The organism is Thalassospira profundimaris (assembly GCF_003326755.1).
GTDB classification, from domain to species: domain Bacteria; phylum Pseudomonadota; class Alphaproteobacteria; order Rhodospirillales; family Thalassospiraceae; genus Thalassospira; species Thalassospira profundimaris_B.
Window position 1 is genome coordinate 228670 of record NZ_JPWH01000001.1, and the last position, 57671, is coordinate 286340.

At 54.2% G+C, this 57671-nt stretch carries 56 protein-coding genes and 2 tRNA genes (1 of these 58 running past the window's edge); 32 read left to right on the forward strand and 26 right to left on the reverse strand.

The window, feature by feature from the left end:
- Both TH25_RS01040 and TH25_RS01045 read right to left on the reverse strand, forming a co-directional pair.
- A protein-coding gene (locus TH25_RS01040; RefSeq protein ID WP_114086566.1) for an NIPSNAP family protein crosses the window boundary here: on the reverse strand, positions 1 to 128 show its beginning. It extends 202 nt beyond the left edge of the window; the window shows 128 of its 330 coding nt (coding positions 1-128); its start codon is at positions 126 to 128; its stop codon lies off the left edge, out of view.
- A gap of 63 nt (positions 129 to 191) precedes the next feature.
- Positions 192 to 1148, reverse strand: a complete 957-nt coding sequence (locus TH25_RS01045) for a DMT family transporter (protein ID WP_114086567.1) — start codon at positions 1146 to 1148, stop codon at positions 192 to 194.
- An 82-nt stretch (positions 1149 to 1230) separates the two neighbouring features.
- Between TH25_RS01045 and TH25_RS01050 the strand changes: the two genes are divergently transcribed.
- Entirely contained in the window at positions 1231 to 1926 is a 696-nt protein-coding gene (locus TH25_RS01050; RefSeq protein ID WP_114086568.1) for an ArsR/SmtB family transcription factor, read from the forward strand.
- Here the strand turns inward: TH25_RS01050 and cobB are convergent.
- The 3 genes from cobB to hrcA form a co-directional block, all read right to left on the reverse strand.
- On the reverse strand, positions 1893 to 2654 hold the full coding sequence (gene cobB, locus TH25_RS01055; protein WP_114086569.1) for a Sir2 family NAD+-dependent deacetylase: 762 nt from the start codon (positions 2652 to 2654) through the stop codon (positions 1893 to 1895). The genes TH25_RS01050 and cobB overlap by 34 nt on opposite strands.
- 144 nt (positions 2655 to 2798) lie before the next feature.
- A complete protein-coding gene (grpE, locus tag TH25_RS01060) occupies positions 2799 to 3449 on the reverse strand; it encodes a nucleotide exchange factor GrpE (protein WP_114086570.1) in 651 nt (216 codons plus the stop codon).
- A 52-nt stretch (positions 3450 to 3501) separates the two neighbouring features.
- The gene (hrcA, locus tag TH25_RS01065) at positions 3502 to 4560 is read right to left on the reverse strand and encodes a heat-inducible transcriptional repressor HrcA (protein ID WP_114086571.1); all 1059 of its coding nucleotides are present in this window, start codon (positions 4558 to 4560) and stop codon (positions 3502 to 3504) included.
- Positions 4561 to 4829: 269 nt separating this feature from the next.
- Here hrcA and rph point away from each other — a divergent pair, with 269 nt between their 5' ends.
- The 9 genes from rph (at position 4830) to TH25_RS01110 (ending at position 11125) form a co-directional block, all read left to right on the forward strand.
- Positions 4830 to 5546 carry a ribonuclease PH gene (gene rph / locus TH25_RS01070; RefSeq protein ID WP_114086572.1) on the forward strand — a complete coding sequence of 239 codons (717 nt, stop codon included), beginning with the start codon at positions 4830 to 4832 and terminating at the stop codon, positions 5544 to 5546.
- Between the two features lie 72 nt (positions 5547 to 5618).
- On the forward strand, positions 5619 to 6215 hold the full coding sequence (rdgB, locus tag TH25_RS01075) for an RdgB/HAM1 family non-canonical purine NTP pyrophosphatase (protein ID WP_114086573.1): 597 nt from the start codon (positions 5619 to 5621) through the stop codon (positions 6213 to 6215).
- A 131-nt stretch (positions 6216 to 6346) separates the two neighbouring features.
- Positions 6347 to 7531, forward strand: coding sequence for a radical SAM family heme chaperone HemW (gene hemW, locus TH25_RS01080; protein WP_114086574.1), 1185 nt, complete (start codon positions 6347 to 6349; stop codon positions 7529 to 7531).
- 167 nt (positions 7532 to 7698) lie between these two features.
- Positions 7699 to 7785, forward strand: a tRNA-Leu gene (locus TH25_RS01085).
- 315 nt (positions 7786 to 8100) lie between these two features.
- Positions 8101 to 8430 carry a hypothetical protein gene (locus TH25_RS01090; protein WP_114086575.1) on the forward strand — a complete coding sequence of 110 codons (330 nt, stop codon included), beginning with the start codon at positions 8101 to 8103 and terminating at the stop codon, positions 8428 to 8430.
- A 281-nt stretch (positions 8431 to 8711) separates the two neighbouring features.
- A complete protein-coding gene (gene rnhA, locus TH25_RS01095) occupies positions 8712 to 9170 on the forward strand; it encodes a ribonuclease HI (RefSeq protein ID WP_114086576.1) in 459 nt (152 codons plus the stop codon).
- Positions 9171 to 9190: 20 nt separating this feature from the next.
- Positions 9191 to 9508: a Rha family transcriptional regulator gene (locus TH25_RS01100; protein ID WP_114086577.1), complete on the forward strand. Its 318-nt coding sequence runs from the start codon at positions 9191 to 9193 to the stop codon at positions 9506 to 9508.
- Between the two features lie 197 nt (positions 9509 to 9705).
- Entirely contained in the window at positions 9706 to 9900 is a 195-nt protein-coding gene (locus tag TH25_RS01105; RefSeq protein ID WP_258549008.1) for a Rha family transcriptional regulator, read from the forward strand.
- Positions 9901 to 10561: 661 nt separating this feature from the next.
- Entirely contained in the window at positions 10562 to 11125 is a 564-nt protein-coding gene (locus TH25_RS01110; RefSeq protein WP_114086579.1) for a recombinase family protein, read from the forward strand.
- A gap of 208 nt (positions 11126 to 11333) precedes the next feature.
- Here TH25_RS01110 and TH25_RS01115 read toward each other — a convergent pair whose 3' ends face one another.
- The 7 genes from TH25_RS01115 to TH25_RS01145 form a co-directional block, all read right to left on the reverse strand.
- Positions 11334 to 12293, reverse strand: coding sequence for a hypothetical protein (locus TH25_RS01115; protein ID WP_147252962.1), 960 nt, complete (start codon positions 12291 to 12293; stop codon positions 11334 to 11336).
- A 107-nt stretch (positions 12294 to 12400) separates the two neighbouring features.
- Positions 12401 to 12631: a hypothetical protein gene (locus TH25_RS01120; protein ID WP_114086581.1), complete on the reverse strand. Its 231-nt coding sequence runs from the start codon at positions 12629 to 12631 to the stop codon at positions 12401 to 12403.
- A gap of 63 nt (positions 12632 to 12694) precedes the next feature.
- On the reverse strand, positions 12695 to 15865 hold the full coding sequence (locus tag TH25_RS01125; RefSeq protein WP_114086582.1) for a type I restriction endonuclease subunit R: 3171 nt from the start codon (positions 15863 to 15865) through the stop codon (positions 12695 to 12697).
- A gap of 1 nt (position 15866) precedes the next feature.
- Positions 15867 to 16235: a hypothetical protein gene (locus TH25_RS01130; protein WP_114086583.1), complete on the reverse strand. Its 369-nt coding sequence runs from the start codon at positions 16233 to 16235 to the stop codon at positions 15867 to 15869.
- Positions 16232 to 17503: a restriction endonuclease subunit S gene (locus tag TH25_RS01135; protein WP_114086584.1), complete on the reverse strand. Its 1272-nt coding sequence runs from the start codon at positions 17501 to 17503 to the stop codon at positions 16232 to 16234. Before TH25_RS01135 ends, TH25_RS01130 begins: the two co-directional genes overlap by 4 nt.
- Entirely contained in the window at positions 17500 to 19056 is a 1557-nt protein-coding gene (locus TH25_RS01140) for a type I restriction-modification system subunit M (protein WP_114086585.1), read from the reverse strand. Before TH25_RS01140 ends, TH25_RS01135 begins: the two co-directional genes overlap by 4 nt.
- Positions 19057 to 19130: 74 nt before the next feature.
- On the reverse strand, positions 19131 to 19814 hold the full coding sequence (locus TH25_RS01145; RefSeq protein WP_114086586.1) for a recombinase family protein: 684 nt from the start codon (positions 19812 to 19814) through the stop codon (positions 19131 to 19133).
- A 118-nt stretch (positions 19815 to 19932) separates the two neighbouring features.
- On the opposite strand from TH25_RS01145, the gene TH25_RS01150 reads away from it, so the two are divergent.
- The gene (locus TH25_RS01150; protein WP_114086587.1) at positions 19933 to 20334 is read left to right on the forward strand and encodes a hypothetical protein; all 402 of its coding nucleotides are present in this window, start codon (positions 19933 to 19935) and stop codon (positions 20332 to 20334) included.
- An 87-nt stretch (positions 20335 to 20421) separates the two neighbouring features.
- Here TH25_RS01150 and TH25_RS01155 read toward each other — a convergent pair whose 3' ends face one another.
- A complete protein-coding gene (locus TH25_RS01155) occupies positions 20422 to 21657 on the reverse strand; it encodes a tyrosine-type recombinase/integrase (RefSeq protein ID WP_114086588.1) in 1236 nt (411 codons plus the stop codon).
- Between the two features lie 125 nt (positions 21658 to 21782).
- Between TH25_RS01155 and TH25_RS01160 the strand changes: the two genes are divergently transcribed.
- From TH25_RS01160 to ptsN, 12 genes are all read left to right on the forward strand, one after another.
- Positions 21783 to 21869, forward strand: a tRNA-Leu gene (locus TH25_RS01160).
- A gap of 197 nt (positions 21870 to 22066) precedes the next feature.
- Positions 22067 to 22774 carry a hypothetical protein gene (locus TH25_RS01165; RefSeq protein WP_147252963.1) on the forward strand — a complete coding sequence of 236 codons (708 nt, stop codon included), beginning with the start codon at positions 22067 to 22069 and terminating at the stop codon, positions 22772 to 22774.
- A 198-nt stretch (positions 22775 to 22972) separates the two neighbouring features.
- Entirely contained in the window at positions 22973 to 23896 is a 924-nt protein-coding gene (locus tag TH25_RS01170; RefSeq protein ID WP_114086931.1) for a glycosyltransferase family 2 protein, read from the forward strand.
- On the forward strand, positions 23893 to 25176 hold the full coding sequence (locus TH25_RS01175; protein WP_258548977.1) for an O-antigen ligase family protein: 1284 nt from the start codon (positions 23893 to 23895) through the stop codon (positions 25174 to 25176). Before TH25_RS01170 ends, TH25_RS01175 begins: the two co-directional genes overlap by 4 nt.
- A gap of 136 nt (positions 25177 to 25312) precedes the next feature.
- Positions 25313 to 25924 (forward strand): ribonuclease D, encoded by a 612-nt coding sequence (locus TH25_RS01180; protein ID WP_114086590.1) that lies wholly within the window; start codon positions 25313 to 25315, stop codon positions 25922 to 25924.
- Positions 25925 to 26045: 121 nt separating this feature from the next.
- Complete coding sequence (locus tag TH25_RS01185; protein ID WP_114086933.1) at positions 26046 to 27020, forward strand: KpsF/GutQ family sugar-phosphate isomerase; 975 nt, start codon at positions 26046 to 26048, stop codon at positions 27018 to 27020.
- A 2-nt stretch (positions 27021 to 27022) separates the two neighbouring features.
- On the forward strand, positions 27023 to 27742 hold the full coding sequence (gene lptC, locus TH25_RS01190; protein WP_114086591.1) for an LPS export ABC transporter periplasmic protein LptC: 720 nt from the start codon (positions 27023 to 27025) through the stop codon (positions 27740 to 27742).
- Entirely contained in the window at positions 27739 to 28608 is an 870-nt protein-coding gene (locus TH25_RS01195) for an LptA/OstA family protein (RefSeq protein ID WP_114086592.1), read from the forward strand. The genes lptC and TH25_RS01195 overlap by 4 nt, the downstream gene beginning before the upstream one ends.
- 68 nt (positions 28609 to 28676) lie before the next feature.
- Positions 28677 to 29444 carry an LPS export ABC transporter ATP-binding protein gene (gene lptB, locus TH25_RS01200; RefSeq protein WP_181847307.1) on the forward strand — a complete coding sequence of 256 codons (768 nt, stop codon included), beginning with the start codon at positions 28677 to 28679 and terminating at the stop codon, positions 29442 to 29444.
- Positions 29445 to 29666: 222 nt separating this feature from the next.
- Entirely contained in the window at positions 29667 to 31235 is a 1569-nt protein-coding gene (rpoN, locus tag TH25_RS01205) for an RNA polymerase factor sigma-54 (protein WP_114086594.1), read from the forward strand.
- A 160-nt stretch (positions 31236 to 31395) separates the two neighbouring features.
- Complete coding sequence (hpf, locus tag TH25_RS01210; protein WP_073955144.1) at positions 31396 to 31992, forward strand: ribosome hibernation-promoting factor, HPF/YfiA family; 597 nt, start codon at positions 31396 to 31398, stop codon at positions 31990 to 31992.
- Between the two features lie 38 nt (positions 31993 to 32030).
- A complete protein-coding gene (gene ptsN, locus TH25_RS01215) occupies positions 32031 to 32495 on the forward strand; it encodes a PTS IIA-like nitrogen regulatory protein PtsN (RefSeq protein ID WP_114086595.1) in 465 nt (154 codons plus the stop codon).
- A 113-nt stretch (positions 32496 to 32608) separates the two neighbouring features.
- Here the strand turns inward: ptsN and TH25_RS01220 are convergent, their stop codons facing one another.
- The 5 genes from TH25_RS01220 to TH25_RS01240 form a co-directional block, all read right to left on the reverse strand.
- A complete protein-coding gene (locus TH25_RS01220; protein ID WP_114086596.1) occupies positions 32609 to 34180 on the reverse strand; it encodes an AmpG family muropeptide MFS transporter in 1572 nt (523 codons plus the stop codon).
- A 172-nt stretch (positions 34181 to 34352) separates the two neighbouring features.
- Positions 34353 to 36173: a translational GTPase TypA gene (gene typA / locus TH25_RS01225; RefSeq protein ID WP_114086597.1), complete on the reverse strand. Its 1821-nt coding sequence runs from the start codon at positions 36171 to 36173 to the stop codon at positions 34353 to 34355.
- A gap of 309 nt (positions 36174 to 36482) precedes the next feature.
- Positions 36483 to 37478: an adenosine kinase gene (locus TH25_RS01230; protein ID WP_114086598.1), complete on the reverse strand. Its 996-nt coding sequence runs from the start codon at positions 37476 to 37478 to the stop codon at positions 36483 to 36485.
- A 1015-nt stretch (positions 37479 to 38493) separates the two neighbouring features.
- Positions 38494 to 39513, reverse strand: a complete 1020-nt coding sequence (locus TH25_RS01235) for a SirB1 family protein (RefSeq protein WP_114086599.1) — start codon at positions 39511 to 39513, stop codon at positions 38494 to 38496.
- Between the two features lie 14 nt (positions 39514 to 39527).
- Positions 39528 to 40190, reverse strand: a complete 663-nt coding sequence (locus TH25_RS01240; RefSeq protein WP_114086600.1) for a BON domain-containing protein — start codon at positions 40188 to 40190, stop codon at positions 39528 to 39530.
- 337 nt (positions 40191 to 40527) lie between these two features.
- Between TH25_RS01240 and TH25_RS01245 the strand changes: the two genes are divergently transcribed.
- A complete protein-coding gene (locus TH25_RS01245; RefSeq protein WP_114086601.1) occupies positions 40528 to 41550 on the forward strand; it encodes an aldo/keto reductase in 1023 nt (340 codons plus the stop codon).
- Between the two features lie 84 nt (positions 41551 to 41634).
- Here the strand turns inward: TH25_RS01245 and TH25_RS01250 are convergent, their stop codons facing one another.
- A complete protein-coding gene (locus TH25_RS01250) occupies positions 41635 to 42522 on the reverse strand; it encodes an AraC family transcriptional regulator (protein ID WP_114086602.1) in 888 nt (295 codons plus the stop codon).
- A gap of 39 nt (positions 42523 to 42561) precedes the next feature.
- Between TH25_RS01250 and TH25_RS01255 the strand changes: the two genes are divergently transcribed.
- The gene (locus TH25_RS01255; protein WP_114086603.1) at positions 42562 to 42969 is read left to right on the forward strand and encodes a DUF2000 family protein; all 408 of its coding nucleotides are present in this window, start codon (positions 42562 to 42564) and stop codon (positions 42967 to 42969) included.
- Between the two features lie 111 nt (positions 42970 to 43080).
- Here TH25_RS01255 and TH25_RS01260 read toward each other — a convergent pair whose 3' ends face one another.
- Both TH25_RS01260 and rsmI read right to left on the reverse strand, forming a co-directional pair.
- Entirely contained in the window at positions 43081 to 43473 is a 393-nt protein-coding gene (locus tag TH25_RS01260; protein WP_258548978.1) for a YraN family protein, read from the reverse strand.
- A gap of 5 nt (positions 43474 to 43478) precedes the next feature.
- Positions 43479 to 44492, reverse strand: a complete 1014-nt coding sequence (gene rsmI / locus TH25_RS01265) for a 16S rRNA (cytidine(1402)-2'-O)-methyltransferase (RefSeq protein ID WP_114086935.1) — start codon at positions 44490 to 44492, stop codon at positions 43479 to 43481.
- Positions 44493 to 44494: 2 nt separating this feature from the next.
- On the opposite strand from rsmI, the gene TH25_RS01270 reads away from it, so the two are divergent.
- Entirely contained in the window at positions 44495 to 45835 is a 1341-nt protein-coding gene (locus TH25_RS01270) for a penicillin-binding protein activator (RefSeq protein WP_258548979.1), read from the forward strand.
- A gap of 46 nt (positions 45836 to 45881) precedes the next feature.
- Here the strand turns inward: TH25_RS01270 and nth are convergent, their stop codons facing one another.
- Positions 45882 to 46523: an endonuclease III gene (gene nth, locus TH25_RS01275; RefSeq protein WP_114086936.1), complete on the reverse strand. Its 642-nt coding sequence runs from the start codon at positions 46521 to 46523 to the stop codon at positions 45882 to 45884.
- A gap of 304 nt (positions 46524 to 46827) precedes the next feature.
- Here nth and TH25_RS01280 point away from each other — a divergent pair, with 304 nt between their 5' ends.
- The 3 genes from TH25_RS01280 (at position 46828) to dnaJ (ending at position 50836) form a co-directional block, all read left to right on the forward strand.
- Positions 46828 to 47322 carry a DUF2244 domain-containing protein gene (locus TH25_RS01280; protein WP_114086605.1) on the forward strand — a complete coding sequence of 165 codons (495 nt, stop codon included), beginning with the start codon at positions 46828 to 46830 and terminating at the stop codon, positions 47320 to 47322.
- Between the two features lie 324 nt (positions 47323 to 47646).
- Complete coding sequence (gene dnaK, locus TH25_RS01290; protein WP_114086607.1) at positions 47647 to 49566, forward strand: molecular chaperone DnaK; 1920 nt, start codon at positions 47647 to 47649, stop codon at positions 49564 to 49566.
- 115 nt (positions 49567 to 49681) lie between these two features.
- A complete protein-coding gene (gene dnaJ / locus TH25_RS01295; protein ID WP_114086608.1) occupies positions 49682 to 50836 on the forward strand; it encodes a molecular chaperone DnaJ in 1155 nt (384 codons plus the stop codon).
- Between the two features lie 115 nt (positions 50837 to 50951).
- Here dnaJ and TH25_RS01300 read toward each other — a convergent pair whose 3' ends face one another.
- Positions 50952 to 51854 carry an NAD(P)/FAD-dependent oxidoreductase gene (locus TH25_RS01300; RefSeq protein ID WP_114086609.1) on the reverse strand — a complete coding sequence of 301 codons (903 nt, stop codon included), beginning with the start codon at positions 51852 to 51854 and terminating at the stop codon, positions 50952 to 50954.
- A gap of 166 nt (positions 51855 to 52020) precedes the next feature.
- Here TH25_RS01300 and TH25_RS01305 point away from each other — a divergent pair, with 166 nt between their 5' ends.
- On the forward strand, positions 52021 to 52530 hold the full coding sequence (locus TH25_RS01305; protein WP_114086610.1) for an Rrf2 family transcriptional regulator: 510 nt from the start codon (positions 52021 to 52023) through the stop codon (positions 52528 to 52530).
- 35 nt (positions 52531 to 52565) lie between these two features.
- Here the strand turns inward: TH25_RS01305 and TH25_RS01310 are convergent, their stop codons facing one another.
- A complete protein-coding gene (locus TH25_RS01310) occupies positions 52566 to 53474 on the reverse strand; it encodes a LysR family transcriptional regulator (protein ID WP_114086611.1) in 909 nt (302 codons plus the stop codon).
- 94 nt (positions 53475 to 53568) lie between these two features.
- On the opposite strand from TH25_RS01310, the gene TH25_RS01315 reads away from it, so the two are divergent.
- Complete coding sequence (locus tag TH25_RS01315; RefSeq protein WP_114086612.1) at positions 53569 to 54468, forward strand: aldo/keto reductase family oxidoreductase; 900 nt, start codon at positions 53569 to 53571, stop codon at positions 54466 to 54468.
- A 199-nt stretch (positions 54469 to 54667) separates the two neighbouring features.
- Positions 54668 to 55468: a 4-hydroxy-tetrahydrodipicolinate reductase gene (gene dapB, locus TH25_RS01320; protein WP_114086613.1), complete on the forward strand. Its 801-nt coding sequence runs from the start codon at positions 54668 to 54670 to the stop codon at positions 55466 to 55468.
- A gap of 33 nt (positions 55469 to 55501) precedes the next feature.
- On the opposite strand, the gene TH25_RS01325 is transcribed toward dapB, so the two are convergent.
- Both TH25_RS01325 and TH25_RS01330 read right to left on the reverse strand, forming a co-directional pair.
- Positions 55502 to 56314, reverse strand: a complete 813-nt coding sequence (locus TH25_RS01325) for a substrate-binding periplasmic protein (protein ID WP_114086614.1) — start codon at positions 56312 to 56314, stop codon at positions 55502 to 55504.
- Positions 56315 to 56549: 235 nt separating this feature from the next.
- Entirely contained in the window at positions 56550 to 57389 is an 840-nt protein-coding gene (locus tag TH25_RS01330; protein ID WP_181847308.1) for a substrate-binding periplasmic protein, read from the reverse strand.
- Positions 57390 to 57671 lie beyond the last annotated feature (282 nt).

The window sequence follows — 57671 nt, forward strand, 5'->3', positions numbered from 1 at the left end:
TGCGGGGCGAAATAACCGATTAAATCGGCCCCGCACCGCGGAATCGCCTGGCCCCAGTTGCGGGCATATTCGGCGAAGGCATCTTTTTTATAGGGATCGATTTCATAACGGATAAAACAGGTCAGCATTTTCGGGTTCCTTTTTGATTTTACGCATAAGACAAATTTGGGTGAGGGGTGGTCGTTGCGGCATCAATCCTGTTTTTGTGTCGGGGCAGCAGGTTTGGATGTGATTTCAGAAGGTCTGATTGCGGGTATTCCGGTGGTTTTGGGCCAATTCAGAATGATTACACCGGTCAGTGCGATTGCGATGCCAAGAAGGGTGCGAGGGCCGGGATCTTCGTGCAGAAGAAAAATGCCAAGGAAAACGCCAATACCGGCACGCAGATAGCTTTGGCTGGCAACCCCCATCGGCCCCAGTGTTTTCACCAGCCGGAAATAGAGCAGCAGCGCCACACCGGTACAAAAAACCGAGAGGATGACGATAGCGCCAATGGCAGAGAAGGAAGGTCGTAACGCCCAGGGGTGATCGTTGATCAGGCACAGCGGGATCAGCCAGATCGTTGCCCAGATCATGGTGCCCGCAGCCGTGACGGAAGGGGCAAGAGCGGCAAATTTTTTGCCATAAAGGGCACCGCAGGCATAAAGAAAAGCGCCGGTCAAAACCGCCAACTGCCCCATAAGGTGCTGCCCCAAACCATTCAGGGCGGCAGGGCCGACAATAAGAATGACCCCAGCCAGCCCCGTTAAGGCACCTACAAGTTTTAACCCGTTTACCTGATTGTGGCGGACCAGCAGCAGCGAGATGAAAAACAGAAAAACCGGCGATGTGGAATTCAGTACGCTGGCAAGGCCGCTATCAACATATTGCTGCCCCCAGGCCAGGATCGTCCAGGCACCGATCGAATTGAAAAAGGCCTGTAACAGGAATTGTGCCCAGATTTTCGCATCACGGGGAAAATGCTGTTTTTGCATGTAAACAATGACGGTCAAAAAGACCGCGGCGATGCTGACGCGCAAGGCAATCAGTGTTAGCGGTGGAATTTCCCCCACGGCAATTTTGATAAAAATATAGGACGACCCCCACAACAGGGCCAAGATTCCCAATAACAGAAGTTCGCCCATAAAGGCGGTACGCGACAGGATCATTGTTTTCTCCCTGGATGAAAACGTGACGTGCTCGCCCATTATCGCGATTGTTTTGCACGAATGTTTCGATTAAGATCGAATTATGAAAGAAGGACCGGATATTGCCCGTGTGGCCGCTTTGATTGGGGATCCGGCGCGGGCCAACATGTTGACCGCGCTGATGTCTGGCCGTGCCTTAACCGCAACCGAATTGGCCCTGGAGGCCGGTGTGACCGCGCAGACGGCCAGTTCGCATTTGGCAAAACTGCATGAAGGCGGGATTGTTGCCGCCCGCAAGCAGGGGCGACATCGTTATTTCACCCTTGATAATCCCGATATTGTCGAACTTCTGGAAAATCTGATGGGGATTGCCCAGCGCACCGGGCATAACCGGGTGCGGACGGGACCAAAGGACCCGGCCCTGCGCAAGGCCCGTATTTGTTATGACCATCTTGCCGGCGAAATGGGCGTTGCCCTGTTCGAGAATTTGCAACAGCGGCAGTTTATCGTTTTTGACGATAGCGGCGAGATGCGCATCAGCAAACAGGGCGCGGCCTTTGTGCAGGATTTTGGCCTGGATTTGGTGCAGATGCGGCAAATGCGCCGTCCCCTGTGCCGGGAATGCCTGGACTGGAGCATGCGGCGGTCGCATTTGGCAGGAGCCTTGGGCGCCGGGTTGTTACAACGCATGTTTGAGCTCGGCTGGGCCAGAAAATCAAACGAATCGCGCGTGATTGATTTTACCCCGACCGGGGAAAAGGCGTTTTACGACCTGTTTGCCGCGCTTCCCAATAACTGATCAACAAAAGCGGGCACGGTTTGGGTGGCCGGACCATAGATCGCATGGTCAAACAGGCTGGCCCCGTCGCTGGGTTCCAGATTGATCTCGATGGTTTCGGCCTGGGCATGGTGATGGGCAATTTCCACAAACCCTGCCGCCGGATACACATTGCCCGATGTGCCGATGGAGATAAACAGCCCGCAATTTTCCAGGGCCTGATAAATCCGTTCCATCTCCAGCGGCATTTCGCCAAACCACACCACATGGGGCCGCAGCCCGCCGGTTTTGTCACAGGACGGGCAGGTATCGGTTGCGCCCAAATCATTTTGCCACGGCGAAATGGCTTCGCAATGATGACAGCGTATTTTCAGCAATTCGCCGTGCATGTGGATCAGGTTTTTGCTGCCTGCGCGACTATGCAGGTCATCAATATTTTGCGTTACCAGCAACACATCCCCGGGCCATTCCCGTTCCAGCCGGGCCAGAGCGAGATGGGCGGCATTGGGAATGACCGCTGTATCATGCAAAATTTTGCGCCGGTCATTGTAAAATGACTGCACCAGATCGGGGTTGGCGATGAAGGCTTCGGGGGTGGCAACTTCGGAAATATCGTATTTGGCCCAAATGCCATCCGGGTCGCGAAAGGTGTGTAACCCGCTTTCACGCGAAATGCCTGCTCCGGTTAAAATAACAATGGGTGCGGCTTCATCGCGCAATATATCCGTCAACGTCCTGGAAATTGTCATCTTTGCCCCGAGAAAACATCTGGTCTGGTTGGTTTTGGCGTAGTTTACAGGATCGAACCGGTCTCGGAAACATTGCGAATCGGCATAAAAATGGCCCCGGGCAGGGTGCGCGCGGGGCCATTCTGGTCCGTTCTGTATCGGCGATCAGGCCGACGTATCGACATTGCTGCCCGGTTCGTCATTGGCATCCGGGGTTGCGTTGCCCCCCTTGGCAACACCGACCATTGCCGGGCGCAACAGGCGCCCCTTAAGCACGTAACCGGCCTGCATCACCTGGGCGACATGGCCGTCGGGATGCTCCGTGCTGGGCATTTCAAACACCGCCTGGTGTTTGTTGGGGTCCAGTTTTTCGCCCAGCGGCTCAAGCTTTTCGATGCCGTTCTGCTCGAACGATTTCAAAAGCGTGCGTTCGGTCATTTCAACGCCTTCGATCAGCGTTTTCATCGCTTCATTCTGCTGTGCACCATCGCCGACAGCCTCAAGGGCGCGGCGCAGATTGTCGCTGACATCCAAAAGGTCGCGGGCGAATTTGGTAATGGCGTAATTGGCCGAATCCTCGACATCCTTTTTGGCCCGGCGACGGATATTTTCCGCTTCGGCGGCGGTACGCAGCAGGCGGTCTTTCAGTTCGGCATTTTCGGCCTGCAGGGCGGCAATCACATCATCTGGCGTTTTTGCAGCTTCAGCCTGGTCCTGTGCCACATCTTCCTGTGCGGCTTCCTCGGCGGCAACCTGTTCGGCCGGGGAGGCATCGTGCATTTCTTCTTCGGTGGTGTTTTTTGCGGTTTCCGTCATTGTTGGACTACCTTCATTTGTTGTGTGGCCTGACACGCAGCGCCACCTAAAATTAACCAATCAGTCGCCCGACCAGCTTGGCGGTATAGTCGACCAGCGGAATGATGCGGGCATAATTGATCCGCGTTGGTCCGACAACCCCGATTGCGCCGACAATGCTTCCTTCGGCGTTCTGATAGGGCGATATCACCATCGACAACCCCGATCCACCAAACAGCTTGTTTTCGGTGCCGATAAAAATCTGAACGCCCTCCGCTTCCGATGTCACATCCAGAAGCTCGATCATCTGATCGCGTGCTTCCAGAACGTTAAACAGCCGCCGAACGGTTTCAAGCTGCTCGATCGTGGCAATATTCTCCAGTAGCTGTGACTGACCCTTGATGATCAGTGACGAATCCTTCACCCCACCTGCCCAGGTTGCAATACCCGCATCAATCAGGCTGGCCGACAGAACGTCAAGCTCGCTCTGGATGCGTTCGCGTTCGCGTGCGACCAGAAGGCGTGCATCATCAAGAGTCTTTCCAGCTAGCTGCGTATTTAGATAATTCGCCGCCTCTGTCAATGCCGAGGTCGGCATATTGGTGGGCACATCAACGATGCGGTTTTCCACACTGCCATTTTGCGCCACCAGCACCGCCAGCACCTTGCCCGGCGAAAGGGGTACGAATTCGATCTGTTTCAGGCGCAGCCCGTCGGTTTTGGGGGCAACCACCAGCCCGGCACAGCGCGACAGGCCAGAAAGCATGCTGGTGGCCTCGCCCAGCATTTCATCAAGTGAATATCCAGCGCGTTCGCAGTTTTTTGTCAACTGGTCGCGTTCGGCATTGGGCAGGTCGCCCACTTCCATCAGCGCGTTGACAAATAACCGCAATCCCTTTTCGCTGGGCAGGCGACCAGCCGAAATATGCGGGGCGACCAAAAGCCCCTGTTCCTCCAGATCGGCCATGACATTGCGCACGGTTGCCGCCGAAAGTTTTTCCGACAAACGCCGGGCAATGGTCCGCGATCCGATGGGTTCACCGGTTTCGACATAGGCATCAACGATCTGACGGAACACCTCGCGGGATCGTTCATTCAGATCGCCCAGCATTGTGTTGTCCAAAAGTGTCATCTTAGATCTAAAACCTTGTCATATACGGTTTTGTGCGATCATGAGAATTTAGACACCCCCCGGCGCGGCGTCAATTGCAGGCTGAAACGAGGCGGGTGACAACAATTTGTCCCCTTGGGACGGACGGGGTGTTTCAGTGCGATCAAACCGGCAAGAAACCGGGGAAAAGGCTGGACCTTTGCCGGGCGGAGCATTAGCTTGAGGCCATTCTCGATCTGGCGGGGCCCTGATGCCAGCCGGTTTATTCATTTTCTTACGAGGTTTCCTTTATGCGTCCTTCCGGTCGTTCCCTTGATCAGCTTCGCGATGTCACCATTGAAACCGGTGTCAGCAAATATGCCGAAGGCTCCTGCCTGATTAAATTTGGCGATACCCATGTTTTGTGTACCGCCACGGTCGAAGACAAGGTGCCGGGCTGGATGCGCAATTCGGGCAAGGGCTGGATCACGGCGGAATATGGCATGCTGCCGCGTGCGACCGATTCGCGCATGCAGCGTGAAGCCACCCGTGGTGGCCAGTCCGGTCGCACCCAGGAAATCCAGCGCCTGATTGGCCGTTCCATTCGTGCCGTGACCGACCTTAAGGCCATGGGCGAAATGCAGATGCGCCTGGATTGTGACGTTATCCAGGCCGATGGCGGCACGCGCACGGCCTCGATCACCGGGGCCTATGTTGCGGCCCATCTGGCCTTTCAGGGCGTGCGTCGCCTGGGCCTGATCAAGGAAATTCCGTTAACCCAGGCGGTGGCGGCCATTTCGTGTGGTATTTATAACGATACCCCGGTTCTTGACCTTGATTACGCCGAAGATAGCAATGCCGGGGCCGACGCCAACTTTGTGCTGGCCGGCAATGGCGGCCTTGTTGAAATTCAGGCCACTGCCGAAGATGTACCGTTTGAGCGCGCAGCGTTTGATCAGATGCTGGAACTGGCGCGTAAGGGCTGTGACGAACTGTTTGTCAAGCAGCGTCAGGCTCTTGGCTTGTAAGCCGGTTCTTCTGATTGCGTATTGGTCCTGATTGTTACTGACAAAGTCACAGGCGAGAAAATAGGCGAGAAAATGGTACGTCGCTTTACCGAAAAGAAACTGGTGATTGCCAGTCACAACAAAGGCAAGATCGTTGAAATTGCCGAGCTTCTGGCGCCCTTCGGGATCGAGGTTGTCTCGGCCGGGGATCTGGGTTTGCCGGAACCCGAAGAAACCGAAAATTCCTTTATCGGCAATGCGCAGTTAAAGGCACTGGCGGCAGCACGGGCGGCAAATCTGCCTGCGTTGGCCGATGATTCGGGCATGGCGGTTTCAGCACTCGATGGGGCACCGGGCATTTATTCCGCCCGCTGGGCCGGGCCGGACCGCGATTTTGATATGGCAATGGAAAAGGTTAACAAGGCGGTGGGCAACCATCCGGACCGGCGGGCAGAGTTTGTCTGTGCCCTGTCACTGGCCTGGCCCGATGACCATGTTGAAAATTTTGAAGGCCGGATCGAAGGTGATCTGGTCTGGCCCAAACGGGGTAAAAACGGGTTTGGTTACGACCCGATGTTTCAGCCGCGTGGTTATGATGAAACCTTTGGTGAAATGAGCCCGGCCAAAAAACATGACATCAGCCACCGTGCCCGTGCCTTTGACCAATTGGTAAAGGCTTGCTTCGCATAGGGATTTTTGGGGCTATCCCCGTGAAATTTCCGGTTTTGGGCACCGTCGGTTAACATCGTCGGTGCCTGAACTTTTTCAACCCGGAGCGAAAGACCGGGTTTTTGTGCAAATTTGAAAGAACATTCCCGTAAATGACGCCTGAAACCGTTCCCTTTGGCATTTATATTCACTGGCCGTTTTGCCTGTCAAAATGCCCCTATTGCGATTTCAACAGCCATATTGCCAGCCATGTGGATCATCACCGCTGGCGTGCGGCCCTGCGGGCGGAACTGGCTGCCGGGGCGGCACGGCACCCCGACCGGGTGGTGGGGTCAGTGTTTTTTGGCGGTGGAACACCGTCCCTGATGGACCCGGAAACGGCGGGGGCGCTGATTGCCGATATTCGCAGCCATTGGCGCATGGCCGATGATGTTGAAATCACGCTGGAGGCCAATCCCGGCACGGTCGAGATTGACCGGTTTTCCGCCTTTGCCGCCAATGGCATCAATCGGGTATCGCTGGGGATTCAGGCGCTCAATGATCGCGATCTGGAATTTTTGGGCCGTGTTCATAACGCGACGGAGGCGCGGCGCGCCCTTGATGTTGCCACCAGCGTGTTTGACCGCTTTTCCTTTGACCTGATTTATGCCCGCCCGGACCATGACCCGCAGGCCTGGCGACGCGAATTGCGCGAGGGGCTGGAGATCGCTCGCGGGCATATCTCGCTTTATCAGTTGACCATTGAACCGGGTACACGGTTTTACACCCTGCATCAGCGTGGTGAATTGAAGGTACCGGGCGAGGATCTGGCAGCCGAGCTTTATGACATCACCCAGGAAGAAACCGAACGGGCCGGTTATCGCTGTTACGAGGTGTCCAACCATGCCCGACCGGGGCAGGAAAGCCGCCATAACCTGGTTTACTGGCGTTATGGCGATTATCTGGGTATTGGCCCCGGCGCACATGGCCGTGAAGCCGTGGTGGGCGAGGATGGCCGCATAACGCCAACGGCAGTGCGCCGTCACCGCGCGCCCGATATCTGGCTGGACCGGGTGGAAAAGCTGGGCCACGGCACACAGGAAGAAGTCGTTCTTGATAATGACGAACGCCTGATTGAAATGGTGATGATGGGCCTGCGTCTGAATGAACCGATTCCCCTGGCCCGGTTTGAACGCATTGGCGGGGCGGGGCCGCGTGATTTGCTTGATTCAGAGCGGCTTGAAACCCTGATGGCTTCGGGCGATTTGACGTGTGATGAACGCGGATTGCAGGCCACCCAACAGGGACGCAATCGTCTGAATGCTGTTCTGGGCTATCTTTTTGAGCCAGCGGTTTAACAGGGGCAGGGAGCGAAATGGCGGATTTGCGTCATTTTTGCAGGCCCGTCAAAAAACTGCAAAAAGAAGCGCAAAAACTTTGAAAAAGTTTGTTGACACTTGTTTGTCAGCGCGTATATTCCGCCCCGTTCCGGACGACAAATCCGGAGCATCCAACAAGCCCCTAAGCCCAGGTGGCGGAATTGGTAGACGCGCTGGCTTCAGGTGCCAGTGGCCGCAAGGTCGTGGAAGTTCGAGTCTTCTCCTGGGCACCATACCCCAAAAACTTAATGTTTTCAAAGGCTTCCGAGCCTGGGGTTTGCTTTTTGTACTACACAAAAGTACTACCGATTTCCCTTCCCTGCTGTTTCAATAATTTAGCCAAAAAAGCTGCTTGAGTTGAGAGAGAATGTCAACCGAGCAACTGCATTTACGTTGATCGATTCACGACTGCTCAGGTCCAGTTATCGCTTTCGGCTATTAATATTAGATTTATATAATAATCATTTGTTTTCAATGTCTTGTGATTAGGTGGCACTAATTGATGGACCACCAGTTGTCCGATTGTCACAACAGATAAGGAAAACACAATGAATAACCTTCAGGCACAGTACGAAAACATCCGCCGCCAGCTTGGTTTGGCCTATCACCTCGGTTTGAGCACACTTCTGGAAATTATGCATGATGGAGAGCCAGACTTAATGGGTGTTGACGAATTGCGTGATGCTCTAGCCGGTTCGGCAGACGAACGCCTTGACAACGTTCTTGAGCAGTCAAAGCATCTTATTTGCGCCGCTGTTCGCGAAGTTTCCGTTTGTGGAAAGGTCAGCCCATCACGAGCAGCAAGTCGGCTTCTTGAGATGGCTCATGATGCAGGATTTTGGGAGCTGGCGTTGATGTATCAGCCGAAGTTCCGCTGATGTGTCGGTGTCACCTCTGGCTACGGCAGATTTAGATGATTTCTGAGATAGCCTGCATCAGCTTTACACACCAGCAGGCTAACTTAATCAGCTTCAAAGCCGTATCTACCCAATGATTTCGTTCAAGCATTGTGGAGACCATTAAAGGCGTGCCGGGATGAGCCCGGCGCTCCACCATGTGAACTTCACATAGTGCCAGTTGTTGGCCGACTTGGAAGTCTGGGTAGCAGAGGTGACACCGCTTTCATAACCTAGCGCGTTGAAAATTCAAGAGTGCGGTCATGGGGAATAAAAACCATAGCTCAATTGAGATTTTTACAGACGGTGCTTGCATCGGTAATCCCGGTCCAGGCGGCTGGGCAGCCCTAATCCGCCAAGGGAAACGTATGAAGACGTTTAGTGGAGGTGAGGCGTCAACTACCAACAACCGTATGGAATTGATCGCAGCAATCAGGGCGTTAGAAGCTTTGAGACGTCCTCTTGCAGTGACTGTATTTACTGACAGCGAATACGTTCAGAAGGGCATTAGTGAGTGGATTGGGAATTGGAAAGCCAATGGTTGGCGGACTTCAGGTAGGAAGCCCGTAAAGAATGTTGATCTTTGGCGACGTCTAGATGAGTTATGCCAAATGCATGCTGTCGAATGGCGGTGGGTCAAAGGTCATGCGGGAAATGCAGGCAATGAGCGAGTTGACAAACTTGCCTACATTGAAGCACAGCGTTTTATGGAGGCGGCGTAGGTCGGGCATTTTGCTCGGCCATGTCCCTGTGTGAACTGATCACCACCCCTGTCGTCACCATCAAGAACAACGAAGTGTTCGCCAATAGCCGAGACGTTGCGGCTTACTTTGGAAAATCACATGCCCACGTCCTTCGGGACATCAGAGATACATTGCGTCCAAATCTGGATGCAAAGGAGTTCAACAAGATGTTCCTTCATGTGAAGGTCGAAACAAAAGTTGGCTTTGGCAGCCGCTATGATGACGCAGAAGACATGATCAAGGAGGGCTTCACGCTGCTTGCTATGAGGTTTACCGGGAAGAAGGCACGATCATGTGCTGCGAGACATCGTCGATAAAGTCCTGCCGGAAATCTCCCCAAATTTGGGGTGGTTTAAAAGGCTGACTGGATTGTTGACAAGGCGATAGGTGCCTTGGAATCTCAAGCATCCCCTTCATACCTGTTTTAAGAACGCTCTCCGAGCCATTCAAGGTTTGGGATGCAGCGAACAATTTTACCGGCTGAATTTTAAGCCCAGTAGCTATACTGACCTCACTGGTCGCAAGCTCCCGGCGTTTTAATATGACCAAAGACGGCTTCACGTTTCTGGTGATGGGTTTCAACGGGGCACAGGCTGCTCTCTTCAAAGAGCGATACATCGAAGAGTTCAATCGCATGGAGGCACAGCTCAAAGCTCAGTCCCTGGCGCTCCCTGATTTCTTGAACCCGGCAGAAGCTGCTCGTGTATAACGCCAATTGAGAACATCCGCAGGAGTCCAAAATCAGGCACTGGAGAGTCTCTGGCGCTCTGCTGGCTGGGTAGGTGCCGACATGAGTAGTTACTCTGTATGACTCAAAAATACCCCTTGCCGTCGATCTGGATTGGGTTGCACTAATTGAGGGAAGCCAAGACTAATACCATAAAGATAGCATAAAGATAGCTCTGGATATTATCTTCTCAATGGTAAAAATCTTAATAGATATTCCATAGAGATATAACTCAATGAAAGCCTGATGAAGAACTCTATGCTGGTCATAATGATCTACCATCAGGGGTGACATTGAATTACCAAAGGCACCTCTCTATTGATCGAGAATATTTTGGTCAAAAATTTTTGAGAGGGTATTGATGTATGAAGACCTGCACTCTTTCCCCCCTTACTCCCGTCAAAGCAGACCCTGGATAGGGGCTTTGGTGATTTCTCTGTGCGTTGATTTATTTCGACGTCTTTCCCTCTCAGTCATGGTCTGACTCTAGCTCTGCACATTCGAGTGTAGCATTTAGGCATGGTCATACAGGACGTCTTGCCCACTGCCCATTAGTGTCTTTTTTAAATTAATAATTGACTTAAGGGACGCTACAGGCCTAACGTCTTAGATGTAAATCGGACACTAAGACAGGAGACAGGCCATGCTTGTAGGTTATGCCCGTGCATCGACGCTGGACCAGAAAGCCAGCATTGAAGCCCAAGTCAGGGAACTTGAAGCCCTGCACTGTGAGAGGGTTTTCACTGAGCATGTTTCATCAGTTGATGTGAAGGCACGAGGGGAACTGGCAGCGGCGCTAGATTTCATCCGCGAAGGCGACACGCTGGTAGTCACCAAGCTCGACCGTCTTGCCCGCTCCACCGCTCACCTGATGGAATTGATGGAGGTTATTGAGAGCAAGAAGGCAGCACTGCGTATCCTTGACCTGAGCATCGACACGGGCACGGCTACAGGCAGAATGATGCTTACGGTCGTGTCCGCTATTGCTCAGTTTGAGCGTGAGATCATGCTTGAGCGACAGCGTGAGGGCATCGAGAAAGCAAGGCGTGAAGGAAAGTACAAGGGGAGACCCTCTGAGATAGACCCCACCGCCATCAAGCAACTGATGGAGGAAGGCAAGGGCGCTACGGTCATATCTAAGGAACTAGGGATTGCCAGATCTTCTGTTTATCGCGTGATCGACGGAATTAAGGCCCCTATATCGTAAGTGTTGTTATGTTTGCGGTTAGTGCCTGAGAGGGAGTGTATCTGTTTTTTGGAGAGCGGGGCAGAGCCGGGACTATAGGGGAATTACCGACACGTGCGAGTGCTGCTGTTCACCTTTCAGTGTCCTATAAGTATCTGATGTTTCAGAAATTATTATGAGTCCCTCTAATGGTAAGCTGGGGGTTCCTAATTAAGGATATACACCAGTGTTATTCCCTTCTCTCAACAGTCACCAGTCCATCAATACCAGTGTGCTTTTTGAAGGTAGAGAGCATCACTTCCTTGACCCGATCTTGTGAAGAAGAAGGAACAATCAGAGCATCATGAACAGGCAAAGCAATGATGTTCATCGCCTTGAGGTGAAGCAGGGTGTCGATCAAGATTTCACTCTCAATGAACTGAGTATCATGACCAATGCCAGTATAGAATTTAGAGCTGATCGCAGGGTGAGCTGCCTCGATTGCTCTACATACATCGGTGATATGATGGTCTCTGGCAAAACTCTGGCGTACCCCCTTGGGCATCCTGGTCAGAGGTTTGGTGCTGAAGAGCATGGCATTCATGACCCGCTTAATACCTGACCTGTGATTGGCAAAGCCTGGGACAGAATATAGGTCGTCTGCGGGTGGTTCTTCCCCCAGCATTCCGTAAATGATGCGTGGGGTCATCTGGCCGTAGTCGAGTTCGACGACAAACTCATCGCCGATCATGAGACTACCAAAGCGGTCTTTCTTCTTAAGTCGTTGCCAGAAGCCGCCAAAGAGGCGTCCACCGCTGTCAAACCGTTCTTGGGTGAATATCCTGCGCAAGCGACGGTCGTTGGGGTCTATGAACCTTTCACCCTCATTCAGTGTCGCTTCGTCAAAGCTGAGGTCAGCACAGGCCAACCATTCGTTGATATCTCGAACCTGTTGTCGATAGAGGATGGTTTCAGGCGTATCATCGTATTCGATGTCTTCGCCTTCATCCCAGAAATCCTCCTTCTTGCTGCGCAGAATGATGACTTCCTGATCGTCAGCAAGACCAAAATCCTCGATGGAGAGGACATGTTCCTCAATGCGCTGTAACGCTCTCCAGCCCGCCTTGATTGTCGATCTACGTGCAGGTCCGAAGTAGCCCTGATGTCCAACCTCAAGGGCGATGTAGGCCATCTCAGGGGCAATCATCATGTCGAGGATGGCAGGGAGCTTTTTGTTCAGTGCATATGGACGATAACGGCTCTTCCGGCCAAGCACTTGGTTGGAGCGGGTAATGAAGATGTCGCCAGCATCCCCGGTCAGATGTGATAGATCGCATCGCAGAGAATGGCCGAGACCGTCCGTTCAAAAACGGTTTGGTCAGCAGGACGGCGAGTACGTTTCCGAAGCTTGTAGTAACGTTCGTAGCTTTCAAGGAGCTTGATTGCCTCTTCAACAACTTGCTTTGCTTTGTCGGTAATGGGGATGCGCCAAGGGTTGAATGGGCGGTCTTCGAGCTTTCCGTCTTTTTGGTCTTCTGTTTCAGTCATTCTGGTGGTCACAGCATAGCCACCCCGCTCCCGCAGGGGCAAACAATGGCAGATAAAGGGAAATTAGTGGAGCGTAGAGTAAATGCTAGCCCCACCGCCAGAGTAAGAACTGAAGATGTGGGCAAATGCGGCATGGCATTTATCTTCGTATATCGTCTCGTCGTATACTTCTGGAAGGCCACGGTCCAGTTCGATCTCGATGGCCTGTCTCACAGCGCCCCTGGTGGCTGCTTTCTCTCTCCAGTCCAGAACCAGCTTTTCAGCCTTAAGCTTCTCCAGCAGGCTCTTACAGACCTTCTTGACGTTCTCTCGTTGTTTGTCGGTCAATGCGGGTTCCGGTTGCGTCAGAATGTCAAAGACAGCCAATTCTTCCTCGGTCAGGCCCTCACGCATGGCGCGTTGGTCTTCTTCATTGGTGGATGCCGCAAGGTCAAGCAACTGGTCGAAAAGCTCGTCAATGTTGGCGCTGCCGGAGTTGTATCTTGCAATCAGTTTCTCAAACTTCTCAAGGAAGTCAGCGCGTGACGGATTAAGCTTTGCCATCTGAACCAGCTTCTCGTTCAGCAACGCCTTCAGCTTTTCAGCTTCGGTCCGTTTCCGACCCTTGGCGAACTTTTCCTTAAGCTTCTCGAAGTCGATCTTGCCCAAGTCGTAAAGCTTCTCGTCAGGTGTTTCATGGATAAGGTAGGGAACCGGCGCGACAGAACGGTCGAGCAAGTCTTCAACCTGGTCCATCACCGTTGAGATGTCGATAGGTGGGGCTTCTTTCTTGATCTTGATTGCTAACACCGAAATCAAAACTGCGTCGGCTACAACTTCATTGGCGATTTTATCAGGAAGAATGGCCCGGTAAACGCGTGAGACCGAGGACGCCATGCTCAGGAACGTTCGTTTCTCGTCGTCGTTTTTGATCAGCTTCTCAAGTGCATCATCAACGAGAGCAATTTTTTCGAAACCCTTTGCCTCTTTGATCTTGGTGGGGTCAATTTCCCTTTCGACCATATAGCCTATCGCTGGTGCGATCAGCTTCTTGAGGTGTTCGACAAGTTCACTCTTGTCTTTGATCGGCTGTTCGCCACCGCTTCCGGCCTCTCCACCATAGATCGACAAGGCTTCCTGAAGCTTTCTGAATACGCCTACATAGTCGACAATCAAGCCCGCTTCTTTGCCTGGATACTTGCGATTTGCCCTGGCAATTGTCTGCATCAGGGTATGGTTTTTCATCGGCTTGTCGAGATAGATGGTTGAACAAGACGGGACATCAAACCCGGTAATCCACATTGCACAGACAAATACGAGGCGCAGTGGATTGGCGGCGTCTTTAAATTCCTCGTCAATATCGTCTTCGACCATCCGTCTGCGGTGAGGCAGAATGTCGAGACCCTTGGCTTCCATCTCGGCGATTTCATTCTGCCCCTGGGAAACAACCACCGCCATGTCCGTTTCTTCCATGCGTTCAATGGTCGCCTGGATGGCTTCGCGTTCTTCCCTGGGGACTGTGGTGAGCTTTGCTTTCAAACGCGACAGATGGTCTTTCCAGTGCGCCTGAACCTTGTCATACATCTTGATGGCAGTTGCCTTGTCGATGCAGACCATCATCGCCTTACCCTGATACCCCCGACCGGTGAAGTGCTGCACGAGGTCTTCAGCAATCGCTTCCAGGCGTTCATCGCGGGTAATCAGATGATACTCTTTGGCGAAAACCTGCTGAACCTTGCGTTCCTGGTCGCTATCCAGCTCGGCATCTTCAAGGATTTTCTGTAGGTCGTCTGACAGGTTCTCGTTGGTGAGCTGAAGTTCGGGAATACGGTTTTCGTAATACAGGGGCACCGTTGCGCCATCAGCAATCGACTGACCAAAGTCATAGACCGAGATGTAGTCACCAAACACCTCTTTGGTCTTCTCCTCGCCCGCAATCAACGGAGTACCTGTAAAGCCAAGGAATGCCGCATTTGGCAGTGCGGAGCGCATGTTTAGCGCCAGCGTGTCATATTGCGAACGGTGGGCTTCGTCCGTGATGACGATGATGTCTTGGCGGTCTGACAGCTTCGGGTAAACCTCACCCTGTGCCGTGCCGAACTTGTGGATGAGTGTGAAGACATAGCGGTGGTCTTCGGTCAGCAATTGCCTCAGATGGGCGCGACTGGTCGCATGGGCTTCTGCCTCTGTCACTGCACCGGTGGCGGCAAACGTCTTGTATATCTGGCTGTCCAGTTCTTCGCGGTCGGTAACGATCAGGAAGGTCCAGTTGCCGGGAACGGTGCGCAAAATCTTCTGGGTGAAGAACACCATCGAAAGCGACTTGCCCGACCCTTGGGTGTGCCAGAAAACCCCAAGCCTACCGGCTTGATTAGCAGGACGTTTGCTGACTTTCTTCAGTTCCTTGATGGCTTTGTTAACGCCAAGATACTGATGGTTCTTCGCAACCTTCTTGATCAAGCCACCCTTGGCTTCCTCAAACACCGTGAAGTTTTCAACGATGTCGAGCAGGCGTTCAGGCGTTGCTGTTCCCCTGATCATCGTTTCAAGGGAAACCACACCGGTTTCACCTTCGTCGTTTATGCGTTTCCATTCAAAGAAATGCTCCCAGGCGGCAGAGGTGCTTCCCATCACGCTTTTGGAGCCATTGGAAAGCATCAGGAAGCTATTGTAGGTGAACAACTGGGGAATGGCGTTGCGGTAATCTGTGAGGTTGCCGTCGTAAGCCGCTTTCAGTGTGTTGTGGCTGGCTTTCAGCTCAATGAACAACAACGGAATGCCATTCACAAAGCCTACCAGGTCACAGCGACGATTATACAGATCGCCACGCACCCAGAATTGAGACGCGAGGAAGAAGTCGTTATTCTCCGGCGTGTTCCAGTCGATCACACGGACAAGCTCGCTGGTCGGTCGTCCGTGTTCATCGTGAACCTCGACCCGAACTCCATGCTTCAGCAGTCCATAGATTTCCTGATTGGCATTCACCGCAATCATGGTGGAACGATCACGGGTTAGGGTTTCGACTGCCTGATCGAATGCATCGTTGCCGAGCTTCGGGTTTAACCGAACCAGTGCCGAGCGAAGGCGGGCAACTAGCACCACTTCATGATCGTTCTTTCTGCCTTCGCTGGACGCACCATTCGCCCATTCACCATAAAGGTTTGCAATCTCCCAGCCCAAATCCCCGAACAGGCGCAGAGCATCTTGTTCAAGCGCATCTTCAGAATATTCATAGGCGGGAGACGGTGGAGTCATATCACTTTGGCTCCGCTTTCAGGTTTGAAAGGTGCTTTCGTAGCTCAGGGTCAATCGTGAGTTCGGCTTGGGGTAGTTTTAGAGATACCCCCTCGACAGTTACTGCCTTTCTAAGCGGCAGAACGATACGTGGGGTGCTATCTCTGGTCATTCGTAACTCGTACAGCGGACGCCATTTCGAAGGTGGTTCGGAAATAGGACGCCAGACCAGGAGGAAATCATTACGGTGCTCAACAAAGGCGGTTTCAATCTTTCGGTCTTTGTCTTTCTCATGCGAATAGAGTAGGCGCTCAATTGTTTGATTGCCAACTTCAACACGCCCCCAGTTTTTTACAGAGCGCCGTGCGATTTGATCTCCCCTCGAAATCATGCCACTGCGTTCTCCAGGTTGTTTTCACCCTCACTCACAGTAATCTCACCAGAGATCAGTTTGGGTAGCAGAAGGTCACGTTGGGCACGAAGGTTATCGTTTTTGCGCTGAAGATTGAGGGACATTTTCATCATTGGTTCCACTGTTTCTTGGTATTTCTTTGCTATGTCATGTGGCGGAACTATCACGGGAATGGTTTTAAAAGTGCCTTTGGTAATTTCTTTGAAAGTTGCACCAGTTCCCAAATTGATGAATGTCTCAACGTTTGCGCGAAGCCATTGATAAAGCAAGTATAAGGGGAAATTTTCGTTCGGAAGACAGGTAATGAAACCTTGATTGGTCGCGGCCTCTGTCGTGTTGATTGCAATCGCCCCGATAGTGGCACGACTTGTCATCATTACGGACATCGGCGGAAATAGCTTCGCCGAACTCTTTTTCAAACCCAGATCGGTGATTTGAATACCTGATTTGTCCATAAAGGCTGTCTTGTCGCGTGTAAGGTCCGTTGGAGCGTACCAGTTTATCGTCCCTCCTTCCCAATATTCAGGCTCCTTCTTTGAGGGGGTACCGCCGCCGATAATCTCGAACGTGTCAGCTACAAGTTTGATTTCCCATCGGCCAGGGATTGAGCCTTGCTCAGTGTCAATGAACGTCGCGTCCTCATGCCCAGGGAAGCGGAAATGCACGAACCATTCCTCGTAGAGCCGCCGAGCCATTTCTTCCAGAATTGCAATGCGTCGCGTGTTGTTCTCGATCAGGTCGTCATAGGCGGACAGGATGGAGGCAATGCGATGTTGGTTTGGGAGTAGTGGTACGTCCACTTCCACGTCTGAGAAGGCTGATTTGTTGATGATTGGCGTCGCTGCGCCGCCTGCCAGTGACTTGATCCTGTTGGCCTGTGTCACAAGCAGGTAGTAGACGAACCTTGGATCATACTGCTCCACATCAACAACAATGCTGTTCATCTGTTGATTGGTGAAGGACCAAGCATCCGTCAAGCAGACCTTGCCGATGGTTGCACCAATGCAGACGAATGATGGGGTGTCTGGGGGCAAGATGATGCGCCGAAGGAAGTCTGCTCCTTCGTCTGAAATGAAGCGTTCTGTCGGTGCTTTCCGAACGCCCAAAGCCACGTCACTCGGTGTAACGAATGGATAGCGTTCGCCAAACAACTCAGGTCGACTGGATGGTGGCGTTCGACCCGTGACAACTCGCCCCAAGTCGCCCAGCCGAACTGTTTGCCATTCTGTTGTGTTGCCTGAGGTCACGAAGCAGCCTCCAACACAGAGACCACGTTCTCCGCAATCTGCCCTTCCAGTTCCCGCGCTTCGGAATTGAGAACCTCCAGTTCCTCGTTAAGTTCTTCCAGCCGTTCGGTGAAGTTAACGTCCTCGGCTTCTTGCGCCGACGCGCCCACGTAGCGACCAGGGTTGAGGGACCAACCTTGGGCCTCGATCTCCGAGCGGGTGGCGACTTTACAAAGGCCAGGAACATTGACATAGCCCTCGTTCAGTCCCTTCTCGGTAAGCAGGCTTTCGCTGCCTTGCTGTTGCTCAATGGGTTCGCCGCGATATAGGCGCACAATATTTGCCAAGAACTCGATCTGCTGCGGCGTGAAGTCACGATGGGCGCGGTCGATTTGGTTGAAGATATGCCGTGCATCAACAAAGAGGACCTTGTCTTCGTTGTCTTTACCAATCTTACCCTTGTCGAAGAACCAAAGCGTACAGGGCAGGGTGACGGTATAGAAAAAGTTCGGACCAACCGACACGATCACATCTACCGCACCGCTTTCGATCAGCTTCTGACGGATGGTTTGTTCGGAACCTCTGGCGTCACCAGCAGAGTTCGCCATGACGAAGCCCGCCCGCCCGCTTTCGTTCAAGGCGTTATAGAAAAGCTGTATCCACAGATAGTTGGCGTTGTCTGTTTTTGGCAGGCCGAGTGAGAAGCGAACGTCACCTTCAAGGCGCTCCTTGTCGACACCCGAAACGTTGAACGGTGGGTTTGCCATGATGAAGTCAAAACGTCCACCGAGCTTGTCCACCGAGTTATGCGGGTCTTCATAGAAGGTGTTGGCCACACGCACATCACCGGACAATCCGTGAACGGCGAGGTTCATCTTGTTCAGGTTTACCGTGGTCTGGTCTTTTTCCGTCCCGAAGATGGAGATTTCATCCATTGCGGATTTGTGGTGACGTTCAACGAAGTCAGCCGAATGCACGAACATACCGCCCGAGCCACATGCTGGGTCATAGATGCGCCCATGATATGGCTCTATAATCTCGACGATCAGCTTAACTATGGCTTCAGGGGTATAGAACACACCGCCCTTCTGGCCTTCTTTCATCGCGAAATTGCCAAGGAAATATTCGTAAACTTTACCGAATGCGTCACCGGAAAGGTCAATTGGTGCAAGCAAACGCAAAAGCTCGATCAGGACCTTATTGTCGATGCGAGTATAGTTGCGCGGCAGAGCGCCTCTGAGGTCAGGGTTTTCCTCCTCAATCGCCTTCATCGCCTCGTTGATGGATTTACCGATATTATCACCCTCGGTCAGGGCTTGGAGATACGAGAAGCGGGCTTCAGGTGGAAGGAAGATGACGTGTTCGGCTTCGTAGTCTGCCTTGCTGATCTTGCGGCGACCTCCTGTGCCAATGGGACCGAGCTTGGCTTCGGCCTCAGCATATTTCTTCTCAGCATAGCGCAGGAAAATCAGCCCTAGGACTGGTGTTGAGAACTCTGCGGGCTTCAGGTCAGAGTTTGCCCAAAGCTGGTCCGCTGTCGCCCAAAGGCGCTTTTCGATTTCCCCGTTAACCACGTAATACCCTTTTGGTCTTCTAATGTTTTGCAAAGATTACCCGGAATGGGTGTAGGACGCCACTGCTTGATTAATCAGAACGAGAGTTGATCAAGGCGGGACAATAGGTTTTTCACTGAAGACTTGTGCCACTGCCCACCGCGAGGCGTCAACATACCGCGCTTGTTGAGGATGCTTGCGATTCCGCCGAGGCTTTCAACGCCTTCAGCCCGAATGCTTTCAATAACCGGTGCAAGGTCCTTGGCGTGATCATCAGCGGCCCGTTTGATGGCCTTTACACCCGCCGTATTTCCCTTTCCAGCGCGTATCAGGGCGGCTGCACCGTTTGGATTGCCAAGCTTGGTCCCTCTTGCCTTGGCTACGGCCAGGGCCTCTGTGGTGCGCTTTGAGATGGCTTCACGTTCCTGCTGTGCGACCAGGGCCATGATGCCCACGGTCAGCTCGTTTGCATCTGGCATATCTACGGCAATGAATTTCACCCCACTGTCTCGGAGGGTCAGCAAGAAGGCAGCGTTGCGTGAAAGTCGGTCAAGCTTGGCGATGACCAGGGTTGCACCTGTGACTTTGGCGAGATGAAGGGCCTTTTGCAGTTCCGGCCTAACGTTGTTCTTCCCGCTTTCAACTTCGGTGAAGGTGCCGATGATGGTCGCGTTCCGTGCGGTTGCGAAGTCATTGATGGCCTTTGTCTGAGCTTCCAACCCCAGGCCGCTACTGCCTTGACGGGCGGTGGAGACGCGATGATAGGCAACGATTTTCATGGTGTTCGCCCTGAAGTACAAAATCACGTAATGGAGATTGGGCAAATTTGTACTTCTTGGCAAATACTATGAAGATTCGATATAAATACAATCAAAGGTAGAATTATGGAGAGATGATATGCGCTACACAGAAGTTTCTGGAAGTAAGTTTGCTATCCTCTACAAATCGGACGACGGTCCATCAGAGATTGAGGTTGGCACACTTCTGAGCGAGGGCCGAAAAACTCAAGACTTGGGTAAAGGATGGAAATTGGCTTGGGATGGTCCTCATTATGATCAAGGTGAACCTCACGTTCACGTATATCGCAATGGAAAAGAACTTTACTCTGTAAACATAAGTGGTCTCGGCCATGACGGAAGTAGTGGTAAGGAAATCCATCGGGTTCCGCTGCGAGGCATCCAAGCTAAATGGTCGCACGTTAAGAAGCTTATTGAGAGCGAAGAGGCGGACCAATTAGCGGAGAACTATGTCCCCTTAGAGATAAAAGAAGCTTTAGCCGCGGTAGTGCTTGAATGGTAGGGGAAGGGGGGGGGGAATTTCGCCATGCATCTATATCAATCCCCCTCTCAGATTTTTCCGGCAAAATCATTCCAGGTTATCGTCAAGTCAGATAGACGAGATAACTGCTCCAATGAAATCTTGGTTCATCGCCAAATGTTCCACAGCTTTCCGCAAGTTCACGTATGTCCCTTTTGAATAAGTGCCAATTGTAAGGTCGGTCCGTTTGTGCCCTACGAGCAATTTGATGGTCCCAAGCGGGATTTCCTCACCTTCCAAAAGTTCAATGTAGGTTCGGCGCGTTGAATGGATGCCTTGGCGCTGCGTGTTCGGGAGGTTCAAAAGGCGGCGCTTTCTATTGATTTCTTTGTTGATATACCGTGCGCGGTCCCGCTCATTGGACCACTCTTTGTCTTCAAACAAGGGGATGAGATAGTCACCGTTCGTTTCATTAATAAGGCTCTCGATAAGCTGGTCGAACGCTTTCGGTATCGGAACGCTGCGGTGGGCGCTCTTGGTTTTGGTGCCGTGTATGTCGAGCCAGTAACCGTCTTTACGTAGCGATATGTGTTCCCGTCTGGCGTTTGCGATTTCCGAACTGCGGGCACCAGTGATCAACGCCAATGCGATTAGCTGCTTGAAGCCAACAGGTTGCAAACCTGCCAGCAATGCCCGGATATCATCAAATGAGAACGGCAATTCCGATTGGTCCTCCTTTTTGACCTCACCGGTACCGATCTTGACGCGGTCGTTGTAATTGTGATTGCTCCAGATGGTGGATTTATCATCGGCCAAACCGACCGTAAACGCATGGTCCCAGACGCCTCGAAGACCGCCGAGCGCAAGCTTCACGGTTTTCCCGGTGCGACCGTGGTAATTCTCGGTAACGAACTCACGGACAGTCTTTCGGTCAAACTCGTGCATGAAGCTAAGGCTACGAGGCTTGCTCCAGGCCAGAAGGCGACTGATGGCTCGCTCATATTCTTCTTGTGTGCTTTTTGATAGCTGCGGCTTGAGATCGTTCCTCCAAGCTTCGATCACATCCCTTATGCGGATGGCATTAATATCTGGCTTCGGAGGCTGGACTGTTTGTTGAAGATGTTGCTGCGCTTCAGGGTTAGGCTCAATTGGGAAGGGTGCTTGGGTCAATCGCTGTTTCAACTTGGTGACTTCCAAGATGACTTCAACGACTCGCGCAGGGTAGCGATTCGCTGCTTCTTGGCGATCACCTGTTGCGAGTGTTCGATACAATGCAGGGGTCTTTAGGGCGACCCGAAGATCAGCGGGTAACGGATAGAATATTTCCCAGTTGTTCCGACCTTTTCGCTTCACCATACGTACCATTCTGCGTTCCCTTTCGGATAAACGCAGGGTCGGTCATCGGTTTCCCTTGAATGTACTACAAGCTTGTACTACAAGCGGCCCCGTTCCGGCGGACACCGCAGGAACGAATGACCAGAAGCCCCTAAGCCCAGGTGGCGGAATTGGTAGACGCGCTGGCTTCAGGTGCCAGTGGCCGCAAGGTCGTGGAAGTTCGAGTCTTCTCCTGGGCACCATACCCCAGTACATCTTTCGATGTGCTGGGGTATTGTCTTTTCTGGGCCAATTTTCAATTCGTTTTAACGTGAACAGCTTTGATAAGGGAATTCAAATAATACCCTTCATGATAAGCGTGGGAAAAACTGCCATCCGATCTGACTTTAATCTCAAATTCCTGTCTTGATTGAACATTTCTTCTTAGAAAACGCACTGTATGTATTTAAGGTTGCAGGTGATGTTTTCCGGGAGTGATGTTGTGCGCAAGAGCCGGGTTTGGGTCCTTATTTTAGCGATTTGTTCCGTTGCATTGATGGTCTGTGAGGCCACAACCACGTATCAGGGCATGATCCCTTCCAGGCAGTGGCCGCCTGCCGTCGGTTATGGCCTTGCGCCCTGGCTGGTTGGCCTTTTGGTCGCTGTAATCAAAGAGGGTTGGGCCCGCATCAGAAAACAGAACCACCGTTTTGGCCGAAGTTTGCTGTGGGCGACGGGTGTTTTCATGGTCATCATGGCTTTTGCGACAATAATGTCTGCAGTGCCGTCCCGGGATCAGGTGGAAATCCGCAATGATGCCATGTTGTTGATGGGGGCTTCTGCCTGGGTGCCCGGCATCGCGGCATATTGCAATAACTATGTAGAAGCTGCACCGGAAATGATTGAAGAGGCAGCGTCCTGGAGTCGGCGGCATGACAGGGATTTGCGCAAGATTGTCGCTGTGATGGAAGCGACTGGTGGTTTATCCAAAAATGAAAAAAACCAGATTGATCAGATGGCGATGCAGGCTTTGAAAGCTAAGGTCAATTCGCAACAAGATAAAAAAGGCTATTGTAAACAGGTGGAAATGAACCTGCAGCAGGGACTGTTTGATCTGGATAATCGTGCAGATATTGCGTCTGCCTTGAAGCGTATTCGTGATTTTTAGACATTTTAGGATCGTATTGGCCGATAGCAGGTCGCATTGCCCTGCGTTGTAAGCTGAATTGCCTTTGGTGTTCTGTTTTGTGTCTTGCTTTACCGTTTGGGCAAATTGAGAGGTTCTGTGTTCGAGACTTTTGTCTTTGCAGGGGCCCGGTGATACCGCTAGAACGGGTCAGCACGAATTTGGCAAATGGGGGCGCGGGTGCCAGATATCAGTTATGTTCTGCCGGTTTATAACAAGGCGGCTGTTTTGCCGTTTTTCATCCGGTCCCTGCGCCAACAAACGGGCGATTTTTCCGCGGAATATATTTTTGTTGATGATGCGTCGTCTGATGACTCGCTCTCTGTTTTGCGTGCCGAAACGGCCGGGCTTGCCAATGTGCAGATCCTGGAAAATAGCGAAAATAAAGGCCCGGCCATTCGCCTGAATCAGGGCGCGCAGGCCGCGTGCGGCGATTTTCTGGTGCTGTTTGATTGCGATGAAGTGATCGCGCCCAATGCCGTTATCACCCTGTTGGGGCTGGCGCGTCGCCACGGGGCGGATATGGTGCATGGCAAATGGCAAAAAACCGGCGATGCGATTGCCGATATTCACGCCCGCGAAATTCCGGCTGATATTGCGACACAGGTGTATGAAGATCCGTTGAAGCGCGCCTTGGGAAAGGGCCTTGTGCGCATGACCTGGCTTGTTGACCGCAACCTGTTTGCCAAGGCAGGGGGATGTGATGAGAGTGTTTTTATTCAGGATGAATCGCTGCCTTTGCGCCTGGCCGCACAGGCCCGCTGCCTGCTTGATACAGCTGCCGTGGTGACATGGGTGCCCGATGAAGGCAGCCATTTGTCGGATAACAAGATTCAGCAGCATCACGACCGCTTCATGACTTTTTATCACTTTTTACGGCAGTATCCGCAGCTTGACCCGGCCTATCGCCAGAAGCTGGGGCAAAAATGTATTTCTGCCGCCCGCAAGGCTTTGCGCGATGGTCATGCCATGCCGGGGCTTAAACTGCAATGTGCCTATTTTGCCGCCAAGCTGGGCCTGTATCAGGCCGATGGCACATTTCTTGATGAACTTTATAACGCATTCAAAATGATTTCTGCGGTCCGGAGGCCGAATTCACAGTGACGACATTATTTGCAGCATTGCCTTATAGCGAAAAAATTGAAAATCGCTTGCGGGGCAGTGCCCTGGTGTTTTTGTGCCTGATCCCGGTTCTGTTGTTATTTGCCCGGGGTCCCGCAGATGTCGCGCTGTCGCTGGTTGGTATTCTGTTTCTGGTGCGCAGTGCGCTGCGGCGTGACTGGGCCTGGGCGCGCGAGGCCGATATTCTGGCGCTGTTGGTTGCTTTGCTGATGCTGGTGGCAGTTGCGGCGCCATTTGGCGAGTATCCGGGCAAAAATTTCACCCGCGGGCTGATCTGGGTGCGCTTTGTGGTGTTTTATGCCGCCGCAACACGCTGGTTGATCACGGATCGAAAAGTCGTGCATATCCTGTGCTGGGTGGTGTCGGCCACTTTGCTGCTGGCGGCACTGGATGCGCTTTTTCAGTTCGTAACGGGATATTCGCTGCTGGGCGGGCAGAAAATGGCGAGTTTCGCGGGGCGCCTGACCGGCCCGCTGGATCGGCCCAATATCGGCATTTATGTGTCGAAGCTGGCCTTTTCCGTGATGGCGCTGGCCTTTGTTGCCCGTCAGGGTTTCGGGGATAAGAAGGCATTTGTTTTTAGCGCGATGGTCATGCTGCCGGTTTTGGCCGTGATCTTTTTAAGCGGAGAACGCACGGCCAGCGTGTTGACCCTTGCCGGGATTGTGGCGGTCGTAATCGGGCTGTTTTTTGTCGGCGGGCGCGCCCGATTGATTTCCATTGGACTTGGCATTGCCGGGGCTGCTGGAATTGGGGCTTTGCTGACATTCAGCAGCCGTATTGCCGGACGGTTGGCCGATCTGGAGCATGTCGTATCGGATTATGCCGCCTCGATTTACGGGCAACTGGCCCTGATGGGCTGGCGCTTTTTTACCGAGCATCCCCTGACCGGGATTGGCATGGGCAGTTTTGAAAAAGTGTGCAAGGCAGAAATGCCGCCGGAATCATTGGAATTTGGCTGTTATCCACATCCGCATAATATTTATATGGAATGGCTTTCAAGCGGCGGCCTTGCCGGAACACTACCCTGGCTTGTTTTTATTGTGCTGGTGGTTTGGGCCGGATTGCGCATGATCCGGTTTGGCGAACAGCAGACCGTGCTGGTGGCGCTGTATTTGGCGACGCTGAATGTGTCGCTGTTTCCCTTTGCCGCGACCCAAAGCGCCTTTTCCAACTGGCCGGCCATTCTGGCCTGGATGTCGATTTCCTGTGCCGTGGCCGCGTTACGCGTTTTCAAGGATTCCAGGGCCCTTGCCCGTTAGGCAAGGGCAGGCGGGCCTGTCATGCCGGAATAAGCCGGAATCGTCGATTTAATGGGGGCAAAAAGGCGTCTTTTGCATCGCGGGCGCGGCTTTGCTGTGTTAAGACAAGGCCAAACTTTCTGACCGGAGACGCGCGATGACAAATTACCTCCATCACGGCGATCTGCCCGACGGGCTGGATCTTGGCAAAATTGTTGCAATTGACAGTGAAACGATGGGCCTGAACCCGCATCGGGACCGTTTGTGTGTTGTGCAGCTTTCTGCCGGTGATGGTGATGCCCATCTGGTCAAGTTTGACGGCGCGGATTATAGCGCACCCAACCTGAAAAAAATGCTGGCCAACCCGGATGTCCTGAAGCTGTTTCATTTTGGCCGTTTTGATATTGCGGTGATGGATGCTTATCTTGGTGTGCGCTGTGCGCCGGTTTATTGCACCAAAATCGCCTCCAAACTGGTGCGAACCTATACCGACCGGCATGGCCTGAAAGATCTGGTGCGTGAATTGGTGGGTGTCGAAATCTCCAAGCAGCAGCAAAGCTCCGACTGGGGGGCGGCGGAATTGTCCTCTGAACAGATTGCCTATGCTGCAAGCGATGTTCTGTATTTGCACAAGATGAAAGAAGAGCTTGATCGCCGCCTGGAGCGTGAAGGTCGCATGGAAATTGCGAAGGCCTGTTTTGATTTCCTGCCAACCCGTGCCAGCCTTGACCTTGCGGGATGGGCAGAAACAGACATCTTTGCTCATTAGAACGTCCTGATCGCGCCTGTGTTGTCAGGAACCCGGTTCTTGCCACATTTTTGCGCCAGAGACCCCGGCTGTTCGCGTATAACAGCCGGACTGCATCCGACGGATGACCAAGAAGAACGCCATGACAGTTAGCGAAACGGACCAAAAAGACATTGCTGTAGCCCGCAAGGTGCTGGACATCGAAGCGGCCGCCCTGAAGGAACTGGCACAATCGCTGAATGGCGATTTTTGTCGTGCGCTTTCCCTGATCGAGGGCCTCAAGGGGCGGCTGGTTGTGACCGGGATGGGCAAAAGTGGTCATATTGCCAAAAAAGTTGCGGCAACCTTTGCATCGACTGGCACACCGTCGTTTTTTGTTCATCCGGCCGAAGCCAGCCACGGCGATTTGGGCATGATCGGCCAGGATGACGCGGTGCTGGCCCTGTCCAATTCGGGCGAAACCCCCGAACTTTCCGATATTATTGCCTATACGCGGCGTTTTCATATTCCGCTGATCGGCATGACCCGCCGGGCTGAAAGTTCGCTGGGGTCGCAATGTGATTATCCGCTGGTTCTGCCCAACAGTGCCGAAGCCTGCCCCAACCGCCAGGCGCCAACCACGTCCACCACGGCCATGCTGGCGCTGGGCGATGCGCTGGCCGTTGCCCTGATGGAGCGGCGCGGCTTTAGCGCCGATGATTTCCGCACCTTCCACCCTGGTGGCAAGCTGGGGCAGCGGTTGTTGCATGTGCGCGAAGTCATGCACGGGGCGGATCAATTGCCGCTTGTTTCCGAGGCGGCACGCATGTCCGATGCGCTGATGGAAATGACGGGCAAATCTTTTGGCTGTGTCGGTGTAACCGATGATACAGCCAGGCTGGTCGGCATTGTGACGGATGGTGATTTGCGCCGTCATATGGGCGATGACCTGGTCTCAAGGCCTGTTGGAAATGTCATGACCCGCAATCCCAAAACCATCACGCCGGAGCTTTTGGCCGTCGAGGCGCTGGCGATTATGAATGATCGCAGCATCACGTCGCTGTTTGTGGTTGATGGCCAGGGGCTGCCCTGTGGCCTTGTGCATATCCATGACCTGCTGCGTCTGGGGGTTGCCTGAGCATGAGCGCGGATAAAGCCGATACCCCGTCATCACAAGCGCCCAGGACGCCCGGGCCGCGCGCGCGGGACCGGTTGTCCGAAACGCGGCGTGATGTAAAGATCAATCCGTTTCGGCGCAGCATCGTTTTGATGTTAAAACTGATGCTGCCGATGATTGCGGCGGGGTTGCTGGCACTGGTGGTCTTGTGGCCGCAGATCGAACAGATGCAGGAAAGCGGGTTTCATCTTGGTTTTTCCAGCTCACCTGACGATCTGATGGAAAATGTCGCCATGAGCAATCCGCGCTTTTTTGGGGTGGATAGCAAACGCCAGCCTTTCACGGTGACGGCAACCGAAGCCATCGAGCAGCGCAAGGATGGCGAAGGGGCGATGGAACATGTGATGCTTGAGCAACCACAGGCCGATATGACCATGAATGATGGCAGTTGGGTTGCCCTGACGGCGAACAAGGGGTTTTATACGGAAAGCAAAAACAGGCTTGATCTGAATGGTGCGGTGAACATGTATCACGACAAGGGGTTCGAGATTCATACCAACAGTGCCGAGATCAAACTGAAAGACGGCAATGCCAGCGGGACGGACCCGGTTGACGGGCAGGGGCCGTTTGGCACGATTAAATCGGATTCAGGGTTTGAGCTGGAAAATAAGGGGTCGGTTATTCATTTTCTGGGCAAATCCAAACTCAAGGTATTTGAAAAGGCATTGAAAGGGAAATCATGATCAGAACGCCGCGTGGGGGTGGATTGTTATTTGCGGCGACGCTTGTGATGGGGCTTGCCTGCTTTCCGGTGATGCACGGCGCATCGGCCGCATCGCTGGGCCTGACCCAGCAGGGGGCAGGCGGGCTGGATGTGGAATCGGATAACGGCATTGAATGGCGCCGCAACGACAATGTGTTGATTGCGCGCGGCAATGCCTTTGCCCGGCGGGGCGAGTCCGAGGTGCATGCCGATGAATTGCGTGCCTTTTATCGTGAAACCAATGGTCAGACCGAAATTTACCGGATCGAGGCGCATGGTCATGTAAAATTATCGACAAATACCGATACAGCCACCGGGGATCTGGCAATTTACGATATTGACCAGGCCGTGGTCGTTTTGACCGGCAAGAATTTGAAATACACCACACCCACCGAAACCCTGACCGCAAAGGACAGCCTGGAATATTGGGAAGCCAAGCGTATGGCGGTGGCGCGTGGGGATGCGGTGGCAATTTCGCAGGGCCGCAAACTCAAGGCCGATGTTCTGACAGCGCGTTTTACCGCCTCGCCAAAAGGTGAAAACCAGTTGGAACGTATTGACGGTTATGGTCATGTCACCATTGAAACCCCGACGGATTATGTTGTTGGTGATCAAGGGGTTTATGACGCGAAAACGGGTATCGCCACGCTGACCGGATCGGTTAAGATCACGCGCGGTCAAAACCAGTTGAATGGCGACCGGGCGGTGGTTGATCTGAAAACCGGCATCAGCCGTCTGATGGCAGATAACAAGGGTGATGGCAAATCGCGGGTGCGTGGTCTGCTGGTCCCTGACAGTGAAAAGAAACCCAAAACCGGTGGCACTGCTGCTGGCAAAACAAACTGACAAAGGGTCGGATCGTGTTCTGGTCTCGAAAAAGCACAAAAAATAACGGTGCGGGCGCACCATTTGTCATGGCGGACACCAACATTGCCGGGGGTCCGCGACTGGTAAGTGCGAATAAGGGGCTGGTGGCACATAATCTGGGCAAAAGCTTTAAAAAGCGCCCGGTTTTAAAGGATGTTTCAATTTCGGTTCAGCGGGGCGAGGCGGTTGGTTTGCTGGGCCCCAATGGTGCGGGTAAGACCACCAGTTTTTACATCATTACCGGGCTGATTTCGCCGGATCGCGGCACAATCTCGCTGGATGGCAGCGACATCACCATGATGCCGATGTATCAGCGTGCCCGCATGGGTATTGGTTATTTGCCGCAGGAAGCCTCGATTTTTCGCGGCATGACGGTGGAACAGAACATTATGGCCGTGCTTGAAGTGGTTGAAGGCGACCGTATCAAGCGCGAACAGAATCTTGAAGACCTTTTGGCGGAATTTGCCATTGAACATTTACGCCGCACCCCGGCCCTGGCGCTGTCGGGCGGGGAGCGTCGGCGTTGTGAAATTGCCCGTGCGCTGGCAGCCCACCCCAATTTTGTGTTGCTCGACGAACCTCTGGCCGGGATTGACCCGATTGCCGTGGGCGATATTCGCGATCTGGTGCGTCACCTCAAGGATCGGGGGATCGGGGTTTTGATTACCGATCATAATGTGCGCGAGACCCTTGATATTATTGACCGGGCTTACATTTTGCATGATGGTCGGGTATTGATGGAAGGTGGCCCGGACGAGATTGTGCGCAATGTGGATGTTCGCCGCGTCTATCTGGGTGACAGGTTCAGCCTTTAGGACAAGATGGTTCATATTTGGCTGTTCGTATCTTTTTCAGACTGATAACAATTGATTGAACGGCTGCCCGTGGGTCTGAAAACGGCGTTTCACGGCAGGTTTGTTTTGTCATCAGGCTTTGCCCGTCGGATATCGCATCGTAAAAAGAAATGCGGATCGATGGAAAAGTGAAACGAGGCAGGAAAATGGGGGAAAGCGGATTGATAAGGGGTAGGTACTGATATGGCCCTGAAGGCAAGGCTTGATCTTCGTCAGTCTCAGTCTCTTGTCATGACGCCGCAATTGCAGCAGGCGATTAAGCTGTTGCAATTTAACAATATCGAGCTTTCCAACTTCATTGACAGCGAGCTTCTCGAAAATCCGCTTCTGGAACGGGCGGAGCCGGGCCAAACCTTTGCCGAAAGCGGTGATGATGCCGTGGGCAATGGGGAGCAGGGCCTGGATGCCCGCGCGATTGACGATTTCCGGGACCGCGAGGATTTGCGCGGAACCGACCGCCTGGCCGGCAGCGACAGCATGGGCTCTGATACCAGCAGTCCGCTCGATTGCGCCACAGACGCCCTTTATGACGGCGAAGGCGAAATTACCCCGGATGGTGCACCGGTGGGGGCGGGACATGATTATTCGCTGCCTTATAATGGCGGTGGCATGGGCGGAGCGGATGGCGATGATTTGCCCGGGCTGGAGCAAACCCTCGCCGATAGCCAAACCCTGCGCCAGCGCCTCGATGACCAGCTTAATCTGGCTTTTTCCGCGCCGGTCATGCGTATGATCGGCAGCTATCTGATCGATATGCTTGATGAGAATGGCTATGTCAGCGGGGATTTGGCTGAAGTTTCCGATGCCCTTGGTTGTGATCTCGCCGATGTTGAGGCGGTTTTGCGCCAGATGCAGGGATTCGAGCCGGTTGGCATTTTTGCCCGCAACCTGGCGGAGTGTCTGGAACTGCAATTGCGTGACCGGAACCGGTATGATCCGGCAATGGCCGCACTGGTGAGCAACCTTGAATTGTTGGCACGGCGCGAATTTGACCGCCTGCGCCGCATTTGCGGCGTTGATGGTGATGACCTTGCCGACATGATTGCCGAGATTCGCACGCTTGATCCGCGTCCGGGGCGCACCAGTGACGGCGAACCGGCAACGCCGGTTATTCCCGATGTTTTGGTGCGGGCCGGATCGGAGGGAAGCTGGATGATTGAACTCAACAGCGATGCCCTGCCGCGTGTGCTGGTCAATGAGGAATATGTTGCAACGATCAGCAGCGGGATTCGCGACCGCGAAGAAAAGACCTTTATCAATGAGCGTTTGCAAACCGCAAACTGGCTGGTCAAGGCGCTGCATCAGCGTGCCACCACGATTCTCAAGGTCGCAACCGAGATTATTCGCCAGCAGGACGGATTCTTTACATACGGGGTTTCGCATCTGCGTCCGCTTATTTTGCGCGACATTGCCGAAGCCATCAGCATGCACGAAAGTACGGTGTCGCGCGTGACCAACGGCAAATTCATGGCGACCCCGCGCGGCATATTCGAGCTGAAATACTTCTTTACCACGGCAATTTCATCGGCGGATGGCGGGGATTCCTATTCGTCGGAATCAGTACGTCACCGGATTAAGTCATTGATTGATGCGGAAAATCCGAAAAAGATTCTTTCGGATGACAAACTTGTCGAGCTTCTGCAAAAGGAAGGGATCGACATTGCCCGTAGAACAGTGGCAAAATACCGGGAGGCAATGCGGATTCCGTCGTCCGTCCAAAGGCGGCGCGAGAAAAAAGCACAGGCCAGATAGGTCATGATGCTCGAAAACAATGCCTAAGGTGTTGAAACATATTGGTTAACACCCAAATGTTGACTTGGCATTGGCGACGGAATATGGTGCCGCCACCTGATTGAGGGGCACCATCGTTCGCAGATGTACTGGAAGTCACTCAACTGGGGATAGGCGATCCATGCAGATTACAGTTATTGGCAAGCAACTTGACGTTGGCAACGCTTTGCGTGAACACGTCGTCGAGACCTTGGACCTTGCGGTAGAGAAATATTTCGATCATGCTATCGAAGCCACGGTAACAATTACCAAACAGGCGCATCTTTATCACACACAGATATCGGTCCATGTCGGCAAAGGCATGCTGGTTCAGGCAAAAGCATCCGCAGACGAGGTTTATCCGGCCTTCGATGCTGCTTGCGATAAGGTGGCGAAACGGTTGCGCCGGTATAAACGGCGCCTGCGTGATCACCACACCAACCGTGATCAGTATGAGAATGCCTTGCTGGATGCGCGCCATTATGTGATTCAGCAGGAAGACGAAGATCATTCTGACGACGAACAGGACAAGGGTTTTGACCCGCTGATCGTGGCAGAAACACCTGATCGCATTGATACGCTCTCGGTAGGGGAAGCGGTCATGCGTCTCGATTTGGGGGATATTCCGGCCCTTATGTTCCGGAATGGCAAACATGGCGGATTGAACGTCGTGTATCGTCGGGCCGATGGTAATATCGGCTGGCTTGACCCGGCTGATGAAAAAGCCGGTGCAGCCTGACGGGCGCGACCTCTGGTCCAAACAACGCAACGCGAAAGATGGACATTTCAACAATTCTCTCCCCGACAGGGGTCATTCCGGCATTGCGTTCCGGCGCCAAGAAGGCTGTTCTCGAGGAACTCGCAGAAAAAGCCGCCGAGGTTACGGGACGTGATGCAGGGCAGATATTCTCTGTTTTGCTGGATCGCGAAAAGCTGGGCAGCACCGGTGTCGGTGGTGGTGTGGCTATTCCGCATGGCAAATTGGGCGATCTGGACCGGCTTTATATGGTGTTTGCCCGGGCACAGAACCCGATCGAATTTGATGCTGTTGATGAACAGCCCGTCGATCTGTTCTGCATGCTTGTCGCACCGGAAGAAGCCGGTGCCGACCATTTGAAAGCTTTGGCACGTATCTCGCGGTTGCTGCGCAATCAGGGCATGTGTGAAAAGCTGCGCGGGGCTGCATCGGCTGATGCAATCTATGCGTTGTTAACCCAGGACGAAGCCGAACAGGCGGCCTGACAGATCTGACATTCCGGCCTGTGCCGGATGACAAAACCCCGCCTGACCTGGATCAGGCGGGGTTTTTATGTGGAAATCGGGTTGTTCTGGGTTTGACGCTGGTTTTGACGGGGTCAGCCGTTTTTGGCATGCCCTGCTTGTGCCTTTGGGTGTTCAACATCGGTCAGGCGCCCGGCCAGCACCACCAGCAGCAAAACCGGCAGGCCCAATATTGCCGTGCCGATAAAGAACGCCTGATAGCCGACCGCATCCACCACCGTTCCGGAAAACCCGGCAATCACCTTGGGAAACAGGGTCATGATCGAACTGAAAATGGCATATTGCATGGCGGTGAATGAAATATTGGTCAGGCCGGACAGATAGGCGATAAAGGCCGCGGTGGCGAGACCGCCAGAAAGGTTATCGGCCATGATGACGGCGGCAAACATCACGGTATTGGCCGGGATTTGCGCCATAATGGCAAACAGGATATTGGTAATGGCCGAAAGCAGCGCACCCAAAAACAGGACGCGGATGACGCCATAGCGAACCGAGAGCACACCGCCCAGAAAACTGCCCGCAATGGTCATGAACAGGCCAAAGGTTTTGGAAACGGCGGCGATTTCTTCCTTGGTAAAGCCGATATCGGTGTAAAACACATTTGCCATCACACCCATGACAATATCGGCAATGCGGTAAAAGCCGATCAGGGCGAGAACCACGATGGCGACTTTGCCGTAACGATCAACAAAGTCCTTTACCGGCGCGATATAGGTTTCACGCACCATTTCACGCGGTGTAATGCCGATCAGGGTGGTCAGCCAGGCAACAAATACCGCCAGCAGCACCGCGATGGCAAGTTGTAGACTGCCGGTGACAAAGCCAGCCAGTTCCGGGGTCATGCCCGAGGCCGTTAACCTGGTGCCCAGCGGTGATACCGCGCTGCCCGCCCAGACATTGGCAGCAATGAATGTTATAACGGTCAGGGCAAACATTGCCAGAAAACGGATATAATCGCTGGTCTGGTGAAAATATTTGCTGTCTTTGCGCGGCACATCAGGTTCGCTGATAAGCAGGGTGGTTAAGACCCCCACACACATTGCCAGCGCCATACAGCCATAGGCGACCCGCCAGGCAAGGGGCATGTAGGGGCCTTCGCCCTCTATCACACCGGCAATGGTGAGTGCCCCGGCCCCGGCGACGATCATGCCAATGCGATAACCGGCAATATAGGCCGAACTCATCATGGCCTGCAAATCGGTATCGACCGCCTCGATGCGATAGGCATCAATGACGATATCCTGTGTCGCGGCCGAAAACCCCAGGGCAACGACGGCAAAGGCCATCATGGTCAGGTGCTGGGCCGGGTCGGTCAGGCCCATCCACAGAATGGAAAGGATAATCGCCGTTTGCGCGACAATCAGCCAGCTTCTGCGCCGCCCCAATGCCGCGTACAGGCCCGGCAGGGGCAGGCGGTCAATCAGCGGCGCCCAGACGAACTTGAACGAATATCCCAGGGCGGCCCAACTGAAATAGGTTACGGTCGACCGTTCCACCCCGGCCTCGCGCAGCCAGATCGACAGGGTCGAGAAAATCAGCAAAATGGGAATGCCTGCCGAAAAGCCCAAAAACAGCATGGTAATCACCCGGCCATTGGTCAGGGCCCAAAAGGCCTCGCCCCAGCTGCGTTTGGTATGACTCTTCATTCTTCCCCCTGCATATCCGCCGGTTGCCTGCGATCGGCGACCTTATGGCGTTATCGGTTAAAGAATGCACAAAAGGATCGGCAATTTCAGCCAAAAACAGGGCGGCAACACAAAAGGGCCCGTCATGTGACAGGCCCTTTCGCTTGATTGGGGTGGTAAAAACGCGAATCGATTATGCGTTTTCAGATTCTTTCTTGCGGCTTTCGCGTTTGCGCACGTTCGGATCAAGGTGCAGCTTGCGAATGCGGATGCTTTTCGGCGTGACTTCAACCAGCTCGTCATCCTGGATGTAAGACAGGGCTTCTTCCAGGCTCATGCGGCGCGGCGGGGTCAGCAGGATGGCATCATCCTTGCCCGAAGCCCGCACGTTGGTTAGCTTTTTGCCCTTCAGGATGTTCACTTCCAGGTCGTTGTCACGGTTATGTTCACCAATGACCATGCCCTGATAGACACGCTCGCCCGGTTCGATAAACATGATCCCGCGATCTTCCAGACCCCAGATGGCATAGGCAACGGCTTCGCCCTGATCATTCGAGATCAGCGCACCGTTACGACGGCCAGCAATGCTGCCCTTCACCGGACCATAGGAATGGAATACGCGGTTCATCACACCGGTACCACGGGTATCGGTCAGGAATTCACCATGATAACCGATCAGGCCACGCGACGGGGCAACGAACAGAATACGGGTCTTGCCGCCGCCCGAAGACCGCATGTCGGTCATTTCGGCTTTGCGCAGGCTCATCTTTTCAACGACGGCACCGGCAAATTCCTCGTCCACGTCAACCTGGACTTCTTCAAACGGTTCGGACAGAACGCCGTCAATTTCCTTGAATAGCACGCGCGGACGCGAGATCGACAGTTCAAAGCCTTCGCGACGCATGGTTTCCACCAGAACGCCCAACTGCAATTCGCCACGACCGGCCACCTCGAAGGCGTCCTTGTCTTCGGTTTCGGCAATTTTGATGGCGATATTGCCTTCGGCTTCGCGTTCCAGACGCGCACGGATCATGCGCGAGGTTACTTTGTCGCCTTCCTGGCCTGCCAGCGGCGAGTTGTTGACCGAGAAGGTCATTGCCAGCGTGGGCGGATCAATCGGCTGGCTTTCAATCGCGACTTTGACTTCGGCCGCACAAATGGTGTCGGCCACGGTGGCGTCGGTCAGACCGGCAATGGCGATGATGTCGCCCGCTTCGGCTTCTTCCTGCGGGACACGTTCCAGCCCCCGGAAGCCCATCAGCTTGGACAGGCGACCGGTTTCAACGGTGCCATCGCCACGCAGAACCTTGACCGGCATGTTCAGTTTGGCGCGGCCCTGTGCGATACGGCCGGTCAGAATACGGCCCAGGAAGTTATCGGCATGCAGCATAGTGGCGATCATGGCGAATGGCGCGTCAAGTTCTGCCTTCGGGGCCGGAACATAGTTGAGAACCAGATCCATCAGCGGGGTCAGGTTTTCTTTCGGACCTTCGGGGTTTTCTGCCGCCCAGCCATCACGGCCCGATGCGTAAAGAACCGGGAAATCAAGCTGTTCTTCGTTGGCTTCGAGCGATACGAACAGATCGAAAATTTCATCAAGCACTTCTTCAGCGCGCTGGTCAGGACGGTCGATTTTGTTGATCACGACAATCGGCTTCAGGCCCAGCTTCAGGGCCTTACCCAGCACGAATTTGGTCTGCGGCATCGGCCCTTCAGCCGAGTCGACCAGCAGAACAACGCCATCCACCATCGAGAGGATACGTTCGACTTCGCCGCCGAAATCGGCGTGGCCCGGGGTATCGACGATATTGATGCGGGTTTCTCCCCACTGGATGGCGGTCGGCTTTGCCATAATGGTAATGCCGCGTTCCCGTTCCAGGTCATTGCTGTCCATGGCGCGTTCGTCAACGCGCTGGTTGTCACGGTAAACGCCGGACTGACGGAACATGGAGTCAACCAGGGTTGTTTTACCGTGGTCAACGTGGGCGATAATGGCGATATTGCGCAAGTTCATGGGCGCGGACTCCGTATAACATGCCGCGCGCCGGTCGTGCCGCCGCATCGGTCAGAAACAAGATTGGTCGATATATAATATGGTGAAGGCAGGGTGCTGCTCGCGCGGTGGCGGCGCATAACCTGCCTTGCAAATGCCAGAGTGCTTGATTTTTTAAAAATACAACACAGACGCCGGGTACATGCGCTATTGGCCGCAGATTGTCAATGCCTGGTAGCGTTGAAATGGCAGCCATGCGTCCGGCAATGGCGTATTTCTGCGGGACAGCCCCATTGTTGCTGTCCCGTGAAATTTTGCCATCGTTATGGCTCAGGCCGGAATGGCATCCTTGCAAAGCTCTTTCAAGTCGGCATCCGGGCGGGCCCCCATATGCGAAATGATTTCGGCCGCACAGATTGACCCCAGCCGTCCGCAGGTTGCCAGATCATAATTCTGAGTATAGCCAAACAGGAAACCCGACGCAAACAGGTCGCCTGCACCCGTGGTATCAACCACCCGGTTCACGGGTTCGGCGGCAATTTCAATGACATTGTCACCCGAAACAATCACCGATCCCTTTTCGCTACGCGTCAGGGCGGCGACCTTGCAATGGCGGCGCACCTCGCTTAGGGCTTCGTCAAATGTTTCTACCTCGTAAAGCGATTTGATTTCGTCTTCATTGGCAAACAGAATATCGACATGGTTATGCACCAGGTCGCGGAAGGACTCCCGGTGACGATCCACACAGAAGGAATCCGAAAGCGTGATCGAAACCTGGCGACCGGCTTCATGGGCGATCTTTGCAGCCAGGACAAAGGCTTCCTTGGCTTCATCGCGGTCCCACAAATAGCCTTCCATATATGTCACCTTCGCTGATTTGATCAGTTCGGCATCAATATCATTCGGGCCCAGTTCGGTACAGGCGCCCAAAAAGGTATTCATGGTGCGGTGCCCGTCAGGGGTGACGAAAATCAGGCAGCGTGCGGTCGATGTGCCTTCGCTGGCTGCTTTTGTATCAAAGCTGACCCCCATTGCCCGAATGTCGTGGCGAAATACTTCGCCAAGCTGGTCATCGCGAACCTTACCAATATAGGCCCCTTTGCCACCCAAAGCCGCGATCCCGGCCATTGTATTGCCAGCGGAACCGCCCGACATCTCGATGCCAGGCCCCATTTCCCCATAAAGCGCGTCGGCGCGATCGGCATCAATCAGGGTCATTGAATTTTTGACCAGTTCCAGACGGGCAAGGTCTTCTTCGCTGCAATGGGTCAAAACGTCAACAATGGCATTGCCGATGCCAACGACATCTACGGTGGGTTCGCTCATGTAAAATTCCTGCTGGTTGGGGATGGGCCGACATAAACGCCGGGCAATTTTGGCGGCAGTATAATCGTTCAGGTCTGCCACGCAAGTTTTGCGACCGGTGCCAGCGCGGGCGTATTGCCAATCGCAAGGGCACGTGCCTGCATATGCAGTTTTTTAACAGCATCGAAGGCAAAAATAATTTCGGTTCAGATGCCCGTCCGGGATGTTTCTGTCCTCCGACACTGCCGTGCTGGAGGGATAAAATGATGCGTGAAAAATCGGCTGTTCTTCCCGTTCGAGGCGGCGGAAATGCTCGATTTTTGCCAGGGTATTCCAAATTGGCATGGGAGGATCAAACCGGGTAACGCGCGGCAAAAATACGGCAATTAATAGGGGAATAAGCATCTTTCAGAGTTTTTGATGGGCAAAAAGAGCGGTGATTTTACCAATTCTGGCCTATTTACAACTCATGCAAACCGGTTTGTATGTGATTAGATGGTTTTGTTTAATTTAATAAAACATCAATATAGAATCTATCAATTAACTCTATATGGGTGTATCGGCGGTATAAAGGCGATTAATCCACATATTGGCGTGGTTTTGCGCCAAATTGGAAGGTTGGATGCGTCGACCGGTTTTGTCGAAGCATCGTTGGGAAATATGCGGCGAATATGCTTTGGGAGATGGCCGATTTTTTGCGCCATATTGTTTCGATTCAGATATGAAATCGCAGTCGCCGCTTGTGGGCAGACCACATTAAGCGGGCATCATTCTGGCAGCTAGCAGAGGTGGAGAGGGCGTAAAAACATTGGGGGAGGATTATGGAATACCGGCCAGATCACACGTGTTGGCAGTTGTTTTTTAACTTCTGCGAGGTGGAGCGGTTATCAGGATCCAGCGGCACGTTATAACGGATTTCTGTCTGATCGTGCTGCCATGCCCCGCGGCGAAGGGTCGTTTTTCGGCACCAGAAACAGGGATATATTTTTATACACCGCCCTTATGAATCTATGAGTGGTGTCCAGATTTTTCAGACTTAGGCCGGTGATGGATCATCATGGGGCGGGGAGGCGGCGGATGATGTGCCACGTGGGGTGTTTTCCGCGCCGGATGCCCCGGTATTTTTTGCCGGATGGAACGGGATGACGGTATCGTCTGGCTTGTCATCGGCTGTTTCTGATGTATCGGGCGAAATTCCGGCAATTCTGTCGCGCAATTCGGCGGCGAGGGTTTTAATGCGCTGCTGGTGGCGCGGGTCGTGGTTAAGCTTCAGGAACTGCTCGAAACAGGCCAGGGCCTTTTCATCATTATTAAGGCGCGCGTGAAGCGTACCCGCCTGATGCCACAGGCCCGGTTCGTCCGGCGCGATGATCAGGCAGCGTTCCAGAACGGCAGTGGCATAGGCGAGATCGCCGCTGCGCAGCGCGCGGACTTTGATATTATTTTGAAGTCGTAACAATATCGTGCGGTCGGTAGCTTCGCGGTAATGTTCGGGCTGCAATTCGGCATCAAGGCCCTGAAACGCCTTGAGCAATTCGCGCAGTTCCGCCGCCCCCAGCACAATGCCGTTGTGGAACGGGTCCAGCAGCACCCGTTCGCCATTGGCTTCAAGACGCAACAGGAAATGGCCGGGGAAATCGATGCCTGTCATTTCCAGCCCGCAGCGCGCAGCGGCATGCAGATATAACAGGGCCAGGGCCACAGGCAGGCCGCGTTTGCGATCCATCACGCACATCAGATTGGCGTTTTCGGGATCGTCGTAATTTTCTTCATCGCCCTGAAAGCCATGATAACCGGGAATGACATTTTGCAGGGCAATGGCAAGGTCCATGACACGCGGCGGGGCATCTGCCGGGGTATGGGTATCGGCCACGGCGCGTTGCAGGTCTTCACAGATGTCATCAAGCCGCGCAAAATAGGCGGTGATATCGCCCTCGGGCCGGTCCAGACTGGCCAGATAGAGCGCCGCCTCGGCTGCGGTTGCATCGGGATACTCGCCCGCGGCATAGGATTTCAGCCATTGCAGGACTGTTTCATGCCGTTCCGTATCAGTCATGACGCCTGTGATCTTTATGTCCTCTTGCGTGTGGGGTCGTCCTTCAGGCGGACGAAATTAACAACCCGTTTAACATAGCTTGTTGCGCGCACATGCGAAATAACCCGATCAAGTTCATCCCTGTTTTGCGCGATTCCCATCAGGTATACGGTGCCATCAACGGTTTCTATAGTGTAGTTAATGGCATAAACGCGGCTGTCAAACATCAGCGCGGTTTTTATCCGCGTGCTGATCAGAAGGTCACTTGCCGTATCCATCAGGCCGACTTCCTTGCCGACCTGCAATTTATTGATCACCCGTTTGACACCATTGGTTTGCCAGGCGACCTCAACCGCCTTCATTTCCACGGCATCGCTGGGCACCCGTCCGGCAAGAAGGACCTCGCCTTCAACCACCTCGATGTCAATATCGACAAACATGTCTTTGTCGATTTCCAGATATTTGCGCCACAGATTGGCGGTGATGGCATTGTCATTGACCGAGTTTTTAAAGCCGCGTTCCTGCATGGCCGCCACCCCGGCCGTCGCCCCGGCCCCGACCACAAGCGAGGTGCAGCCTGTGCTTGCCAGCAGGCTTCCCGCCAAAAGCAGGCCGACGCAAATGCGCCGCAACCCGGTGTGCCCTGGTGCTATTTTGCCCGGATCATGATGGTTGCCCGGTTTTGATATCGATATCATGGATTCGCCTGCCCACCCCACTTTCAGTCATCACTATGCGCGACGGATATTAAAGAGTTTTAAAAATGGTGGTGATCGTCCGGCGCTTGGGCCATGTGGATGCAAGCAGGACAAAATGTGGTCGGAAGGCAGGGATGAAACAATAAAATGTGATCCTTGCCTGATCCTCCAGGGCCCATTGCCTGCTTTGTTTCGGGGCTTATTTTGCGGATGCCTTTTGAATTTCATGTGCCGGTTTGCAGGGCCTGATGCTCTGATCATAAATTTCCAGGCAACGGGCTTTTGTCAGATGAACGGCACATCTTTCTTTTCATGATGACCCGAAAGGACCGGAAAAGTGCAATATAACAAACTTGGCAATACAGGACTTTTTGTCTCGGAACTGTGTCTTGGCACCATGACCTTTGGCGGCACGGGCGACTTGTGGCAGAAAATCGGTGCCGTTGGGCAAAAAGAGGCGGACGAGCTGGTGAAAACCGCGCTGGATGCCGGGATCAATTTTATTGATACCGCCAATGTCTATTCCGAAGGTCTGTCAGAAGAAATTACCGGTCAGGCCCTGAAAAATCTGGGCGTGCCTCGCGAGGATGTTGTTGTGGCAACCAAGGTTTTTGGCCGTATGGGCAGCAATGTCAATTCGGCCGGGGTCTCGCGTTATCACATCATGGATCAGATCAAGGCCAGCCTGAAACGCCTTCAGCTTGACCATATCGACCTGTATCAAATTCACGGTTTTGATAGCGAAACGCCGATCGAGGAAACGCTGGAGGCCCTTGATACGCTGGTGAAGCACGGGCATGTCCGCTATATCGGCGTTTCCAATTGGGCGGCCTGGCAGATCATGAAGGCGCTGGGCATTTCGGAACGGAAAAATCTGGCGCGTTTTGCCTCGCTTCAGGCCTATTACACATTGGCCGGACGGGACCTGGAGCGTGAAATTGTCCCGCTTTTGACATCCGAAAATGTGGGCCTGATGGTCTGGAGCCCGCTGGCAGGTGGTTTGTTAAGTGGCAAATATGATCGCAATAACGAAACCGATGGCGAAGGTCGCCGGGCAAATTTTGATTTTCCGCCCGTTAATCGTGACCGCGCCTATGATTGCATTGATGCGATGCGGGTTGTCGCCAAGGCCCATGGTTGCAGTGTCGCCCAGATAGCCCTTGCCTGGCTTCTGCACCAGCAGGCTGTGACCAGCGTGATTGTCGGGGCAAAGCGCGTTGATCAGCTGGAAGATAATATCAAGGCAACCGGTATAAAGCTGACCGGCGCGGACCTGGAGGCGCTTGATCAGGTCAGTGCCCTGCCATCAGAATATCCGGGCTGGATGCTGGAACGTCAGGGCGCTTATCGCAAGGGTTGATCAAACCCTGTTTTCGGCAAATTAACCTCATGGATGACCGGCAGAGTGCGCATCTGCCGGTTTTCTATTGGCTGTTGTGGGGCGTTATTTGCCGTTATGTCGTGTTAAAAGCTGTGGGCGGATCATGTCGGCCCAGCGGCCCGGTGTGATGCCAAAGGCCTGTTTGAAATGGCGGTTGAGATGGCTTTGATCGGCAAAGCCGGTATCCGCGGCAATCCCGGCAAGGGGTTCGCCCTGCGCAATCAGGGTTTTGGCCTGTTGCAGGCGGCGCATGACCAAAAAGCGGTGCGGGGTGGTGGCATACCGGGCCTTGAATTGCCGGATCAATGTATAGCGGTCCAGTCCGGTAACATCTTCCAGATCGGTTGATGTGATGGTGCCGGATGTGTTGGCTTCAAGAAAGTCGCGGGCGCGTTCGAGGCGGGGCAGGGCCAGTTTTTTACTGCGGCGAATTGGCTGTCTGGCATGGCGGCACAGACCCTCTGCGACCGAACAGACAAACTGGTCAATCAGCAATTCATCAATATCGCTATCCAGATGAGCCAGCATTTCAAGCAATGTGGCAGACAGGGCCGGGTCGGAAAAAACCGGCCGGGCGACAAAGGGCAGGCCGGGGGCATTTTCGCCCAGACCGAGCCATAACAGGGCCGGATCCAGGTACAGCATACGATAGCGCAAACCGGCCTCGGTCCCGGCACCGCCATCATGGGTCTCATCGGGATGCAGGACGATGATATTGCCCGGCTGGCTGAACTGTTTGGTGCCCCGATACGAAAATGTTTGCACCCCGTGCAGGGTCACACCCAGCGCATAGGTATCGTGGCGATGCGGGGCAAACATGTCGCCGTAAAACTGGGCTTCGATCCGTTCAATGCCGGGCAGGGCAGGCGCGGTTAAAAACCGTTCCCGAACAGTGTGGTTGCACAAACGTTCAATACCGTCGGTATCGGGGGAAGTTAAAAGCGTGGTCATTCTTTTCCCCTTTCCCCTTTCATACGGAATATGACGTTCATGTTTGATACCAAAGTTGCCATCGTCCTGCGCAATGACCTGCAAAGCTGGCAGGCCCTGAATGTAACCGCCTTTTTGATGAGCGGCATTATCGCGAAATTTCCCGAAATCATCGGCGAAGATTATGTGGACCGCAATGGCAATAAATACAATCCCATGTCAATGCAGCCCGCCATCGTGCTGGCTGCCGATCCGGCCACGATGGGTAAAATCCATAACCGGATTATCGAGCGCGGGGTACCGGCATCGCTTTATATCGAGGAAATGTTTGCCACCGGCCATGATGCCGCCAACCGCGCGGTTTTTGGCCAGTTCGCGCCTGGTGACGCCAAGGTGGTGGGCATTGCTCTGCGGGCGGAAAAACGGGTGACCGATAAAATCACCAAAGGGGCCAAAATGCACCCGTGATCAGCGGGCATGTAAAACAATATTCGGGAGATCTGGCAGGCCGGGCGATATGCGTCCGGCTTTTGCGTTTGGCGCGTCTGCTGGAGGCGGATTGCCGGGCTGGGTAGGGGGTTATCCCATCCAGACATTGATATGATGGTGAATGCGGCCTTTGGGGCTGACGGTCATGACGTCGATGCGCATATCGCCTGCATGCCCGGTGCGGGCGGCAAATGCCTGCAGGCTTTGGGCGATGCGGCCCTGCTGGCGCGGGGTGATGGCAAACAGGGCATCGGCGCGGGTTTTGCGGTATTTAACCTCGATTGCGACAAGCATATTTGCCTTGCGGGCCAGAATATCAATTTCGCCGCCCGGCCCGCGATAGCGCCGGGCGAGAATGCGATAGCCCTTTATCCGAAGCCAGAAACAGCACAGGCTTTCGGCAAACCGGCCCGATTGTTCCGCCCGGATGCGGGGGGCCTGAGTGCGGTTCTGTGGGGCGGGGCGTTTGGGTGCCATGCCCATGATTGTTATTTATCCTGCCCCAATTCCAGGGCGCGATTATAAAGGTCGCGTTTTTTAAGGCCGGTTTCGCGTGCCAGAATATCAGCGGCATCCTTGGTGCGGTGGTTTTGCAACAGGTCGCGCAGGCGCTTGTCAATATCCTCGGCGGTGGGGTCGTTGGACCCGGCCGGGGCAGGGCCGACCACAATCACCACTTCGCCTTTGGGAGCACCGGCTTCGTCATAATGGGCGGCCAGATCGCCCAGGGTGCCGGGGCGGACTTCCTCGAACATTTTGGTCAGTTCGCGGGTGACGGCCGCGGGGCGGTTTGCCCCCAGGCAGTCAGCCATGTCGCGCAGAGATGCGGCCAGCCGTTTGGGGCTTTCAAGAAAAATCAGCGAGCCGGGAATGGGGGCAAAGCGGGTGAGTTCCTTTTGCCGGGCCATTGATTTGGGCGGCAGGAAACCGGCATAGAAAAAATGGTCGCTGGGCAGGCCCGATAAAATCAGCGCGACAATCGGGGAACAAGCCCCGGGGGCCGTCGTTACGGTATGGCCTGTCGCCTGACAGTCACGCACCAGTTTGTAACCGGGATCATTGATTAACGGGGTTCCGGCATCGGAGATCAGGGCAATCGCCTGGCCTTTGCCCAGCCTTTCCATGATTTCCGGGCGCATTTTTTCGGCGTTATGTTCGTGATAGGCAATGCGTTTGGTCTTTATGCCAAAACGTGACAAAAGCTTGCCCGATGTGCGGGTGTCCTCGCACAAAATAATTTCGGCCCGTTTAAGGATATCAACCGCACGAAACGTAATATCGCCCAAATTTCCGATTGGAGTAGCAACCAGATAGAGCCCGGCCGATAATGGCAGGGTTTTGTCATTCCCTGTTTGATCCGGTTTACTTGCCGGATCGCCCGCATTACCCTGCGAAGATATAACGCCATTGGGAGGTGAAGAGAGTGGGTTTTCCGAGACTTCATCCGTCTGCGACGAGGAACGGGAATTCGGCGTGGCGCCGGTTTGCGTGCCGGACGGCATCAGTGTTGGTCCTTTCGCTGGGGCTGGGCGCGTGCAGTACCGACCTGACTAACACGAATTCAAACCGTGAGCCAGCGCCTGTTGTCACCAATAATGGCCCCGATGCGGCCACACGTGCCCCCAACCAGGGCCTGATTGGTGAACCCAGCCCGTTTGATGGTATGCCCGGCGACGGGCAGGTGCTTTCGGGCATTTATAATGACGAAGCCGCCACCACCGATAAACGGGTGGCGTTGCTGCTGCCATTATCGGGGCCGCACGGGGATTTGGGCCGGGCAATGCGCCATGCCGCCGAACTGGCCCTGTTTGACGCTGCGGGTGATGATTTTGTCCTGATGCCGATTGATACCGAAGCGACCTATGACGGCGGGCGTCTGGCAGCGCAAAAGGCGATCAATGCCGGGGCCAAGCTGATTTTGGGGCCGCTATTTTCGGACTCGGTCAATGGGGCTGGCGAAGTGGCCAAACAGGCCAATGTGCCGGTTTTATCCTTTTCCAATAATATCCGCGCTGCCGAACCGGGGGTGTGGGTGAACGGCCTGTCGCCCGAAGACCAGATCAAACGGGCGGCGTCTTATGCGGTCAGCCAGGGGAAATACAATTTCGCTGCCCTGCTGCCGCAAAATGATTATGGCCGGCAGATTTCATCCTCGCTGGACCGGATTGTGAACGCAGCGGGCGGGCGCCTGGGGCAGGTCGCCTTTTACCAGCCCGGCAGTGATTCGATGGAACAGACGATAAAGGATTTCGCCGAATATAACCAGCGCCATGCCGCCCTGGTGGCGCGCAAGGCCGAACTGGAAGCCGATGGCTCCAGCGCATCGCAGCGCGCCCTGCAACGGCTGGCCGGGCTTGATACCTTGGGCGATCCGGATTTTAACGCCCTGATTCTGCCGGCAACAGGCGGAGAATTGCGCCAGGTTTCGGCCCTGCTGGCCTATTTCGATGTGGATCCGTCATCGGTGCAATATATTGGCACCTTTGGCTGGAATGATCCGGGCCTGTTTGCCGAACCGGCCCTGAATGGCGGGATTTTTGCCGCCCCGGAACCGGGCAATTGGCAGGCATTCTCAGCACGCTATCGTAAAACATTTGGGTCCGAACCGCCGCGTATTGTCAGCCTGGCTTATGACAGCACCGCCCTTGCCGCTGTGCTGGCAGGTACGGAACAGGGCATTACGATGGACGGTTTGACCAACCCGACAGGCTTTTCCGGCATTGATGGCGTATTTCGCCTGACGGCCGATGGCCGCACCCAGCGCGGTTATGCCGTGATGCAGATCTCGCGTAGCGGGGCCAAAGTGATCAGCCCGGCCCCGGCCTCGTTTGATGCGGTGTTTTGATCAACGACTGATCACCAGAGCACGTTGTTGACAGGCACCCGCCCGGTTATTCCGCGGCGGGTGTTTTGTCTTTGAAATTGCACAGATCGGCAACAATGCAGTCCGGGCAGCGCGGGGTACGTGCCTTGCAGATATAGCGGCCATGCAGAATCATCCAGTGGTGGGAGTGCTGGATAAATTTGGTCGGGATTTTTTTTTGCAGGGCTTTTTCCACGGCAAGGGGTGTTTTGCCCTTGGCCATGCCGGTACGGTTGCTAAGGCGGAAGATATGGGTATCAACCGCGATGGTTGGTTCGCCAAAGGCGATATTGCGCACAACATTTGCGGTTTTGCGACCGACACCAGGCAATTCTTCCAGTGCCTCCTGGTCGTTGGGTACGACGCCGCCATGTTTATCGACCAGTATTTGCGCCGCGGCCATAATGTTTTTGGCCTTGCCGCGATAAAGGCCAATGGTACGAACATGGCTGATCAGGGCTTCTTCGCCCAGATTGAGCATATCCTGCGGGGTGGCGACAATTTCAAACAGTTTTTTGGTCGCCTTGTTCACCCCGACATCGGTGGCCTGGGCCGACAGGGCCACGGCGACCAGCAAGGTGTAAACATTGGTGTAATCCAGCTCGCCTTTCGGTTCCGGGTCGGCATCGGACAGGCGCTGGAAGAATTCTTCTATGGCGGCTTTGCTCATCGGGCGGGACATCGGAATCTCTGCTTTTGGTTTGAGGCGCGGGTTCGGGCCGGTATTGTTTGATTGTTTATTGCGTATTTATAGGCCCGGGAAAGGCGCAGGTCGATTTTTGTTTGTGATCAGGCTGGAGTGATTCCAGAATTCACGGCATCATGAGGCTGTGAGCCCGGTTGTGTTTCTCCGATAGGGGAACATATTGCACCAAGTGCGCGTGATCGCGCCCGATCCTGCCTTTTGCCGGTTTGTCGTTAGCCGACAGGGATGTTTTTTGGGCGGGCGATGTCTGGCGCAGGACAGTAAGAAAATGCCAAAACTGCCACGAACCGAAAAACCGGTTTTCAAAACCGATTTGCATCCGCAACGCTCGCTCACCCGGCGCGGCGCGCGCAGGCTTGTTCTGTGCGTTGGCGGGGTGACATCGTCACTGGGATTGCTGTTCTGGTCGATGGGGGCCTGGCCGATTGCCGGTTTTATGGGGGTGGATGTGGCGTTGCTGTCTTTTGCCTTTCATATGAATTTTCAAGCCGCGCGCTGTGGTGAAATGATTGAATTGCGCCGCAATGTACTCCGTCTGACCCGTATTTCGGTGCGCGGCGAACGCGAGGAATTTGATTTTCAGACCTATTGGCTGCAGGTGATTTTGCTGCCGCGCGATGAAATGCGCCACAGGCTGATCCTGCGCAGTCACGGGCGCGATGTGGAAATTGCCCCGTTTCTGGGCGAGGATGCCAAACAGGAACTGGCGCAAACCCTGCGCGAGAAGCTTTTGATATGCCGGAATGGTGCGACATCGCGATAGGAAGGCGTGCTTAACGCGCCCTTAACAGGCCAGTGGTCCGGTGCCGGGAAAAGGCCGGTTTTGGTTGATGATGGCCGAAAATATGCGCACAGAACCCCGCTTTGGGGTCAGTTGTGACAGTCCCGGGGCTGTTTGTGATGAAAAAACCGTCAAAAATCCACATTTTGACGGCTTGCGACTTTGTTTTGACTTTCATATATAGGTGCGCGGGGTAATTGCCCCGTGTATAACACGTTATGACAACCAATTGGTCCCAGGAGGTCCTGCGCGGCGCTTCAAGGCGAAGGCTGCGGGACGGGCCGGCCGCTAAAAGAGGAACGAATTATGGGCAAGATTATCGGTATTGACCTTGGCACCACCAACTCCTGCGTTGCAGTGATGGACGGTAAGGAAGGCCGGGTTATCGAAAATAGCGAAGGCGCACGTACCACTCCGTCGATGGTGGCATTCACCAATGACGGCGAGCGCCTTGTGGGTCAGCCGGCAAAACGCCAGGCCGTGACCAACCCGGAAAACACACTGTTTGCGATCAAGCGCCTGATTGGCCGCCGCATGGGGGATCCGGAAGTTGAAAAAGACAAAGACCTGGTGCCGTATAAAATCATCAGTGGTGAAAACGGCGACGCATGGGTCGAAGTGAATGGCGAGAAAATGGCGCCGAGCCAGATTTCCGCGATGATTCTTCAGAAAATGAAAGAAACCGCCGAAGCCCATCTGGGTGAGCCGGTAACCGAAGCGGTGATTACCGTTCCGGCATATTTCAACGATTCGCAGCGTCAGGCGACCAAGGATGCGGGTAAAATTGCCGGTCTGGAAGTCAAGCGTATCATCAACGAACCGACCGCTGCTGCCCTGGCGTATGGCCTGGACAAAAAAGAAGGCGGCACCGTCGTTGTATATGACCTTGGCGGTGGTACCTTTGACGTCTCGGTTCTGGAAATCGGCGACGGCGTTTTTGAAGTCAAATCGACCAATGGTGATACCTTCCTTGGTGGTGAAGACTTCGACAAACAGATCATTGATTACCTTGCTGACGAGTTCAAAAAAGAACAGCAGATCGACCTTCGCAAGGACCGTCTGGCCCTGCAGCGCCTGAAAGAGGCGGCTGAAAAAGCCAAGATCGAACTCTCGTCCTCGATGCAGACCGAAGTGAACCTGCCGTTCATCACTGCTGACCAGTCCGGTCCGAAGCACCTGAATGTCAAACTCAGCCGTGCCAAACTCGAAGCCCTGGTCGGTGATCTGATCGAACGCACCATCACGCCGTGTAAGGCAGCACTGAAGGATGCCGGTATTTCGGCCGGTGAAATTGACGACGTTATCCTGGTAGGCGGCATGACCCGTATGCCGAAGGTCCAGGAACGCGTTAAGGAATTCTTTGGTCGTGACCCGCACAAGGGTGTGAACCCGGATGAAGTTGTGGCCCTTGGTGCCGCCATTCAGGGTGGTGTCTTGCAGGGTGACGTTAAAGACGTTCTGCTGCTTGACGTGACCCCGCTGTCGCTGGGTATTGAAACCCTTGGCGGTGTGTTTACCCGTTTGATCGACCGGAACACCACCATCCCGACCCGCAAGTCGCAGACTTTCTCGACCGCGGAAGACAACCAGACCGCTGTGACCATCCGCGTGTTCCAGGGTGAACGCGAAATGGCCGCCGACAACAAGATGCTGGGTCAGTTTGACCTGGTTGGCCTGCCGACCGCGCCGCGTGGCGTACCGCAGATCGAAGTCACCTTTGACATCGACGCCAACGGTATCGTCAATGTGTCGGCCAAGGACAAGGCGACCAACAAGGAACAGCAGATCCGCATTCAGGCATCTGGTGGTCTGTCGGATGATGAAATCGAAAAAATGGTCAAGGATGCGGAATCCAATGCCGAAGGCGATAAAAAACGCAAGGCACTGGTCGAAGCCCGCAACCAGGCGGAAGCCATCATCCATTCGACCGAAAAGAACCTGGCCGAACATGGTGACAAGGTTGATGCCAACACCAAGTCGATGATCGACGATGCCCTGGCAGCCCTGAAGGAAGCCAAGGACGGCGAAGATCCCGAAGCCATCAATGCCAAGGTCAATGAATTGCAGCAGGCCTCGATGAAACTTGGCGAAGCCATGTATCAGGCCCAGCAGGCCGAAGCCGGTGATGATGCTGGTGAAGCCGGTGCGTCTGCCGAAGGCAAGGCTGATGATGGTGTTGTCGATGCCGACTTTGAAGAAGTCGATGACAGCAAGAAAGACAAGTAAGACGACCGGTGCGGTCGTCATGCACGCCGCCCTGTAACTCGTGACGGGCCGTTCAGCACTCATATCTTGTGTTATGAAATGTGCGGACGGCCCGCCCGTATTTCCGGAGTAACGGATGGCGAAACAGGATTATTACGAGCTTTTGGGCGTGAGCAAGGATGCCAGCGCAGCCGAGCTCAAGAGCGCCTATCGCAAAATGGCAGTGAAGTATCATCCGGATAAAAATCCGGGCGACACGGCTGCCGAAGCAAAATTCAAGGAAGTCAGCGAAGCCTATGATGTCCTAAAGGACCCGGACAAGCGCGCTGCCTATGACCGGTTTGGTCATGCCGCCTTTGAACAGGGTGGTGCTGGCGGCGGTGGGGGTCCGTTTGGGGCCGGTGGCTTTGGCGGCTTCGGCGGTGGCGGCTTTGCCGACGTTTTTGACGAAATCTTTGGTGCGATGGGCGGTGGCGGTGGCCGTCGTGGCAGTTCGCCCAATCGTGGTGCCGACCTGCGCTATAACATGGCGATTTCATTGGAAGATGCCTTCCAGGGTAAAAAGTCGGAAATCACGATTCCCGGTTCGGTTCAGTGTGATGCCTGCGATGGCAGCGGGGCCGAGGCTGGTTCCCAGCCTGTGACCTGCCCGACCTGTAATGGTCATGGCAAGGTGCGTGCCCAGCAGGGCTTTTTCACCATTGAACGTACTTGTCCGTCCTGTCACGGGCAGGGCAAGATCGTCAAAAATCCGTGCAAGGTTTGCCACGGTGCCGGTCGTGTTGAAAAACAGAAAAACCTTCAGGTGACGATTCCCGCCGGTGTCGAGGATGGCACGCGCATTCGCCTTGCGGGCGAAGGGGAAGCCGGGGCCAACAATGCGCCTTCGGGTGATCTGTATATCTTTCTTGATATTCAGCCGCACCGCTTCTTCCAGCGTGACGGGGCAAACCTGCATTGCCGCATTCCGATCCCGATGACCAAGGCAGCCCTTGGTGGTACCATTGAGGTGCCGACCATCGAAGGCACGCGCACGCGCATCAATATCCCGGCCGGGACACAGTCCGGCCAGCAATTGCGCCTGCGCGGCAAGGGCATGACCATCCTGCGCTCCCAGGCGCGGGGTGACATGTTTGTTGAAGTCAGTGTCGAAACACCGGTGCATCTGTCGGACCGGCAGAAAGAGCTGTTGCGCGAATTTGACGATATTTCGCGTGAAGAAGGCAGCCACCCGGAATCCGAAGGGTTCTTTTCCAAGATGAAGGAAATCTGGAAAGACCTGACGGATTAAGGAACCGGCTTTGCCGTGCGAAAAAGGATCACCCCCTGCAGCGATGTTGCAGGGGGTTTTCTTTTGCGGTGCGGATTATGGCCGACGGTGGGAAACGGTTCAGAACGTGCTGGAATTACGCATCATCCCAGAAAATCAGGCAATGGTGGGCTGCGGTGCCTGCACGTATGCCATTGCCAACGGCCAGCCCCACCGAACCGGCCGCGATCATGGCATCCCCGCAGGCAAAAACGCCGGGAATGGTGGTTTCCATCATGGCATCGGTTTGCAGATAGGGGCCAAGTGGGCCCTCGACAAAGGCACAGCCCAGCTGGGATGCGATGGGTGATGTGATGGCGGTTCTGGTTTGGATCAGTAACCCGGCCAGGGGAATGTTGCGGCCATCGGTTAAGCGCACAGTTGCCTGATCCCCGGTGATTTCGGCAACAGGGGTGCGTTCCAGTGTCACCTTGCGCCGTGCAAGCTGGGAAAGCTGAATGTCGGTAGGATCAAAGGCATTATTAAGGAAAAAGGTGGTGGGGCCCCAGTCGGGCAGCATCAGCGCCTGGTGCATGGCAAGGTCGGAACTGGCAAGCACGCCAAGGGGCTGTTGGTCCATTTCATAACCGTGGCAATAAGGGCAGTGAAAAACGCGATCCCCCCAGCGTTCAGCAAGGCCGGGTATATCGGGCAGGGTATCGGTGACACCGGTTGCCAGAACGAGGGTGCGCGTCAGATAGCTTTGCCCGGTTTCGGTTGTGATCTTGAATAATCGGCCCATCTGTTCGGCTGATTGGGCCAGCGTGTTTTCCCAGCTTAGCGTCGGATATTTCAAAAGCTGGGCGCGGGATGTGGCAATGATGTTATCGGGGCTGGCGCCATCCTGGCCCAAAAAGCCATGAGAATGGCGGGCAAAGCGGTTGCGGCGCACATTACCATCCAGCACCAGGACTTTTTGCCGGGCGCGGACCAGTTGCAGGGCCGCCGACATGCCCGCAAAGCTGCCGCCAATGATGATCGTATCAAAATCGTGTTGCATGGGATTTCCTTCCATTGGGAGGTGGGGCCACCATTTGCGATCCATGTTTACGTAACTTATGAAGTTTCATAAACATGGAAAGAATGGAGGGTCAAGAAGTTTGTAACTTTAATTGTTACGTGGTGGTGAATTTGCTATAGCTCGATCATGCGAACAGGAGAATGCAATGAGACAGGATCACCGGCTGTCACGGGTGTTACATGTGCTGATCCACCTGGACCGTCATCGGCCTCACGCCACGTCCGACGAAATCGCCATGATGTTGCGCACCAACCCGGTTGTGGTGCGACGCACGCTGGGCGGGCTTAAAAAATCTGGCCTGGTGTCATCGGAAAAGGGGCATGGCGGTGGCTGGCAACTGGCGCGTGATCTGGCCGATATTACCTTGCGCGATATATATAATGCGCTGGGCGAACCGCCCCTGTTTGCCATTGGCAATGCCGATGAACAGCCACGCTGCCTGGTTGAACAGGCGGTAAATGACGCGATTGACGACACGCTGGATTTGGCCCGGACCCTGATGATGGACCGTTTTGCCAGCATCACATTGGCCGATATTGCGGCTGATTTTGACCATCGCCTGAAGGATTACCCCGAAGAAGCCCGCCGCTTTGGCCACATCCGCGATGATGATGCCGTAAAAGAGGATAGGCAGGAAGGCAGCAAAGCCGGCTAGAGATATGCGTTCATGCAGGCCGGACGGCCGGAATGCTATGTATGTAGCGGCCAGGCGCGGATGAAATCGATAAAGGCTCGCAAGGGCGAAGGGACCAGCCTGCGCCCGGGATAATAAAGTTTGGGACCGGGAAAAGAGGGCCACCATTCTTCAAGAATTGGCAGTAGCGAACCTTCCTTGAAAAAGGGTGTCAGCCAGTCTTCAAACAGATAGATAATGCCAATGCCGCCCTTGGCGACCTCCACGGCCAGGTCGGTGCCACCCCCCGGACGCATGATAAACGGGCCTGTGACGGCGACTTCCAGGGTTTGATCCGCTTTTTCAAATTCCCACGGGAACATGGCACCGCTGGCAAAACGCCCGCGAATGCAGGAATGATCCAGCAGGTCCTGCGGATGCTGCGGGGTGCCGTTGCGGGCGAGATAATCTGGCGAGGCGGCCGCCGCGAATCGCTGTTTTCGCGGGCCGATGGGAATGGCGATCATGTCCTGTTCCAGGCGTTCGTCATAGCGAATGCCGGCATCGCAGCCTTCGGCCATTAAATCGACGAAGCTTTCCTCGGTAATGATTTCAAGCAGGATTTCGGGATATTTTGCCAGAAAGGCGGGGATGATTTCGGGCAGGGCCAGGCGCGCCGCACTGACGGGAATATTCAGCCGCAAGGTGCCCGCCGGGCGATCACGATAGCCATTCACCACATCCAGGGCATTGGCAACTTCGCCCAATGCCGGTTCCAACCGGGCCAGCAGGCCATTGCCCGCCGCGGTTAGGGCAACACTGCGGGTGGTGCGGTTAAACAGGCGCACCCCGAGGCGCGTTTCAAGGCGGCGAATCGCATCGCTCAGTGCGGATGCGCTGCCGCCGCTCAGCCTTGCCCCCTCGCGGAAACCACCAGCGCGGGCGACGGTTAAAAAGGCATTCAGATCGCCAAGATCAACATTCATTGTTCGTTATTCCGTACAAGTTGTTCAGATTGTGCCTAATTGTCGATCAGTGTTGCAAGCGTTAGCTTTGGGTCATCCAGAAAGGAGATTCCCAATGTCCATCATCGATCAATCAGGAACATTTCAATTTGCCGGTCATACAGTAAAGCGCATGGGCTATGGTGCCATGCAGCTTGCCGGGCCCGGTGTGTTTGGTCCGCCGCGTGACCCCAAGGCGGCAGAACAGGTTTTGCATGCCGCGATAGAGGCGGGCATCAACCATATCGACACCAGCGATTTTTACGGCCCACACGTTACCAACCAGATCATTCGCAAGGCATTGCACCCTTATCCGGATGACTTGCTGATCGTGACCAAGATCGCAGCGCGGCGCGATGAAACCGGTGCGTGGTTGCCCGCCATGTCACCCGCCGAACTGACGCAGGCGGTGCATGACAATTTGCGCAATCTGGGGCTGGATTGCCTGGAGGTTGTCAATTTCCGCAGTATGCATGGCATTCATGGCCCGGCAGAAGGATCAATCGCTGAACCGCTTTCGGTTTTGGCGGACCTTAAAAAGCAGGGCCTTATTCGCCATCTGGGGCTTAGCAATGTTACCGCGACGCAAATTCGCGAAGGCATGGGCATTACCGACATTGTATGTGTGCAGAACCACTATAATCTGGCACACCGCCATGATGATGCGATGATCGATGAGCTGGCAAAACAGAATATCGCCTATGTGCCGTTCTTCCCGCTGGGTGGTTTTTCGCCCCTACAATCGCAGATCCTGTTTGATATTGCCGCGCGCCTTCAACTGACGCCAATGCAGGTTGCGCTGGCCTGGTTGCTGCAACGTGCGCCCAATATCCTGCTGATTCCCGGCACGTCATCGGTTGCCCACTTGCGGGAAAATATTGCGGCTTCGGGTGTGGAGCTTTCGGCGCAAATCGTTGCCGAACTTGATGGCGTTTGGGAAGCGGCCCAAAACGCCCCGGCGATTGATCATCCCTGATTCAATCTGATTGGGTAATGGTTGGTGCGTGGCCGGTTATTAAACCGGCATTGCTGTCAGACAGGATTAAAGGGGGGATGTGTTGGCATTGCCCCTTTTTTTCCGGGTGATATTTGCGCGGTTCCCGCCGTTTCATCGGTTGGCGCGATGTGCTAAAGCAAATGGCATATTGAACGGATTTGCCTACAGGAGGCTAAAAATGAAAATCGGGATTGTCGGGTGTGCCGGACGGATGGGACGGATGCTGGTCGCGGAAACGGTCAAAACTGGCGGCTGTGAAATTGGCGGGGGAACCGACCTTCCGGGCAGTTCCTTTGTGGGTAAGGATATTGCGCTGGTGGCCGGGCTGGAAGAATGCGGCATTGCCATTGGCGATGACCCCAAGGCCCTGTTCAACGGGGTTGATGCGGTGATTGATTTTACCGCCCCGGCAGCGACCATGAAGCATGCGGCGCTGGCCGCCGAAACCGGGACGGTATTGGTGATTGGCACGACCGGCCTGTCGGCGGATCAGAAAGCAGAGCTTGAAAAGGCTGCCGAAAAAACAGCGATTGTTTTTGCCCCGAATATGAGTGTTGGCGTTAATCTGGCCTTTGCCCTGGTCGAGAAGGTTGCTGCAATTCTGGACAAGGACACAGCCGATATTGAAATTGTGGAAATGCACCACAAGCACAAGGTTGATGCACCGTCTGGCACCGCATTGGGCCTGGGCGAAGCAGCGGCACGCGGTCGGGGTGTGGCGCTTGATGACGTTGCCGTGCGTTCCCGTGATGGTCATACTGGCGCCCGTGAAGATGGGGCAATCGGCTTTGCCACCCTGCGCGGCGGGGATGTGATCGGCGATCATACCGTGGTTTTTGCCTGTGAGGGCGAACGTATCGAGATTACGCACAAGGCTTCGTCGCGCGAAGTTTTTGCCAAGGGGGCGGTTCGGGCGGCGAAATGGGCCTTTGGCAAGGATGCCGGGCTTTATGCCATGTCCGATGTACTGGGCCTTTAAGAGACCGGATTGGCAGCATGATACTTGGAAAGACTATTGGGATAATAGTCTTTCCTGTTGTGCGGAAATCAGGTTGCTGCCTTGATTTTGAAGGCCGTAATTGAACAGGTCGCGTAACTGGCGGCCCTGTTCGGTTTTGCGGAAAACCACATGCAGGGTTTTGGTGCCCAGCAGGTGAGGATGAAAAACAAATTCCTGCGAAACAGCCGAGAATTCGGGCATGGTCCTGATCCAGTAATGCAGGACCTGTTCATCCATGACGGCGGCGTCAATCCGTTTGGCGTGCAGCAGACGAAGGAGCGTTACATCGTCATTGGCTGCCAGGGTTTTTAAATCGCCATTTTTCATCATGCGGTCAAAAACCGGTTCATTGACATATCCGGCCACTACCCCGATCCGCCATTTTTTCAAATCATCCGGCACCGTCCAGTCAAATGCCGATCCGGCCAGCGAGACAAACCCCAGGGCGCTGTTGCCAATCGAGTCGGAAAAATAGAATTGTTTTTCCAGGTCGGCGGATTTGTATTCGGGATAATATCCGATCAGGCTTTCATCGGAATGCAGGCTGTCGAGAACGCGCCGCCACGGATAGAAAACCGTTGTCATGCCGATATTGCTCACCGCGAAGGCCTGGCGTGAAATAATGGCACTGCTTCCCTGTCCGCGCAGGTTTTCGCCAGTGTAAGGCGGCCAGTCCAGCGATGCGAGGCGCACGGTTGTACCGGCAAAGGGCGAGGATGTCGTGTCGGCGGCAAGAACGCTATGGGGAATATACAGCACAAAAAACGCCGCGATCACGGCACGCCAGCGATGCCATCTATTTGTCGTTGCGTTTTTGATCATCATCCCATGACCCGTGATGGCGTCGATAAAGTCTGTCGGTTTGCAAAATTGCCTGGCATCATTCAGTTCGACATTTGTTCAGTGTCCATCAGATTTTGCCACAGACAAGGGTTTTCAAGCGGGAAAGCAATTTTTTCATCGCCCTGTCATCTTTATCTGACCAGATATCGCAACTGTGTTGCTGCCACGATGTAAGGTTTGCCCGATTCATTGCAGCACTGACCAAAGGAAAATCCCTTTAATTGGTCGGGAATTTCGTGGGGGGAACATGACGGGCGGGACAATTATTGTCCGGGCATTGCAGGGCGCTTAAACCGCGATCAAAGGCGTTGCGTAACGCCTTGCCTTCGGGGGTGTGATGAAACCCCACATGAAGGCTTTTGTTTTCCAGAATATTGGGATGAAAATAAAACCAGCGCCGGGTTTGGTCAAAATCCGGGTTGGTATCAAGGATATGGCGCATGACCAGTTGATCCATAACCACGACATCAACCCGACCGGCAGCGAGAAGCCGCAACAGGGTCGTATCGTCGTGGGTTTCAACAATATGCAGCTTTCCATCCTGCACATACTGGTCGAAATCGCTGCCATTGCTATATCCGCGCACCACACCAATGGTAAGATTGGTCAGGTCATCGAGAGTTTGCCAGTCGAATGCCGAGCCGTGGTAATAGACAAATCCGACCGGGCTGCGAACGATGGTCCGTGACAAAAAGAACCCTTTTTGACGTTGTGGATTGTCATAGATCGGGAAAATGGCATCGGGCCGGTGACCGGTGCCAGGGGTGTTCTCCGTGTTGAAATTTTGCAGGCTGCGTTGCCAGGGCATGAATTCGATATGGACAGAGATATTTTCGCGGGCAAAGGCTGCGCGAACGATAATGCTGGCAAGCCCCTGACCGGGCAGGTGTTCGCTGCTATAAGGCGGCCATTCGGTGGTTTGCAGATCGATCGTGATATTGTGTTTCAGGCCGAAAGGCGGGCCATTCGTTTCGGCGTAGACAGGCACATATAACACAGCAACCGTTAACCCGGTCAGCAATGCGATAAAACAGAGCTGTTTTGCCAGGGCTGCCACGCCGTGTGCTCCCTTACGATGATCTATCACCTTAGGGTAGCAGTGATTATACCAATAATAAATCAATTCATGCGACAGTGTTTGACTATTTTGGAAAATAATCATCGCCTGAATGTTTTTACCAAACGGGGAGTTTTAGAATGCGTTCAGTTTTAAAGACCCCATACTTCTGAGGCGGGTGCTTTTTGCTGTTTTTAAAGTTATTTTAGTTCAAAATTAGAATTACTAAAGCAGGACAACATGGAATCAGGGTCGGGTTTTATTCCCGACCCTGATTTGACT

Coding starts and splice junctions, on each gene's coding strand:
- TH25_RS01130 (WP_114086583.1), bottom strand. CDS start 16,235: ATGATTTCGAGGGGAGATCAAATCGCACGGCGCTCTGTAAAAAACTGG.
- TH25_RS01180 (WP_114086590.1), top strand. CDS start 25,313: ATGACAAATTACCTCCATCACGGCGATCTGCCCGACGGGCTGGATCTT.
- rnhA (WP_114086576.1), top strand. CDS start 8,712: ATGGGGAATAAAAACCATAGCTCAATTGAGATTTTTACAGACGGTGCT.
- TH25_RS01230 (WP_114086598.1), bottom strand. CDS start 37,478: ATGAGCGAACCCACCGTAGATGTCGTTGGCATCGGCAATGCCATTGTT.
- TH25_RS01115 (WP_147252962.1), bottom strand. CDS start 12,293: ATGATGATTGCCCCTGAGATGGCCTACATCGCCCTTGAGGTTGGACAT.
- TH25_RS01100 (WP_114086577.1), top strand. CDS start 9,191: ATGTCCCTGTGTGAACTGATCACCACCCCTGTCGTCACCATCAAGAAC.
- TH25_RS01120 (WP_114086581.1), bottom strand. CDS start 12,631: ATGACTGAAACAGAAGACCAAAAAGACGGAAAGCTCGAAGACCGCCCA.
- TH25_RS01165 (WP_147252963.1), top strand. CDS start 22,067: ATGTATTTAAGGTTGCAGGTGATGTTTTCCGGGAGTGATGTTGTGCGC.
- TH25_RS01045 (WP_114086567.1), bottom strand. CDS start 1,148: ATGATCCTGTCGCGTACCGCCTTTATGGGCGAACTTCTGTTATTGGGA.
- TH25_RS01155 (WP_114086588.1), bottom strand. CDS start 21,657: ATGGTACGTATGGTGAAGCGAAAAGGTCGGAACAACTGGGAAATATTC.
- TH25_RS01145 (WP_114086586.1), bottom strand. CDS start 19,814: ATGAAAATCGTTGCCTATCATCGCGTCTCCACCGCCCGTCAAGGCAGT.
- dnaK (WP_114086607.1), top strand. CDS start 47,647: ATGGGCAAGATTATCGGTATTGACCTTGGCACCACCAACTCCTGCGTT.
- rpoN (WP_114086594.1), top strand. CDS start 29,667: ATGGCCCTGAAGGCAAGGCTTGATCTTCGTCAGTCTCAGTCTCTTGTC.
- TH25_RS01235 (WP_114086599.1), bottom strand. CDS start 39,513: ATGACTGATACGGAACGGCATGAAACAGTCCTGCAATGGCTGAAATCC.
- typA (WP_114086597.1), bottom strand. CDS start 36,173: ATGAACTTGCGCAATATCGCCATTATCGCCCACGTTGACCACGGTAAA.
- TH25_RS01125 (WP_114086582.1), bottom strand. CDS start 15,865: ATGACTCCACCGTCTCCCGCCTATGAATATTCTGAAGATGCGCTTGAA.
- rdgB (WP_114086573.1), top strand. CDS start 5,619: ATGGTACGTCGCTTTACCGAAAAGAAACTGGTGATTGCCAGTCACAAC.
- TH25_RS01280 (WP_114086605.1), top strand. CDS start 46,828: ATGCCAAAACTGCCACGAACCGAAAAACCGGTTTTCAAAACCGATTTG.
- TH25_RS01110 (WP_114086579.1), top strand. CDS start 10,562: ATGCTTGTAGGTTATGCCCGTGCATCGACGCTGGACCAGAAAGCCAGC.
- TH25_RS01220 (WP_114086596.1), bottom strand. CDS start 34,180: ATGAAGAGTCATACCAAACGCAGCTGGGGCGAGGCCTTTTGGGCCCTG.
- dapB (WP_114086613.1), top strand. CDS start 54,668: ATGAAAATCGGGATTGTCGGGTGTGCCGGACGGATGGGACGGATGCTG.
- TH25_RS01250 (WP_114086602.1), bottom strand. CDS start 42,522: ATGACCACGCTTTTAACTTCCCCCGATACCGACGGTATTGAACGTTTG.
- TH25_RS01325 (WP_114086614.1), bottom strand. CDS start 56,314: ATGATGATCAAAAACGCAACGACAAATAGATGGCATCGCTGGCGTGCC.
- hemW (WP_114086574.1), top strand. CDS start 6,347: ATGACGCCTGAAACCGTTCCCTTTGGCATTTATATTCACTGGCCGTTT.
- rph (WP_114086572.1), top strand. CDS start 4,830: ATGCGTCCTTCCGGTCGTTCCCTTGATCAGCTTCGCGATGTCACCATT.
- nth (WP_114086936.1), bottom strand. CDS start 46,523: ATGAGCAAAGCCGCCATAGAAGAATTCTTCCAGCGCCTGTCCGATGCC.
- TH25_RS01255 (WP_114086603.1), top strand. CDS start 42,562: ATGTTTGATACCAAAGTTGCCATCGTCCTGCGCAATGACCTGCAAAGC.
- grpE (WP_114086570.1), bottom strand. CDS start 3,449: ATGACGGAAACCGCAAAAAACACCACCGAAGAAGAAATGCACGATGCC.
- TH25_RS01050 (WP_114086568.1), top strand. CDS start 1,231: ATGAAAGAAGGACCGGATATTGCCCGTGTGGCCGCTTTGATTGGGGAT.
- dnaJ (WP_114086608.1), top strand. CDS start 49,682: ATGGCGAAACAGGATTATTACGAGCTTTTGGGCGTGAGCAAGGATGCC.
- TH25_RS01260 (WP_258548978.1), bottom strand. CDS start 43,473: ATGGGCATGGCACCCAAACGCCCCGCCCCACAGAACCGCACTCAGGCC.
- TH25_RS01315 (WP_114086612.1), top strand. CDS start 53,569: ATGTCCATCATCGATCAATCAGGAACATTTCAATTTGCCGGTCATACA.
- TH25_RS01090 (WP_114086575.1), top strand. CDS start 8,101: ATGAATAACCTTCAGGCACAGTACGAAAACATCCGCCGCCAGCTTGGT.
- TH25_RS01150 (WP_114086587.1), top strand. CDS start 19,933: ATGCGCTACACAGAAGTTTCTGGAAGTAAGTTTGCTATCCTCTACAAA.
- TH25_RS01300 (WP_114086609.1), bottom strand. CDS start 51,854: ATGCAACACGATTTTGATACGATCATCATTGGCGGCAGCTTTGCGGGC.
- TH25_RS01195 (WP_114086592.1), top strand. CDS start 27,739: ATGATCAGAACGCCGCGTGGGGGTGGATTGTTATTTGCGGCGACGCTT.
- hpf (WP_073955144.1), top strand. CDS start 31,396: ATGCAGATTACAGTTATTGGCAAGCAACTTGACGTTGGCAACGCTTTG.
- TH25_RS01185 (WP_114086933.1), top strand. CDS start 26,046: ATGACAGTTAGCGAAACGGACCAAAAAGACATTGCTGTAGCCCGCAAG.
- lptB (WP_181847307.1), top strand. CDS start 28,677: ATGGCGGACACCAACATTGCCGGGGGTCCGCGACTGGTAAGTGCGAAT.
- TH25_RS01310 (WP_114086611.1), bottom strand. CDS start 53,474: ATGAATGTTGATCTTGGCGATCTGAATGCCTTTTTAACCGTCGCCCGC.
- rsmI (WP_114086935.1), bottom strand. CDS start 44,492: ATGCCGTCCGGCACGCAAACCGGCGCCACGCCGAATTCCCGTTCCTCG.
- hrcA (WP_114086571.1), bottom strand. CDS start 4,560: ATGACACTTTTGGACAACACAATGCTGGGCGATCTGAATGAACGATCC.
- ptsN (WP_114086595.1), top strand. CDS start 32,031: ATGGACATTTCAACAATTCTCTCCCCGACAGGGGTCATTCCGGCATTG.
- lptC (WP_114086591.1), top strand. CDS start 27,023: ATGAGCGCGGATAAAGCCGATACCCCGTCATCACAAGCGCCCAGGACG.
- TH25_RS01305 (WP_114086610.1), top strand. CDS start 52,021: ATGAGACAGGATCACCGGCTGTCACGGGTGTTACATGTGCTGATCCAC.
- TH25_RS01240 (WP_114086600.1), bottom strand. CDS start 40,190: ATGATATCGATATCAAAACCGGGCAACCATCATGATCCGGGCAAAATA.
- cobB (WP_114086569.1), bottom strand. CDS start 2,654: ATGACAATTTCCAGGACGTTGACGGATATATTGCGCGATGAAGCCGCA.